This is a genomic window from Acinetobacter sp. DMC2 (assembly GCF_056314305.1).
The window spans coordinates 345907-403577 of the sequence record NZ_JBQUYP010000001.1 but is presented as its reverse complement, the minus strand read 5'-3'; the positions used below and the strand labels follow the sequence as shown (position 1 = coordinate 403577).

58 protein-coding genes (2 of these 58 only partly in view) are annotated in these 57671 nt (G+C 38.3%); 39 read left to right on the top strand and 19 right to left on the bottom strand.

Annotated elements, in window-relative coordinates; genetic code table 11:
- Nucleotides 1-104, bottom strand: partial view of a winged helix-turn-helix transcriptional regulator gene (locus tag ACT53H_RS01930; protein WP_476008481.1) — the 5' portion only. The gene continues 256 nt to the left of window position 1, outside the view; only the first 104 of its 360 coding nucleotides appear in the window; the start codon lies at nt 102-104; its stop codon lies beyond the left edge, outside the window.
- 127 nt (nt 105-231) lie between these two features.
- Between ACT53H_RS01930 and ACT53H_RS01925 the strand changes: the two genes are divergently transcribed.
- Nucleotides 232-1089, top strand: coding sequence for an SDR family oxidoreductase (locus tag ACT53H_RS01925; protein ID WP_476008480.1), 858 nt, complete (start codon nt 232-234; stop codon nt 1087-1089).
- 134 nt (nt 1090-1223) lie between these two features.
- Here the strand turns inward: ACT53H_RS01925 and ACT53H_RS01920 are convergent, their stop codons facing one another.
- Together ACT53H_RS01920 and ACT53H_RS01915 are read right to left on the bottom strand one after the other, a co-directional pair.
- The gene (locus ACT53H_RS01920; RefSeq protein ID WP_476008686.1) at nt 1224-1700 is read right to left on the bottom strand and encodes a hypothetical protein; all 477 of its coding nucleotides are present in this window, start codon (nt 1698-1700) and stop codon (nt 1224-1226) included.
- Nucleotides 1701-1818: 118 nt separating this feature from the next.
- Nucleotides 1819-2904 carry a hypothetical protein gene (locus ACT53H_RS01915; protein ID WP_476008479.1) on the bottom strand — a complete coding sequence of 362 codons (1086 nt, stop codon included), beginning with the start codon at nt 2902-2904 and terminating at the stop codon, nt 1819-1821.
- A gap of 238 nt (nt 2905-3142) precedes the next feature.
- Here ACT53H_RS01915 and ACT53H_RS01910 point away from each other — a divergent pair, with 238 nt between their 5' ends.
- Complete coding sequence (locus ACT53H_RS01910) at nt 3143-3778, top strand: TetR/AcrR family transcriptional regulator (protein ID WP_004791317.1); 636 nt, start codon at nt 3143-3145, stop codon at nt 3776-3778.
- A 73-nt stretch (nt 3779-3851) separates the two neighbouring features.
- Here ACT53H_RS01910 and ACT53H_RS01905 read toward each other — a convergent pair whose 3' ends face one another.
- A complete protein-coding gene (locus tag ACT53H_RS01905) occupies nt 3852-4478 on the bottom strand; it encodes a TetR/AcrR family transcriptional regulator (protein ID WP_476008478.1) in 627 nt (208 codons plus the stop codon).
- A gap of 232 nt (nt 4479-4710) precedes the next feature.
- On the opposite strand from ACT53H_RS01905, the gene ACT53H_RS01900 reads away from it, so the two are divergent.
- Nucleotides 4711-5604 carry an NAD(P)/FAD-dependent oxidoreductase gene (locus ACT53H_RS01900; RefSeq protein WP_443273410.1) on the top strand — a complete coding sequence of 298 codons (894 nt, stop codon included), beginning with the start codon at nt 4711-4713 and terminating at the stop codon, nt 5602-5604.
- A 14-nt stretch (nt 5605-5618) separates the two neighbouring features.
- On the opposite strand, the gene ACT53H_RS01895 is transcribed toward ACT53H_RS01900, so the two are convergent.
- Nucleotides 5619-6770: an alpha/beta fold hydrolase gene (locus ACT53H_RS01895; protein ID WP_476008477.1), complete on the bottom strand. Its 1152-nt coding sequence runs from the start codon at nt 6768-6770 to the stop codon at nt 5619-5621.
- 359 nt (nt 6771-7129) lie between these two features.
- Here ACT53H_RS01895 and gltS point away from each other — a divergent pair, with 359 nt between their 5' ends.
- On the top strand, nt 7130-8365 hold the full coding sequence (gene gltS / locus ACT53H_RS01890; RefSeq protein WP_004791327.1) for a sodium/glutamate symporter: 1236 nt from the start codon (nt 7130-7132) through the stop codon (nt 8363-8365).
- A 210-nt stretch (nt 8366-8575) separates the two neighbouring features.
- Nucleotides 8576-10405, top strand: a complete 1830-nt coding sequence (locus tag ACT53H_RS01885) for a monovalent cation:proton antiporter-2 (CPA2) family protein (protein ID WP_476008476.1) — start codon at nt 8576-8578, stop codon at nt 10403-10405.
- Nucleotides 10406-10491: 86 nt separating this feature from the next.
- Here ACT53H_RS01885 and ACT53H_RS01880 read toward each other — a convergent pair whose 3' ends face one another.
- Together ACT53H_RS01880 and ACT53H_RS01875 are read right to left on the bottom strand one after the other, a co-directional pair.
- The gene (locus ACT53H_RS01880) at nt 10492-11325 is read right to left on the bottom strand and encodes an SDR family NAD(P)-dependent oxidoreductase (protein WP_476008475.1); all 834 of its coding nucleotides are present in this window, start codon (nt 11323-11325) and stop codon (nt 10492-10494) included.
- 51 nt (nt 11326-11376) lie between these two features.
- A complete protein-coding gene (locus ACT53H_RS01875; RefSeq protein ID WP_476008474.1) occupies nt 11377-11757 on the bottom strand; it encodes a DoxX-like family protein in 381 nt (126 codons plus the stop codon).
- 351 nt (nt 11758-12108) lie between these two features.
- On the opposite strand from ACT53H_RS01875, the gene ACT53H_RS01870 reads away from it, so the two are divergent.
- From ACT53H_RS01870 to ACT53H_RS01845, 6 genes are all read left to right on the top strand, one after another.
- Nucleotides 12109-13200 carry a DUF6670 family protein gene (locus ACT53H_RS01870; protein ID WP_476008473.1) on the top strand — a complete coding sequence of 364 codons (1092 nt, stop codon included), beginning with the start codon at nt 12109-12111 and terminating at the stop codon, nt 13198-13200.
- 677 nt (nt 13201-13877) lie between these two features.
- Complete coding sequence (locus ACT53H_RS01865) at nt 13878-14438, top strand: TetR/AcrR family transcriptional regulator (RefSeq protein WP_476008472.1); 561 nt, start codon at nt 13878-13880, stop codon at nt 14436-14438.
- Between the two features lie 210 nt (nt 14439-14648).
- Nucleotides 14649-15257, top strand: a complete 609-nt coding sequence (locus tag ACT53H_RS01860) for a paraquat-inducible protein A (protein ID WP_004791338.1) — start codon at nt 14649-14651, stop codon at nt 15255-15257.
- Nucleotides 15254-16063, top strand: coding sequence for a paraquat-inducible protein A (locus ACT53H_RS01855; protein ID WP_151963180.1), 810 nt, complete (start codon nt 15254-15256; stop codon nt 16061-16063). Before ACT53H_RS01860 ends, ACT53H_RS01855 begins: the two co-directional genes overlap by 4 nt.
- 7 nt (nt 16064-16070) lie before the next feature.
- Nucleotides 16071-17738: a PqiB family protein gene (locus ACT53H_RS01850; RefSeq protein ID WP_476008471.1), complete on the top strand. Its 1668-nt coding sequence runs from the start codon at nt 16071-16073 to the stop codon at nt 17736-17738.
- Nucleotides 17728-18435, top strand: a complete 708-nt coding sequence (locus ACT53H_RS01845; RefSeq protein WP_004791343.1) for a PqiC family protein — start codon at nt 17728-17730, stop codon at nt 18433-18435. Before ACT53H_RS01850 ends, ACT53H_RS01845 begins: the two co-directional genes overlap by 11 nt.
- A 60-nt stretch (nt 18436-18495) precedes the next feature.
- Here the strand turns inward: ACT53H_RS01845 and uraH are convergent, their stop codons facing one another.
- Both uraH and ACT53H_RS01835 read right to left on the bottom strand, forming a co-directional pair.
- Nucleotides 18496-18897 carry a hydroxyisourate hydrolase gene (gene uraH / locus ACT53H_RS01840; RefSeq protein WP_353157427.1) on the bottom strand — a complete coding sequence of 134 codons (402 nt, stop codon included), beginning with the start codon at nt 18895-18897 and terminating at the stop codon, nt 18496-18498.
- Nucleotides 18898-18907: 10 nt separating this feature from the next.
- Entirely contained in the window at nt 18908-19375 is a 468-nt protein-coding gene (locus tag ACT53H_RS01835; protein WP_014207181.1) for a GlcG/HbpS family heme-binding protein, read from the bottom strand.
- 125 nt (nt 19376-19500) lie between these two features.
- Here ACT53H_RS01835 and ACT53H_RS01830 point away from each other — a divergent pair, with 125 nt between their 5' ends.
- The 10 genes from ACT53H_RS01830 to ACT53H_RS01785 all read left to right on the top strand — a co-directional run bounded on the left by ACT53H_RS01830 (nt 19501) and on the right by ACT53H_RS01785 (nt 29817).
- A complete protein-coding gene (locus ACT53H_RS01830; RefSeq protein WP_476008470.1) occupies nt 19501-20172 on the top strand; it encodes a heavy metal response regulator transcription factor in 672 nt (223 codons plus the stop codon).
- Nucleotides 20169-21572 (top strand): heavy metal sensor histidine kinase, encoded by a 1404-nt coding sequence (locus tag ACT53H_RS01825; RefSeq protein WP_476008469.1) that lies wholly within the window; start codon nt 20169-20171, stop codon nt 21570-21572. The genes ACT53H_RS01830 and ACT53H_RS01825 overlap by 4 nt, the downstream gene beginning before the upstream one ends.
- Nucleotides 21573-21668: 96 nt before the next feature.
- Entirely contained in the window at nt 21669-22232 is a 564-nt protein-coding gene (locus tag ACT53H_RS01820) for a lipocalin family protein (RefSeq protein WP_151963176.1), read from the top strand.
- Between the two features lie 119 nt (nt 22233-22351).
- Nucleotides 22352-23323, top strand: coding sequence for an acyl-CoA desaturase (locus ACT53H_RS01815; protein ID WP_151963175.1), 972 nt, complete (start codon nt 22352-22354; stop codon nt 23321-23323).
- Nucleotides 23320-24582: an NAD(P)/FAD-dependent oxidoreductase gene (locus ACT53H_RS01810; RefSeq protein WP_476008468.1), complete on the top strand. Its 1263-nt coding sequence runs from the start codon at nt 23320-23322 to the stop codon at nt 24580-24582. Before ACT53H_RS01815 ends, ACT53H_RS01810 begins: the two co-directional genes overlap by 4 nt.
- Nucleotides 24583-24604: 22 nt before the next feature.
- Nucleotides 24605-25396 carry a DUF1365 domain-containing protein gene (locus tag ACT53H_RS01805; protein WP_476008467.1) on the top strand — a complete coding sequence of 264 codons (792 nt, stop codon included), beginning with the start codon at nt 24605-24607 and terminating at the stop codon, nt 25394-25396.
- Nucleotides 25393-26592, top strand: a complete 1200-nt coding sequence (locus ACT53H_RS01800) for a class I SAM-dependent methyltransferase (protein ID WP_476008466.1) — start codon at nt 25393-25395, stop codon at nt 26590-26592. Before ACT53H_RS01805 ends, ACT53H_RS01800 begins: the two co-directional genes overlap by 4 nt.
- A gap of 29 nt (nt 26593-26621) precedes the next feature.
- Nucleotides 26622-27401: a DUF1295 domain-containing protein gene (locus ACT53H_RS01795; protein WP_312821656.1), complete on the top strand. Its 780-nt coding sequence runs from the start codon at nt 26622-26624 to the stop codon at nt 27399-27401.
- Between the two features lie 8 nt (nt 27402-27409).
- The gene (locus tag ACT53H_RS01790; RefSeq protein WP_476008465.1) at nt 27410-28459 is read left to right on the top strand and encodes an SAM-dependent methyltransferase; all 1050 of its coding nucleotides are present in this window, start codon (nt 27410-27412) and stop codon (nt 28457-28459) included.
- Between the two features lie 29 nt (nt 28460-28488).
- A complete protein-coding gene (locus tag ACT53H_RS01785) occupies nt 28489-29817 on the top strand; it encodes a sensor histidine kinase (protein WP_476008464.1) in 1329 nt (442 codons plus the stop codon).
- On the opposite strand, the gene ACT53H_RS01780 is transcribed toward ACT53H_RS01785, so the two are convergent.
- Genes ACT53H_RS01780 through ACT53H_RS01770 form a run of 3 tightly spaced genes read right to left on the bottom strand, consistent with a single transcriptional unit; the run spans nt 29814 to nt 31560 of the window.
- Nucleotides 29814-30509, bottom strand: coding sequence for a response regulator transcription factor (locus ACT53H_RS01780; RefSeq protein WP_004791373.1), 696 nt, complete (start codon nt 30507-30509; stop codon nt 29814-29816). The two genes, ACT53H_RS01785 and ACT53H_RS01780, sit on opposite strands and share 4 nt — an antisense overlap.
- A 17-nt stretch (nt 30510-30526) precedes the next feature.
- Nucleotides 30527-31021: a chalcone isomerase family protein gene (locus ACT53H_RS01775; RefSeq protein WP_004791375.1), complete on the bottom strand. Its 495-nt coding sequence runs from the start codon at nt 31019-31021 to the stop codon at nt 30527-30529.
- Nucleotides 30988-31560 (bottom strand): nuclear transport factor 2 family protein, encoded by a 573-nt coding sequence (locus ACT53H_RS01770; RefSeq protein ID WP_004791377.1) that lies wholly within the window; start codon nt 31558-31560, stop codon nt 30988-30990. Before ACT53H_RS01770 ends, ACT53H_RS01775 begins: the two co-directional genes overlap by 34 nt.
- A gap of 279 nt (nt 31561-31839) precedes the next feature.
- Between ACT53H_RS01770 and ACT53H_RS01765 the strand changes: the two genes are divergently transcribed.
- The 8 genes from ACT53H_RS01765 to ACT53H_RS01730 all read left to right on the top strand — a co-directional run bounded on the left by ACT53H_RS01765 (nt 31840) and on the right by ACT53H_RS01730 (nt 39121).
- Nucleotides 31840-32592, top strand: a complete 753-nt coding sequence (locus tag ACT53H_RS01765) for an aspartate/glutamate racemase family protein (RefSeq protein WP_440202334.1) — start codon at nt 31840-31842, stop codon at nt 32590-32592.
- A gap of 122 nt (nt 32593-32714) precedes the next feature.
- On the top strand, nt 32715-33701 hold the full coding sequence (locus ACT53H_RS01760) for a quinone oxidoreductase family protein (RefSeq protein WP_476008463.1): 987 nt from the start codon (nt 32715-32717) through the stop codon (nt 33699-33701).
- A gap of 11 nt (nt 33702-33712) precedes the next feature.
- Nucleotides 33713-34561 (top strand): TauD/TfdA dioxygenase family protein, encoded by an 849-nt coding sequence (locus ACT53H_RS01755; RefSeq protein WP_476008462.1) that lies wholly within the window; start codon nt 33713-33715, stop codon nt 34559-34561.
- 61 nt (nt 34562-34622) lie between these two features.
- Nucleotides 34623-35675, top strand: coding sequence for a beta-keto acid cleavage family enzyme (locus ACT53H_RS01750; protein ID WP_476008461.1), 1053 nt, complete (start codon nt 34623-34625; stop codon nt 35673-35675).
- 117 nt (nt 35676-35792) lie between these two features.
- Entirely contained in the window at nt 35793-37142 is a 1350-nt protein-coding gene (locus ACT53H_RS01745; RefSeq protein WP_476008460.1) for an MFS transporter, read from the top strand.
- A complete protein-coding gene (locus ACT53H_RS01740) occupies nt 37139-37795 on the top strand; it encodes a DsbA family oxidoreductase (RefSeq protein WP_174727698.1) in 657 nt (218 codons plus the stop codon). The genes ACT53H_RS01745 and ACT53H_RS01740 overlap by 4 nt, the downstream gene beginning before the upstream one ends.
- Nucleotides 37796-37809: 14 nt before the next feature.
- Complete coding sequence (locus tag ACT53H_RS01735; RefSeq protein WP_174727713.1) at nt 37810-38118, top strand: Rieske (2Fe-2S) protein; 309 nt, start codon at nt 37810-37812, stop codon at nt 38116-38118.
- Nucleotides 38111-39121 (top strand): YeiH family protein, encoded by a 1011-nt coding sequence (locus ACT53H_RS01730; RefSeq protein ID WP_476008459.1) that lies wholly within the window; start codon nt 38111-38113, stop codon nt 39119-39121. Before ACT53H_RS01735 ends, ACT53H_RS01730 begins: the two co-directional genes overlap by 8 nt.
- A gap of 93 nt (nt 39122-39214) precedes the next feature.
- On the opposite strand, the gene ACT53H_RS01725 is transcribed toward ACT53H_RS01730, so the two are convergent.
- Nucleotides 39215-40225 carry an AraC family transcriptional regulator gene (locus tag ACT53H_RS01725; protein ID WP_476008458.1) on the bottom strand — a complete coding sequence of 337 codons (1011 nt, stop codon included), beginning with the start codon at nt 40223-40225 and terminating at the stop codon, nt 39215-39217.
- A gap of 290 nt (nt 40226-40515) precedes the next feature.
- On the opposite strand from ACT53H_RS01725, the gene ACT53H_RS01720 reads away from it, so the two are divergent.
- The 8 genes from ACT53H_RS01720 (at nt 40516) to ACT53H_RS01685 (ending at nt 50097) form a co-directional block, all read left to right on the top strand.
- Nucleotides 40516-41121, top strand: a complete 606-nt coding sequence (locus tag ACT53H_RS01720; protein ID WP_312821647.1) for an RBBP9/YdeN family alpha/beta hydrolase — start codon at nt 40516-40518, stop codon at nt 41119-41121.
- Between the two features lie 100 nt (nt 41122-41221).
- Nucleotides 41222-43051, top strand: a complete 1830-nt coding sequence (locus ACT53H_RS01715) for a DUF1302 domain-containing protein (protein ID WP_476008685.1) — start codon at nt 41222-41224, stop codon at nt 43049-43051.
- Between the two features lie 67 nt (nt 43052-43118).
- Entirely contained in the window at nt 43119-43529 is a 411-nt protein-coding gene (locus tag ACT53H_RS01710; RefSeq protein ID WP_004791402.1) for a PH domain-containing protein, read from the top strand.
- A gap of 70 nt (nt 43530-43599) precedes the next feature.
- Complete coding sequence (locus ACT53H_RS01705; protein WP_476008457.1) at nt 43600-44973, top strand: PQQ-dependent sugar dehydrogenase; 1374 nt, start codon at nt 43600-43602, stop codon at nt 44971-44973.
- Between the two features lie 177 nt (nt 44974-45150).
- Complete coding sequence (gene salA, locus ACT53H_RS01700) at nt 45151-46428, top strand: salicylate 1-monooxygenase (RefSeq protein ID WP_476008456.1); 1278 nt, start codon at nt 45151-45153, stop codon at nt 46426-46428.
- Nucleotides 46429-46470: 42 nt separating this feature from the next.
- The gene (locus tag ACT53H_RS01695) at nt 46471-47826 is read left to right on the top strand and encodes an aromatic acid/H+ symport family MFS transporter (protein WP_476008455.1); all 1356 of its coding nucleotides are present in this window, start codon (nt 46471-46473) and stop codon (nt 47824-47826) included.
- Between the two features lie 89 nt (nt 47827-47915).
- Entirely contained in the window at nt 47916-48806 is an 891-nt protein-coding gene (locus ACT53H_RS01690) for a LysR family transcriptional regulator (RefSeq protein ID WP_004791409.1), read from the top strand.
- A 139-nt stretch (nt 48807-48945) separates the two neighbouring features.
- Complete coding sequence (locus ACT53H_RS01685; RefSeq protein ID WP_476008454.1) at nt 48946-50097, top strand: sterol desaturase family protein; 1152 nt, start codon at nt 48946-48948, stop codon at nt 50095-50097.
- A 45-nt stretch (nt 50098-50142) separates the two neighbouring features.
- Here the strand turns inward: ACT53H_RS01685 and ACT53H_RS01680 are convergent, their stop codons facing one another.
- Both ACT53H_RS01680 and ACT53H_RS01675 read right to left on the bottom strand, forming a co-directional pair.
- A complete protein-coding gene (locus ACT53H_RS01680; RefSeq protein ID WP_476008453.1) occupies nt 50143-50796 on the bottom strand; it encodes a glutathione S-transferase family protein in 654 nt (217 codons plus the stop codon).
- A gap of 225 nt (nt 50797-51021) precedes the next feature.
- Complete coding sequence (locus tag ACT53H_RS01675) at nt 51022-52224, bottom strand: MFS transporter (protein WP_440202342.1); 1203 nt, start codon at nt 52222-52224, stop codon at nt 51022-51024.
- Between the two features lie 133 nt (nt 52225-52357).
- Here ACT53H_RS01675 and ACT53H_RS01670 point away from each other — a divergent pair, with 133 nt between their 5' ends.
- Together ACT53H_RS01670 and ACT53H_RS01665 are read left to right on the top strand one after the other, a co-directional pair.
- A complete protein-coding gene (locus ACT53H_RS01670; RefSeq protein ID WP_151963152.1) occupies nt 52358-52930 on the top strand; it encodes a TetR/AcrR family transcriptional regulator in 573 nt (190 codons plus the stop codon).
- Between the two features lie 446 nt (nt 52931-53376).
- On the top strand, nt 53377-54675 hold the full coding sequence (locus tag ACT53H_RS01665; protein WP_312821639.1) for a C4-dicarboxylate transporter DctA: 1299 nt from the start codon (nt 53377-53379) through the stop codon (nt 54673-54675).
- A gap of 165 nt (nt 54676-54840) precedes the next feature.
- Here ACT53H_RS01665 and ACT53H_RS01660 read toward each other — a convergent pair whose 3' ends face one another.
- The 4 genes from ACT53H_RS01660 to ACT53H_RS01645 form a co-directional block, all read right to left on the bottom strand.
- Nucleotides 54841-55044: a hypothetical protein gene (locus ACT53H_RS01660; RefSeq protein ID WP_003652518.1), complete on the bottom strand. Its 204-nt coding sequence runs from the start codon at nt 55042-55044 to the stop codon at nt 54841-54843.
- 346 nt (nt 55045-55390) lie between these two features.
- Entirely contained in the window at nt 55391-56122 is a 732-nt protein-coding gene (gloB, locus tag ACT53H_RS01655) for a hydroxyacylglutathione hydrolase (protein ID WP_476008452.1), read from the bottom strand.
- Between the two features lie 161 nt (nt 56123-56283).
- A complete protein-coding gene (locus ACT53H_RS01650) occupies nt 56284-56979 on the bottom strand; it encodes a methionine ABC transporter permease (protein ID WP_004791423.1) in 696 nt (231 codons plus the stop codon).
- Nucleotides 56976-57671, bottom strand: partial view of a methionine ABC transporter ATP-binding protein gene (locus ACT53H_RS01645; RefSeq protein ID WP_151963149.1) — the 3' portion only. Its footprint extends 330 nt past the window's final position; the window shows 696 of its 1026 coding nt (coding positions 331-1026); its start codon lies off the right edge, out of view — the gene reads right to left on this strand; it ends in the stop codon at nt 56976-56978. Before ACT53H_RS01645 ends, ACT53H_RS01650 begins: the two co-directional genes overlap by 4 nt.

The following is a 57671-nucleotide window of genomic DNA, read 5'->3' as shown; positions in this document are numbered from 1 at the left end:
CGTTTATCTCGAAGTGCAACTAAAATCAACACACTCCAGCGGCTAGTGAGTGTTAACAAAATTTTTCGAGAGGGACAATCTGCTGAAAAAACGTATCCTTTCATGGCTCATCACCTTAATTACAAAACATTACATTTGTTTCAAAGCTTACTTTTAAGTAAGTACTTACTTTTAGTAAGTTAAAGTACTACGATCATTGAAAGATATCAACTACATCAGATGGAGATCATCATGCGTATTGCAGTTACTGGTGCATCAGGTCAACTCGGCCAACTCGTTATTTCCCAATTACTCGAAAGAACTGAGGCAAAAAATATTGTCGCATTAGTGCGTAATCCAGAAAAATTATCAGATTTAATTTCAAAAGGAATCGAAGTTCGTGCTTTTGATTATGCTCAAAACGCAGATGAACTTTCAGTTCAATTGGCAGGTGTCGATAAGCTTTTATTAATCTCATCGAGTGAAGTTGGTCAACGGACAGTACAACACCAAAATGTGATTAATGCAGCAAAACTTGCAAACGTAAAATTTATTGCTTACACAAGTTTATTAAAAGCAGATACATCACCGCTTCTATTAGCGCAAGAACATGTTGAAACTGAACAATATTTAAAAAAATCTGATGTTACATATGCATTATTACGGAATAACTGGTACAGCGAAAACTATGCAATGGGGCTGGCACAAGCAGTTGAACAGGGCAAAATTTTCGGAGCAACTCATCACGGCAAGATTGCTTCTGCTTCACGTTTAGATTATGCGACTGCTGCCGCTATGGTATTAACTCAAGAAGGGCATGAGAATAAAGTTTATGAACTTGCTGGTGATACAAGTTATAACCTTGATGATGTAGCAAAATGGACAAGTGAAATCAGTAAAAAAGAGGTAACTTACCAAGATTTATCGGAAGAGGAATATAAGGCGCTTTTGATACAAGTAGGTCTATCAGAAGGTTTTGCGAGTATATTAGCGAACTCAGATGAAGGCGTATCTAAAGATGCTTTATATAGTGATAGCAAAGACCTACACCAGTTAATTGGTCGCGCCACTACAAGTATGCAAGAAACTATTAAAGAATTTTTATCTTAAGTTGGCGCTATAGTTCTTATCTAAGAAAGGCTTAAATTTTATGATTTAGGCCTTTTGCATATTTTAATAAATGAAAGAAATCATTTTATTTTAATGGAGAGTCTAGAAAAGAATTTATTTACCCATAATCTTAGTTATCTAAGAATTAAGAACTTATTTGTAGTGAAATTTTGAATAAATAAAGATTTTTTAAGCGGGCAGATCAGCGCTTTTTTGTTCATGATTCCATAAATTAAATATACATATTCTTGCGACGAGCCAACTAGTGCAAAGAACTGGTTTTGATGATCAATACCAATCAGTATTTCATTACTTAAATTTAAAAAATCAAAGGGCGATGCATTTTTTTTCGCCTCAATAGGTACATTAAAATATTCAAAAGTTTTTTTGATATCAAGTAATGAGTAATAAAAATCTTTTGAGCTTTTAATAGTTTGTAAGGAAATGGCAATATGGTCTACCTCTATTTGTTGATTGTGTTTTGTAGCAATTGCTGAAGCAATAATAAAAGCGATATTTGACGTCGTATCTGACTTTATCGAGCCCACTTTAAGCTTGGAGACAGAGTTGTGAATATTGTCAGGTATATTTTTAACAGAAGCTGAGCACATATTTATTGACCTATAGACTGTGGTAGCTTGGGTTGTATTCAGCCCTGCTAATAATGATATAAAAATGATGAGTTTTTTTAATTTAAGCATCATATAAATGTTTTTATGCGATTTTTACTTAGCAAAACTTTAAGTTTCCGTAGCAGTTTTTAATGCCTACCTGTCCAGAGTCGATAGGATTAATAATCAATTCTCGGCCAACTAACCCTCCTAATGCTTCCCCAAGTCCTACATCAATCCGCTGTTGTGTTTCGATATCAGTGAGTAAAACTTTCGGTAAGGAAAGCCACCATCCAGGTTGAGCAGCTACAGTATTTTCGAAGCTACCAGAACTTATTTTTTGCCACTGGATAGCTTGCTTTTGTAAAGACAGTGATGTGTCACTAGTAGGAATTGTTCCTGCTGTATCTTGGGCGAGTAAAATTTCATGAAAACCAGAAAGAGGATAATCTTTTAATGTGGCATTACTTAGAGTTAAACCTAAAGGTAGATCTAAGATACCTAATAGTCTTAGTGGACCAGTTTTAGCGACTACATTATCTAGCGTTGCTGATGTAGCACGGTTAAGAATAAGCGGTTTGTTATAATCATTAATATGTGCTTCTGTAGAGATCAATCCATTTTCAATGACTACATTCTTCAGAACGGTATTCGTAAGCGTTAAATTCAAATCCCCAGATAAAGAGTTAATTCCTCCTGTGTCATCAGCTAATGTTGTTAAATCTGTATTTGATCCCAATCCAAGTTTGCCTAATATGCCTAATGCCCCAAGGCGAAAGCCAACAATTTCTCGAGTAGAAGCCTTGTCCGGCGATTTAATAGCAAACTCGATAAAAGGATTAGTAATAACGGCATCTGATTCTGCATAGCTACCATTTACGGGGAGGACCCCTGCTAAGCTAATATTTTCAATATCAATGTCGCAACCTACTCCTTTAACTCCACCGCAACCTAACTGTAAACGTTTAATATTTGCATTTAACTCTACTTGTGCTTCCATTCCGAGACGATAAAAACCTACATCTGTATTTGGATTACCATTTTGATTAGCTGCAATATTGGTTAGATTAAATAAGGCTTGACCAGTTACACTCGCTAAACTTTTATCATTTAAGGCATAGAGTTCGGCGTTTACAAGAGAACTGACCAACATTAATGGTATTGTAAATAAGAAAGCCTGTTTTATACTTCTGAGATTATTCATATCAGTTCCTTTGCTTAAAGATGATTAGACTCAAAAGAAAGCTAAAAATTTACTTTATGAGTCCAAGCTCTTTTGCCTTACAGCCTTATTGTTTAAGTGCGACTTTTAGGTAATTGTTTTGTTTAAGCATTTTTACTGAACAAAATAGGATTTATTCTCTTTGGAGGATAAAACTACAAGCAAAAGCATAATGTGTTCAGTGCCCACATTATGCTTATAGTATGTGCGCGGTGTCAACATGTCTTTAAAGCAATCAGAAAACTTAAGTCAAAAATCAAATTATCATCATGGAAATGTACGTGAAGAATTATTAAATGCAGGGCTGGTTCATTTAGAAAATAATGATGCAGAAAGTCTAAGTTTTAGGGAAATGGCAAGGCAAATTGGCGTAAGTGCTAACGCGGTATATCGACATTTCGAAAGCAAAGATAGCTTTCTGGCTGCATTAGCCGCAAAAGGATTCCAACTTTTACAAGAAGAACAAAATCAGGCTATACAAATGGCTGATTCTCAAATTCAAGCATTAAAAATATTTGGTTTAACATATATAGATTTTGCAAAAAATCATCGGAATCTCTTTGCTTTGATGTTTAATCCTGACTTACAAAAAAATGAAATACCCGAGTTAAAAGAGGCCGCAGACAGTACATATGCTCGGTTGCAAAGCTTAACGGCTTCAATTTTGGGTGTAAGCGAAAATGATACTCAAGTTGAAGTATTAGCGATGTTATGTTGTAGTCTAGTACATGGACTATCTCATCTTTTACTGGAAGGGCGTTTAGCTGAATCTGAAGAAAAGGCTAATAATTTAGTTTTATTAATTATGAATTATGCTACAGGTTTACTAGCTTCTTCGGCAGAGATAAAGTCTTAATTTATTCTATATCTGAAGTCTAAAAAAACAGCCTAGATTTTACTAGGCTTCATAAATCACGACCACGTAGTGATTACCTATGCGCGGCCATGAACATGGCGACGGCTGATTTGCAATAGGATTCGATTTCGTTATCGTCGTTTGCTTTGGTTTCATCGAAGCGTGCAATCATCAAGAGATTACATCCTTTAAAAAGCGCGGCAAACATTCGCGCAGATTGATGAGGATTAGGCACGTTCAGAAGCGCTTTTGTATGTAATTGACACAGCATGGCCTCGATTTGGGCAATGATATGGGTAGGGCCAGCTTCATAATGGAGTTTGCTTAATGATTTTTGATTTGTTTTGTCGGCTACAATCATAGCCTCGACACTGCGAACATCTGAGCTTAACAATGTACGCAGTAGAGATGATCCCACAGCCATAAGCTGTTCTTCGGCCGAACCTTGGATTCCTTCAAAAAGAGTTTGTGGTGCAAATTGTTGGCATCGGGCTAATATTGCTGAGCTGAAAAGGGCTTCCTTGTTCTCAAAGTGCCGATAGATACTGAGTTTCGATATCTTTGCTTTTTGGGCGACTTTGTCCAATGTTGCTGCTTGAAAACCCAATTCGACAAAAAGTTCATACGCAGCATCGACTATCGTTTGGGCTAATGCTTGATTTACTGGCCGACCGCGCTGACTTCTTTTTTCTTCGCTCACAACAATTACAGTCCTTGACAGTATCTTAAATAATGAATTAGGATACCACTAAGTATCCAAAATGTGCAAACCATAGGCTAGGTATTAACTCATTATATCCTGCAAGTGTGGTTCGTCCTGCAATAGCCAATGCAGTATCGTCCAGTGGACAACACAGTGATGGGTGATTTTTTCTGCAATTCCCAAGAGTTTTCATTAGCTAATTATTTGATTTACATTGGAGCCTATCACTATGGATGACGTCATTATTATAGGCGGTAGCTTTGCTGGTCTTGCCGCCGCTTTGCAACTTGGTCGTGCTCGTCGCAAGGTCACCGTTCTTGACACGGGTCTGCCGCGTAACCGCTTCGCTGGCCATTCACATGGTCTTCTTGGCCATGATCATAAGCCACCACTAGAAATCTTAGCTGAGGCACGTCAGCAGTTAGAGCGTTATCCAACTATTAAGTTAGTCAAGGCTCAGGCCGACAGCATTTCTGGCTCTATCGATAATTTCTCTGTCCATACTAGCGATGGCAAAAGCTTGGGCGCACGCCGTCTAATCTTAAGTTATGGTGTTGTTGACCAAATGCCTGATGTTTCTGGTTTTGCAGAAAATTGGGGTGCTTCCATCGTACCTTGCCCATATTGTGATGGCTTTGAAGTCGCTGAACAGCATTGGGGACTGATTTGGTCTGGTCCAAAGTCCCACAATTATGTACGTTTGTACCATGACTGGACGAGTGTATTATCAGTCTTTCCAGATGGTCATGATATCTCACCTGATATTCGTGCCGATCTCGCACGTCGCAATGTAAATATCATCGACGGTCGGATCGTTCAAATTGCCCGTAATGAAGGGCGCACTGTAACTGTATACCTTGATAACGATCATAAGGTTACGGTTGATATCTTGTTCGCTCATCCGAGTACCAAACCGTCCGCACGGTTACATGAATCACTAGGCCTTGCTACAGTCGATACACCTTTTGGTATTGCTCTTAAGGTTGACGAGCGTCGCGAAACCTCTATGCCTGGTATCTATGCTGCTGGTGATCTCGCTAACCCTGCCATGGCATCAGTCACCATGGCATCATCACAAGGTGCAATAGCAGGTATCTCAGCTCAACAATCTATGTTGGTATAAGGCGCAGATTCCTTTTAATCTGAACGTTTAGCTAACCAATTACTCATTTCTGGCCAAACCGCAGTAGGGGCTTGGCTTCCAGAAACCACACCCATATGACCACCTGGAACGACTTTAAAGGTTTTGTCTTGGCTGCTAATTAAATCCATGAGTGGCTTAACAGCATCGGCGGTCACAATAATATCTGTGCTGCCACCCACTGCGAGTACAGAACATTCAATATCTTTTAGATAGGCTGTAAGTTCACCGAATTTAATTACGCCATTGGATAGTTCATTATCAATCCAGAAACGAAGGATAATGTCACGCATGACACCGCCCGGATAGGCCAGCATATTATCGATAAATGAACTTGAGGTTGCATGGTCGACAATAAATTCTCGGTTATCAAGATTCTTGAAAAGTTCCCAATATGTTTTCAAATTTCCAATCGGGTCCGTTAATTTAAAACCTAGCGTATTTTGCCAGCCATGAATGTGAAATGCTTCACTTGGCACATGGTGACGAATGCGAAATGGTGTATGTTTACGAACCCATTCGGCAGGTTTAGTCAGACTGCCGTAGAGTTTCCCCATATAACCCGCTTTATGGGTATCGATAGGGGAAGCGAGAATAATTAGATTCTTAATATCTTTATCTTTAAATAATGCGGTATAGCAGAGTGAAAGTGCACCGCCTAAGCTCCAGCCATGTAAAGACAGCTGTTGCTGACCACTGTGCTCGCGAACCTGCTTTAGCATTTGAGGCATAAAGACTTTAATGTAGGTGCCGAAATTGTATTTTGCTTGGTGTCGGGTTGGCACACCCCAGTCAATTAAATAGACATCAAACCCTTGTGCCAAAAAGAAGCGTACAAAACTGCGAGTTGGAAACAGATCATAAATGAGCATGTTCACTGCTAATGGCGGAACAATTACTAAAGGAACGCGGTGTTTAGGTGTAGATGTGTCGGTCTCATTTCTATAATGGCGTAAGCTAATAATTTCATGCTTATAGATCACGTCAAAAGGTGTTTTTCCTGACAAGGCAATTTCAGGACCTCTAAAAAATAGATCCGATGCATTGATCAGCATGTGAGGCAGTTTTTGGCCCGCACGTGTCTGAAGAGATTTTTTAATAGACTGTAGCTGAGGAACGTTCTGACGAATTTTAAGCAATAAACTCATTGAATATAAAACCTATAAAAATGTTGCCCAGAGCGATAAGGAGCTGGTCTTTTCAGGGATATTAAAGGGAATGAGTTCTAAGTTCAGTGACCCAAAAGACAGTATTTTCTGCTTAAGGTATCAAAGGTTAATTATTTATATTTAAGAATGACTTTATTTAAGGTTTTGAAATTAATAGTAAAATTATTTTTATCTAAATTTTTATATAAAATATTTAAGAAATTAAGCTTTTTTTAAGAATAATAAAAGTTTATTGGTAGAGTAATTTTGTAAAGTTTGTTTGTGTTTTTTTTACATATGAAAAAATAAAATATAATTATTTTACAATCGATTAGGAATTTAATTAGAAAGTAGCATATATGGAATTTGTTTTTAATGGTTTTTATACACTAATTTCGGCGGTTATCGTCTTGTTGTTAGGCCGCTTTCTTGTTAATCGGATTAATTTTTTACAGCGCTATAATATTCCCGAACCTGTAGCAGGTGGTTTGGTGGCTGCGGTCATTTCGCTACTTGTCCATACATTATGGGGATATAGCGTTGTCTTCAGTAGTGAGTTGCAAACCAGCTTTATGCTTGTCTTCTTTGCTTCAATTGGTTTAAGCGCCAATTTTATGAAGCTTAAAGAAGGTGGTATGGCTTTGGTTATCTTCTTAGTTTGTGTAGCTTCTTTTATTGTAGTACAAGACGCGGTAGGCATGAGTCTTGCGACTTTGCTTGGTCTTGACCCATTAATTGGCTTAATTGCTGGTTCAATTACCTTAACAGGTGGTCATGGTACAGCAGGAGCTTGGGGAGAAATTTTAGAAACTCAGCATGGTATTCAAGGTGCTCTAGCTTTAGGAATGGCGAGTGCAACTTTTGGTTTAATTATTGGCGGTGTGATAGGTGGACCGTTAGCGAAACTGCTTATCAACCGTTACAGTCTGGCTCAACCAAAAACCAATAATGAAATTCATTACAGAGACACGCATGTTGAGCAAAATTCGGATGACCTTGCACCGTTTGAAAACCCTCATCAAGTTCGTTTAATTACTGCCGATAATGCAATTACTACACTAGGTATGTTTGCAGCATGTTTGGCGTTTGCTGAATTTATGACGGGTTTTAGTAAGGGGACTTGGTTTGAGTTACCAACTTTTGTTTGGGCACTCGGCGGCGGCGTAATCTTAAGAAATATTTTAGAAAGCGTGTTGAAAATTGATATTTTTGACCGTGCGATTGATGTGTTTGGTAATGCATCTTTGTCTCTTTATTTAGCAATGGCATTGCTTTCTTTAAAACTTTGGCAACTGGCTGACTTAGCTGGGCCGCTTGTGGTTATTTTAGGTGCTCAAACACTTACCATGGCTTTATATGCAGCGTTTGTAACTTTCCGCGTGATGGGCAAAAACTACGATGCAGCAGTACTAGCAGCAGGCCATTGTGGTTTTGGTATGGGAGCAACGCCAACAGCAGTTGCAAATATGCAGGCGATTACCAACATGTATGGTCCATCGCATAAGGCATTTTTAATTGTTCCGCTTTGTGGTGCATTCTTTGTCGATTTAATTAATGCAACGGTTATTCAGCTCATGTTGAAATTCGTTGTTTAATCAAAAAAAGCCCGTAAGGGCTTTTTTTATGAGTGCTTAATTATGAACCTTAAAAATAGAGATATATTTTGTTCATATGGATACTCTAAATTTTAATTTTCGGACGATTAAAGTCATTGTATTTTTAGGATGCTTTTTCTCAAAACTAATAATCGCCCTCAAATCTACTTTCACATAGAATAAATTGCTGATAAATAAAATGAGAAATGTATGAGCTCAGAAGCACATTCAATTAGCTTGGTTGCCCCCGTAGTTTTATTGGCAGCAGCTGTTATTGCAGTCCCTATTTTTAAACGTATTGGCTTGGGCTCAGTATTAGGTTATTTAATTGCGGGTCTGATTATTGGCCCATTCGGGTTTGCTTTTTTTCAAGATTCTGCCGCGATTTTGCACATTGCCGAGTTGGGAATTGTGATGTATCTATTTGTGATTGGTTTGGAAATGCAACCCTCACATTTATGGAGTCTTAGACGCGAAATTTTTGGCTTAGGCACACTACAGATCATCATTTGTGCGCTGGCTTTGACTGGCGTTGGGCTGTTATTTGGCTTCACGTGGCAAGTGGCTTTTATTGGTGCGGCAGGGTTTGTATTAACCTCGACTGCGATTGTGATGCAGTTATTGGGCGATCGCGGTGATTTGACCCAACCTCGTGGGCAAAAAATTGTAGCCATCTTACTTTTTGAAGATTTATTGATTGTTCCATTACTGGCTATTGTCGCTTTTATGGCACCGAATCATGTAGTTGAAAGCACATCGGTACGTTTGGAAAATATAGGAATTGGTTTAATCGCAATTGCAGGTCTTATTGCAGCAGGTTATTGGTTACTTAATCCATTATTTAGACTCTTGGCTGCCGCTAAAGCACGAGAAGTCATGACTGCCGCCGCACTATTGGTGGTGTTGGGTGCAGCGTTACTCATGCAAGTGAGCGGATTGTCTATGGCGATGGGTGCTTTCTTGGCGGGTGTGCTTTTATCTGAGTCGACCTTTAGACATCAAATTGAAGCGGATATTGAACCATTCCGAGGAATCTTGCTGGGCCTGTTTTTCCTTGGTGTTGGCATGTCACTGGATTTATCAGTGGTTGAGCAAAACTGGCAACTGATTGTGAGCGGTGTAATTGCCCTGATGTTTGCCAAAGCGCTCATGATTTATATTGTCGCCAGAGTAACGAAAAGTCCTCATACTGAAGCGTTGGATCGTGCCTTACTTATGGCTCAGGGTGGAGAGTTTGCCTTTGTACTTTTCTCTGCCGCGTTAAGTGCACAAGTTATTGATAGTACCGTTAAATCTAATCTGACTGCTATTGTGGTACTTTCGATGGTATTGACCCCAATTGTTGGTATTCTTTTTAAACGTTTTACTCAAACTAAAGTGGATGTTTCATTAGAAAACGTCAATATTGCCGAGGGTTTAAGCGGTAGTGTTTTAATGATTGGATTCGGACGCTTTGGTCAGGTCACCAGTCAATTGTTGTTAGCACGAGGTGTCGATGTCACCATTATTGATAATAATACCGACATGATTCAAAACGCCGAAAAATTTGGTTTTAAAATTTATTATGGCGATGGTTGTCGCCTAGATATTTTACATGCTTCTGGTGCTGCAACTGCACAGGCAATTGTGGTGTGTGTCGACAGTAAAGACACCACCAATAGAATTGTAGAGTTAGTTACCCATGAATTTCCTTTAGCAAAATTATTAGTCCGTTCGTATGACCGTGAGCACTCACTGCATTTAGTCAAACAAAAAGTGGACTTTATGATTCGCGAAACCTTTGAATCTGCGATTAAGTTTGGCGAAATTATTTTACAAGAACTTGGCGTAGATGAAGACGAAGTAATAAGAATTAGCGACGAAATTCGAGATCTGGATAATGAGCGTTTTGAAACTGAAATTGCAGCAGATGATGTATACGCTGGAGTTGGTTTGCAATATACACATGCTCATCATCCAAGACCAACAGCACCGTTAATTCGACCAAAAAGAGAAGGGCAGATTTTAAATAAAGAAGATAGCTCAGATAGCGATTCTTGATATGTATAAAGTTCAGTAGAAGCCTTTTAAGAAGAACTTCTACTGAACAATTTCATGGCGAGAAGAGTTTAAAGCGCTAAATTTGACTATAAGTGCTCTAATGCTGTGCCTTTAACTGGGTTTCTGCGCCAGTAATAGGGCTGCAAAAATCTAAGAAAAAGCTTCCATGGTGTAATCCACGCGATACGTCGGTTGGCTTTTTTATTTTGCATAATTTGCTTAGCTAAATATGCACAAACAATTTCTGGTGGATCAATCACAAAGAAAAATAACCGCTTCATCTTTTTCCAGTTTTGGATGTTGCCATTGGTCCAAGATGAAACCAACAAATCGGTTGCAACCATGCCCGGGCTTAGGGTACCAGTTAAAATTGCTGTCGATTTAGTCTCTTTATAAAGTGCTTTACTAAAATAACTTACCGCTCGTTTTGTGGTTGCATAGGGTGTCATGCCGGCACTCCATTCGCCGTTGCTTCCCCAACCTTCCATGTTAAAGATTTGACCATAACCTTGTTTGAGCATGCCTTTTAAAGCCACTTGCGAACCTAGCATCGTACCTAAAATATTGGTTGAAACGGCTGCGTTTAACTCTTCGGGTTGAAGATCAACAAAGTCTTTGGTCGGGTGACAGCTTCCTGCGTTATTTACCCAGACATTTACTTGCCCGAAATGGCTTACAGCAAAATCCCAAAGCTTTTCTACATCTGCTATTTGGGTGACATCACAGCACAAGCCACTCAATTTCTCTTTATTAAAGTGTGCTTCTAAATGAGCGAGAGCATGGTTTAAATGCTCTGGGTTTCGCCCAGCAATGACAACAGAACATCCAAGATCTAAAAAAGCATGGGCAAGGGCTAAACCAATACCTTTAGTACTGCCTGTAATGACCACACTGCAAACTTCAGTTTTGGGTAAACTCATTGAACTCTCTATATATAAATCTTTAAAAATAGTTAAATGATTGGATGCGAGTTAATTTTTTTGCTCATTTAATAAAAGTAGATAGACAATAGATAAACTTATCATCGAAATATTCATTACGATAGGGTTATAGGGCAAGATAAGCGTAGAAGGTATTAAAAAGCCAATCAAAAGAAGCAGGCCGAGTAAACCCAAAATACTTAAATAGTGAATATATTTATGTGCAGTAAAGAGAAAACATAAACCAAAAATCATTTCGGCAATACCACTCGCATGGCCTGCAAGTTTCGCATGTTCAAGTGAGAGTCCAACCCATTGCCACACAAAGATTTCATCAGAATTAAGAAATAGAAATTTGGGAACGAGGCCTTGATAAATCCATAAAAGAGCGAGAATAAGGTTTATAAATTTGAAGATATTAATATTTGTCATTAAAACTACTCTAAGCTTTTTAAAACTTGCCGCTCGTTCTGATAGGGGATGAATAAGTAACTGATTATATAGTATGTATTATTATAGATTTTGAATTCTCTTATTGTTTTAACTTAAAATTGATTTACATTAGTTTTCAAATATAGAAATTATTCCTTTATAAGAAATAAATTACATTACTATCAATATCTTGCTAAATATTTTTATGAGTACTTTGGCGTGAAATCTTTTTTTAATAGAGATTGGCTTTCGCTCAAATCAAAATGTCCCTTATTAACATTCATTTGAAAATTATCAAGTTCTAATATAGAACTCTGTTTTAAGCAAATTAAAATAAAGGATTTTAAAATAATGCTAATCTCAAGCCATAGATTACCAAAGGGTCTTAAGGACAAAGCCAATCGAAAAGTTGCAAAGATTTCTGGCTTATTGTTAGGCGCTGTTACACCTGAGCGGCAGTCAACATTGCCAAAAGACTTTGAACTCACTCCTCATACTCTTTATAAACGCTTTGGGAGCACACATTACGGGATCATGGTACCTGACTTACCTGAACCATTTCGATACTTATCTTGGGCTTCAGTTTTAGGTTATGTAGGATTTACGATTACAGATACCAACTATCAAATGTCTAAGGATGGAAAAGGTGATACCGCTTCGTTAGTGCATGGAACCGCATTATCGACAACGTCTGAAGCTTATAGAACATATTCAATTAAAAATGATATTAAATTTAGCCAAAATCCTTTTGGGATTAATTTTGACAATCAAACTATCCTGCATGAGCAAGGCGATGGATTTGTACTCATTACCAAAAGAGAAGACTTAGAGCTAGAACTTTATTTAAAGCCCACTAAAGCTATTTCATGGTTTGCCTATAGTGGCCTATATAAGCACTTTAGTGTGCTCATGCAGTATGAAGGTCATATTAAACAAAAGGGAAATAGTGAAATTGTTCAGGGGCTATGTACACTTGAGTCGTGGAAAGCCATAGCTACCTCAATGCTCAAGAACAAATGGTTGGTTGAGAATATACAACTTCCCGTAAAAGTCTTTAGCTATCAAGTGATCAATATTGATCATGAACAGCAGTTGTTGTTGGCTTTTATCTGCTATGAAGATCAACCGATTATGACTTCTGTTTACTACCGTCATATAGATGGAACGTCAATTCAATATAACGGCGATATCCTTTTTGAAGTAACTAGTCTTCAACCAGAACCACAAATTACTCCTGATAATTTTTCAATGAATGTTCCAAATACTTTTCGCTGGGTTGCTTATCACAATAACCAAAAAGTTTTAGATATTTCAGCACATGTAGATACCCCATATTGTTTTGGATTGGCTGCCGGTTTCGTTTCTTCATATGCATGGCAAGGTGAATTTCATGATCAGGCATTGGAGGGTAGAGGTTATCTTGAATATATAGACCGAAGATAAAATCACTATAAAGCTTAATCTTTATCTATAGCTTTAAGCGAATTGGGAAAATATCTGGTTTATAAACCCAATTTAACAATAGATTTTAATTATTTATGCTTACTTTTTAATGATCTATTTTAAAACAGATGTCATTTTGTGTGCTTGACTGTAATAGGGTTGAGCACTATCCTTTGCCTGCTGGCCTACATTGCCAGCCAGCTTTGACAGGCTGTTTTTCATCTAGGGCACCAAGAAAGTAATTTTTTGGTGACGAACTTGTTCGTCCTGCCTTCGTAGCGGTAGGACGGAGGTGGGACGCCTTGTGCGTGCCGGTTCCTAGATGACTGGTCTGTCAACCCACCTTCGTTCTGCCACCATAATTATTTGACAGTAATTCGGTAGAACTTCTATTTCATCTAGGAGTCCGCCATGCGTACTATTTCTTCTTATTTTTCGGCCTTTGCCAGATTCTCTCTACCCATACCGCTCAACTGGTCTTTAAAACGGTTTAAACATTTATAGGTTTAACCTTTAAATCATTACGACTAAAAAATCATTTCAACAATAAAGCTTGAGATAAGTTCAGGCACGGTTTCGTGTGCATGAGAATGTTCGTTTTTATCGCTCATTTTAAGAGTGACGGCATTTCTATCTCTTTTATATACAACAAAAAATTATCTTTGAGCAGAATATTTATGCCAAATTTAGAATATTCATTTAGAGCACTGCGAGTGCTCCACATAGCAAGAGTTTTATTTAATCAATATGGTTTTCATAAAGTCGGTGTTGACCGAATTATTGCGGAAGCTAAAGTTGCCAAAGCTACTTTTTATAATGACTTTCATTCGAAAGAAAGGCTCATCGAGATGTGTCTGACTTTTCAAAAAGACGCGTTAAAAGACAAGGTATTTTCAATTCTCTATTCGTACCAAGAACTCATGGTGCTTGATAAACTCAAGCAAATTTACTTTTTACATACCAATTTAGAAGGCTTTTACCGCTTGCCATTTAAAGCCATTTTTGAAATTGAGAAGCTTTATCCCAATGCCTATAAGGTGGTAATTGATTATCGTAACTGGTTAATTAATGAAATTTATAAGCTGCTTTTAACGCTAAAATCGACTGCCTCAGTCCAAGATGCCTATATGTTTTTATTTTTGATTGATGGGGCAATGGTTCAGCTTGCAGGGGAGAATCAGATAGATGATCGAGATAAGCTGTGGGATTACTTTTTACTGATGATTTCTTCGGTTTAGACTAAGTGAAAGCTCCTTTTTAGAAAGGGGCTTTTTTATATCCTTTTCTGTTATTTATATAATTTAATAAAGTAAACGGTAGAGTCGTTATTCAATTTTCTCTTGAAGAAATGAGATTAGTTTGGCACATTGCTTAGAAGTAGAATTTTATGCAAGCGTTGTAGCAAGCAGTTCTGACAAAGTAAAAATTATAAATTTCAGAGTATAACTATGCGGCTTAAAGAATTAGCAGGTTGTGAGGAGTGCGATACAGTCTATCGTAGAACCCCGCTTGCTTATGGAAAAAGAGCTTATTGCGTATGTTGCGGCGCTGAACTCTATCGGCACACCAAGCCTTTTTCGACATTGCTAGCTTTAATCTTAACTGCATTAATCGTATTTATTCTTGCCAATAGCTTTCCTATTGTAAAAATTGAATTGCAGGGAAATATTTCTGAAACCACCTTACTTGGGGCAGTTTGGGTGATGTTTCATTATGATCGGGCTTTTGTTGGCGTACTGATCTTAATTACTACTTTTATTGTTCCGCTTTCCTATCTTTTATTACTTTCCTATGTGCTGGGTACAGTGAGTATATTGAAGAGAAGACCCACATTTTTGGTGTTTGCCTTACGCACACTTTATTTTATGAGAGTGTGGGGAATGGTTGAGGTGTTCTTAATCGGGATTTTGGTCACACTTGTGAAGTTAATCGGAATGGTCTTAGTCATTCCAGAGATTGCTTTATGGGCATTTGCGATCTTGAGTGTATTGTTGGTTTATATTACTTCTATAAAGGTGAGTGATATTTGGAACGAAATTGATAGGTCACTGCCATGAAAACGATAAAAAGCGTGACCCAGACAAAAAGCTCGCAGCAAGCATCAATGATTCAACAATATCCAAGAGCCAAAGATCTCTCATTAATTGTGTGTCACTGCTGTGGTATCGTAAATTCTGTTAAAAATGAAAAAAAACGACTCAACCAAAACGCTCAAGTTTTACGTTGTATTCGCTGTAATAGCGTACTGCATTCACGTAAGCCAGCGAGTTTAAATCGAACTTTTGCCTTAGTGGTGGCTGCAACCATTCTGTATATTCCAGCCAATGTACTTCCAATGACGGTAACTGACTCACTTTTAGGTAGTCAGCAAGATACCATCATGAGTGGTGTCATTTACTTTTGGCAAAGTGGAGACTATCTGGTTTCAGTGGTTATTTTCATGGCCAGTATTTTTATTCCAATGTTAAAGCTGCTGATTTTGTATTTTTTATTGGTAGCGGTATATCTTCAACAATCGTCAGCTTGGAAATTTTTACCTGAGCAGTGCGTTAAATTATATCGAGTTGTCGAGTTTATCGGGCGCTGGTCAATGATTGATGTTTTTGTGGTAGCCCTCTTAACAGCGCTTATTCAGATTCAATCGCTTGCTACCATTTTAGCAGGGCCTGGTTCGATTGCTTTTGGTGCGGTTGTGGTGTTGACCATGTTTGCATCTTTAAGTTTTGACCCGCGACTGATTTGGGATAACTTCTACGCATCTCAAAATACAAACAAACCTTCTTCTTTTGCTTCAGAAAAACCAACGATTATTCAGGCAGAACACCCGCCGTTGAATAATGATTCCATTAATCCCAGTCAATAAAAGAACAATGAGTATGTCTGAAAATGAAATAACCACTGGTAACTCAGATCATCGTGATCCGGATGTTGAACTGGATAACATGAATGATTTACCAGAACCCCAAGAAAAGAAAAGTCGGTGGAGACCTCTTTTAATTTGGCTCATTCCATTGATTGCTCTTTTAATTGCGCTTTCATTAGCGATAAAAGCGCTCTTGTCTCACGGCCCTACAATTGACGTATCTTTTAGGACGGCTGAGGGGCTGGTTGCAGGTAAAACAACTGTTCGTTATAAGCAGGTGGATATTGGTGTAGTACGACAAATTGATCTTTCGGAAGATCGTTCCCACGTGATTGCCAGAATTGATTTGCGTAAAGACGCGAGTAACTTTGCAGCAAAAGATTCACGATTTTGGGTAGTGCGACCACGTATTGGGACGAGTGGGGTTTCAGGCATCGATACTTTATTGTCAGGTTCATATATTGAAGTGGATGGGGGTAAATCGGAGGAGAAAAAACTTGAATTTACTGGGTTAGAGATACCGCCAGTTATATCTTCAGATGTGCCCGGAAAAATATTTTTCTTAAATGCAGATGATTTGGGATCTTTAGATATCGGTTCTCCGATTTATTATCGTCGAATTAATGTGGGGCAAATTACAGCTTATAAATTATCTGATGATGGTAAAAATGTTGAACTGCAAACCTTTATTCGTGCACCGTATGACAAGTTTGTCACTACCGATGCACGTTTTTGGCAGGCGAGCGGAATCGATGTAACTTTAAATGCTTCCGGCTTTAATTTAGATACCCAGTCGCTTGCAAGTATTGTTGCGGGTGGTATTGCTTTTGGATACCCTGAAAACTCACATGCGACCACAGCAGCAAATCATAGCCGCTTTAACCTTTGGGATTCAAAATCTGATGCATTGAAAGATCCAGATGGACAACCTCGTGGTGTGATTATGTATTTTGATCATTCATTGCGTGGATTGGCAGTCGGTGCACCAATTGACTTCATGGGCATTGAAGTTGGTAATGTTAAAGCGATTAATGCTGAATTTACTAACGACTATAAGCAGATGCGTATGCGTGTTGATGCCGTCTTTTATCCTTCACGTGTTGAAAAAGGTTTGGCACTTAATCCGAATAGTGAAATCTTCAAAGACTTTGTTGAACATGGTTGGCGTGCTCAAATGAGAACAGGCAACTTACTGACGGGTCAAAACTATATTGCCCTAGATAAGTTCCCTAAAGCTAAACCAGCCAAATTACAAATTTTGAGTGATGATCGCGTAGTGATTCCAACTACACAGACCGAACTCAGTGGCTTACAAGCACAAGTTTCTCAGATTGCTGACAAGTTAACGAAATTCCCGTTAGTTGAGATTGGGCAAGATGTACGTAAAACGCTCAACAATATGAACACGGCCATTGCCTCTACCGACAAACTGGTTAAGCAGTTGGATGGAAAAGTTGCACCTGGTTTACAAGCAACCTTGGACGATGTCCGTAAAACGGTAAGATCATCTGAGTCTATTTTGTCGAGTGATGCGCCGTTACAACAAGACGTACGTAAAGCATTGCAGCAAATGACACGTGCGGCAGCTTCATTACAGTTAATGGCAGACTATATTGAACAACACCCTGAATCAATTATTCGTGGTAAAACACCAGAGACCGATGATGAAAAATAAAAACACTCTATCTTTTCAGCATCCTAAAGCAGCCAAATGGCTGCTTGGGAGTGGCCTGTTTTTAACAGCAGTTGCCATGACGGCCTGCTCGAGTTCACCGACACCAAACTATTATACGATGTCTCCTAAAATCACTGCGGCTACAAAATCAACTGTGCAGGTGATTGAAGTATTACCGGTCGGGATTCCAGACCGATTGGACCGTGCGCCTTTGGTGCTACAAGACAGTAGTGGTAAATCTACGGTATTAAATAATGAACGCTGGACATCGACTATGGGTACGCAATTACGCGATACCTTGTCGGCGGGTTTACAGCAAAAATTAGGGGCAATTGACAGTTATAGCAGTGGGCTGGCTGGAAACAATCAACCGTTATATCGAGTTTCTACGGACTTTTCTCATTTTGATATTGTAGATAAAAGCTATATTAATATTGCGGTATCTTGGGTGGTGAAGCGTCAAATACCACCCACTCAATTAGAGTCAAATAATGCAAAAGTCATCACTAATGTAGGATCCCAGCTCAATTGTCGAATTGCTTTTAAACAGCCGATTGATCAAAAAGCTAAAAAGATGGATGCAATTGTGAGTGCTTCAAGTGAGGCCATGACTCAAATTATTAATACGGTTTCTTCTTCAATTGTGGCGTTAGATTCAAATAAAAAATCGGTTATTAGCAATGGTGTTTGTTCGTAAAACAAATCGCTTTTAACCAACCCCTTTATTTGTGCACAACAGATAAAGGGGTTTTCTATTTTAGTTGCCTCGATAGGTTGAATAACCGTAAGGACTAAGTAGTAAGGGAATATGGTAGTGATTTACGCTTCCATCGACTTTAAAAATTACAGGTACTTCAGCAAAAAAAGTTTGTTGTTTGTTCTTTTTAAACCAGTCTTCAGTTTTAAAAGTAACTTTATAAACCCCTTGCTCTAGTTTTTTGTTTTCTGGATAGAGCGCAGTAATACGACCATTTGAATCGGTCACTTGCTGGTTGAGTTTTACCCACTGGTTGTTGGTGTTTTTTTCTAAAACCACTTCAACCTGTGAAGAGGGCAAACCCGTTTCTAGGTTTAACACATGCACACTTAGTGGATTAGTTTGTGCAAATGTAGCAGAAGCAAGAAATAACGAAGATAAAGCAATAAATGATTTAGGCATGTTGAACTCCTTATGAATGAAAAACGGTTTCAATGGCTTTGCTTGCGCATTGATTGTCATTTTGTGCGCCGCCAGCACCTGCAACCCCAATCGCTCCGATCACTTGGTTCTCAAACCTAACAGGTACACCGCCGCCTAACAAAAGTAAATTCGCTACGGTGGTTAAATTTTTTGCATCAGGGTTTTGGTTACTGTTTTGGCTTAAAACCAAGGTCGATGTTTTGGTAGATAACGCGGTATAGGCTTTTTTCTCGGCAGCCATTAAATTATGCGGACCCACCAGCTCATGCCGTTCGGCAGTTAAAGGATTACCGCCGCGATCTACAACAACGACCGCAATATTTTGATTTAGTTTTTTGCAGGCCTCTTTAGCACTGTCGGCTAGTAGATGCGCAGTTTTTAGATCTAACGAATAAACTTGATTCAAAGCAGGGGGCTGTGCAAAAGTACTATTACCGAATAGCACGGCTGCTAACATCAGCCAGTTCAATTTTTTCATAATGATTGCCTCTATGTCGCTTTGAAAATCTTAAACACATTGCTTAATTTCAAGCATGACAATCACATTACAAAGTTGTCATCTTTCTAATGAGTCTCTACAAAATGCGTATCCTTATTATTGAAGACGAGATCAAGATCGCCACTTATTTGGTCAAAGGATTAAAAGAGTCTGGATATCAAGCAGAGTGTGTTCACTTAGGGCTGCAAGGGTTGGAATTGCTAAAGAGAGATCAATATGAATTGCTTATTCTTGATGTCATGCTGCCAGACATAGACGGCTGGAGCGTATTACAAGTCCTACGCCAGTTTTCAAAAATTCCGGTGATTTTCTTAACGGCAAAAGATCAGGTGATGGATAGAGTGAAAGGGTTAGAGTTGGGTGCAGACGATTACTTGGCTAAACCATTTTCGTATATTGAACTGTTGGCACGTATTAAAAGTCTGTTAAGAAGACAGCAATATCTACAAGAAAATGAGCTGTCTATCAGCGATTTAAAAATGGATGTGGTCAGCCATAAAGTATGGCGTAGTGGCAACTTAATTGAGCTGAGTAAGACCGAATTTAATTTGTTGCGTTACCTGTTGCTCAACAAAGAGCAAATCGTGACGCGCAGACAAATTGGCTCCGAAGTTTGGAATATTAACTTTGACACAGATACTAACTTTATTGATGTCGCTGTACGCCGTTTACGGAGCAAAATTGATGAGGGATATGAGTTAAAACTCATTCATACCATACGTGGCTTGGGCTATAAAATTTCGGTTAGCTTATGAACTTTAAATTTCTGCGTTCTCTTGAAGTCCGTATTACATTACTGGTCACGCTTTGTTCTGCCTTAATTTTATGTTCAGTCGGCTTTATGACCTATTTGGGTATTAACCAGATTTTATTAAAGCAACAAGATAAAGCTTTAGCAGACAGAATTAACCGTTTGGAAATTTTGCTGCAAGATAGCGAAAATGTAGAGCAAATCATTGCGCGTCCTAAGCTGTATCAAAACATGCTTGGCAACCAAGATAATTTGTTTCTACTGATCCATAAAGACAAAGCTTTAATTAATATCAATCCGCTCCATATTCAGTTACCTGAACTTGCACAGCGCAACAGTCTTCAATTTCAAGATTTAGCCAACAACTCATATCCAACACGAATTGCTTGGGAAACCATAAAAATTAATAACGAGCCTTATCTGCTCATTGCAGGTAAACAGTGGTCGGAACGCATCAATATTCTTTTACCTTTTCAAGAAAGTCTCTTGATGTATGTGGTCGGGGGCGTGTTTGCGATCTTTGTGCTTTGTATTTTAGCTTGTCATTTAGGTTTACGGTCGCTCCAACAGCTTCGCAAGCAAACTCATTCTATTAACGTAAATCAGCTCCAGAAAAGATTAAACCTATCAAATTCTCCTTTAGAAGTTGATCTGCTTTCAAAAGATATAAACCACATGCTTGAGCGTATCGAAAAAGGCTATACACAGCTCAACCGTTTTTCTGAAGATATCGCTCATGAGTTCCGTACGCCTTTAAATAATCTGATTGGGCAAACCGAGATTGCTTTAACTGGCGAACGCTCGGTTGAGCAATATGAAGATTTGCTGGTGTCTCATTTAGATGATTACCATAGATTAAAACGAATGATTGATAGCATGCTTTTCTTGGCAAGAGCCGATCAGAAAATGGTTCTTGTAAACAAACAGGAAATAAACGTCCAAGACGTTATAGATGGCCTATGCCAGATTTTTGAATATCAAGCTGAAGAACAAGAGTGTCATTTTAGTTTTAACTTAGAGGCTAAAAATTTATTTGCAGATCCTGAGCTTTTTCAAAGAGCCGTTTATAACCTGATTTTAAATGCGTTGGTTCACGGTGGTGACAAGCGAACTATTTATATTGCAACTAAACATAAGATGATTGAGCATACGCAATGGGTCAGCCTGACTGTGGTAACGGGTGGGATTTCAATTGCTGAACATCAACTTGAGCATCTTTTTGAAAGATTCTACCAATGTCACTCAAGTCGAAGTGATGACAATCAAACAGGTGGATTAGGTTTGTCGATTGTTGCTTCAATTATGGATCTACATCATGGTCTCTATCGAGTTTATAACACGGTCGAGGGTGTGTGTTTTGAGCTTGATTTTCCAGTTGCAGATGCTGTAAAGAAATATAATTAAATCTTTATTAATATTCCTTAATTTGTAAAATTCACACTTTGTTCACAGCCCTCTAAAGTATGTTTAAACGTATCAAATAAACAAAAGAGGGCAATCATGAAATTATTATTTAAGTCACTTGTCATCAGCAGCAGCCTTGCAGCGGTGAGCTTAATGCTTCCTTTGAGTACTTATGCCGACACAAATACGAAACCTGTCGCTGTTGAATCTATCGATATTAATAAATATGCAGGTAAGTGGTATGAGATTGCGCATTTACCCATGTTTTTTCAGCGTAATTGCGTAGCCAATACAACTGCAAACTATTCTATTAACGCGGACAAAACCGTTGGTGTTTTAAATAGTTGTACGACTAAAAAAGGCGAAATGATTTCATCTGAAGGTGTTGCTTATTCGCAAAATGAAGGCAACAGTAAATTGAAAGTGAGCTTTTTACCCTCTGGTTTAAGATGGATTCCTTTTACAAAAGGCGATTACTGGGTTTTAAGAGTTGATCCAAATTATCAGGTCGCTTTAGTGGGTGGCCCAAGCCATAAATATTTGTGGATTCTTTCTCGTAGTCCTCAAATTGATGAGGCGACATATCAGTCTTATCTGCAAACCGCAAAAAGCTATGGCTACGACGTTTCTAAACTCGTTAAGACAACCCAGTCTAAATAGCGAAGTGCTGGTTGCGTAGATGCTTATATTTATCTCGTAACTGAGTGAACTTCACATAAAATTCATTGCGCATTTTCTACATTAGAACCAAAAGAAATGCTTTAGATCAGGAAGAATCAATGTCTAAATTTTTTCTGCGCTGGATCGATAGCTGGTCAGATTCAGAAAATGCGCAAGTGGGTACATCTAGCGAATATGTCATTGAAAAGAACATTCAATGGTTAAGAATAATTCCTTTTATTTTATTGCATATCGCTTGTTTGGCTGTGTTTTTGGTAGGGGCATCTTGGTTTGCGGTTATGTTCATGTTGGGATTTTACTTTATTCGCATGTTTGCAATTACTGCTTTTTTCCACCGCTATCTTTCTCATAAAACTTTTCAGACCTCGCGTATTGTTCAATTCATATTTGTACTCATTGGAACCATGAGTGCACAGCGCGGACCATTATGGTGGGCAGCACATCACCGTTATCACCATCACTTTACCGACACCGATCAGGACCCGCATTCAGCGAAAGCAGGTTTTTGGTATTCCCATGTAGGCTGGTTTTTAAATGAGCAAAATTTTGCCACTCGAAAAAAAGTGATTAAAGACTGGTTGAAATATCCTGAGCTGATTTGGCTCGACCGATTTAGTTTGCCTATTGTGATTTTGACGGCTTTAGCAATTTATGGTTTCGGTTCATGGCTTGCACAACATTTTCCTGAGTTGGGTACCAATGGCTTACAGCTTTTAGTGTGGGGCTTTGTGATTTCCACAGTTTTGTTAACGCACGCAACCTTGTGCATTAATTCACTCGCTCATCGATATGGCTCACGTGAGTTTAATACTCCAGATGATAGCCGTAATAATTTTCTACTTTCTTTAGTTACCTTGGGTGAGGGATGGCACAACAACCACCACTTTTACGCTGGCAGTGTGCGTCAAGGTTTTTATTGGTGGCAGATTGATATCACCTTTTATGTGCTCAAACTGATGTCTTTATTTGGTTTGGTGTGGGGGCTAAAGCCCGTACCAGGCAAGGTTTATCAATATAAAAAGATTAAAGACTTATCAATAGAGAAAATTGAAAACGGTGAAGTGTTATGAAAATTGCCATTATTGGTTCAGGCATATCTGGACTTTACGCTGCTTGGAGATTGTCTAAGCAACATCAAGTCACAGTGTATGAAAAAAATAACTATTTTGGTGGTCATACTGACACTCACGAGCTAGAGATAGAAGGCGCTAAAGTCGCGGTAGATAGTGGTTTTATTGTGTTTAATGACTACAACTATCCGTTATTTACCGACATGCTAAAAAAATTAGGTGTAGAAACTCAAAGCAGCGATATGAGTTTTTCAGTGAATAATCTGGTGAGTGGACTTCAATATAATCCTTCAAAAAAATGGTCGCTCTTTGCCCGTCCACAGAACTTTTTAAACCGTAAATTCCTGCAAATGCTCTCAGATTTGCTACGTTTTTATGATGATAACAAAGATATAGATGTTACAGATATCGATCCAAATTTATCGATTGAAGAGTATTTAGACCTCCATAAATATAGTCATGAGTTCCGTTATGAGCACCTTTATCCGATGTGTGGTGCATTATGGTCGGCTCCCGTTGAGCAGGTAGGCCAAATTCCATATCGATTTGTGGTGAGTTTTTTTCAACATCACCGCATGTTGCAGTTAAAAGAGCGCCCGCAGTGGCAAACAGTTAAACACGGCTCAGCAAGTTATATTCGTGCTATTCAAAAGGATTGTCCATCCATTGAGTGGAAATTTGCAGAAGTAAAAGCTGTAAGCCGTTCACAAGAAACTGTGTTTATCGAAACGACTGAAGGGCAAGCCGAATATGACTGGGTGATTTTCGCAAGCCATGCGGACGATAGCCTAAGTTTAATTAAAGATGCTTCATCGCTTGAACGAGAAATACTAAGTCAATTTAGCTATCAAGATAATCACATGGTGGTTCACCGTGACACTTCAATTATGCCTAAAAGCCGTTTGCAGTGGGCAAGTTGGCATGTACATGTAACGCCAACATCGCAAGTTCAAAGCAATGAGTCCGACATACATTATGGTTTTACCTACTGGATGAATAATTTGCAGAATTTACCCTGCAATACTCAAGTTTTTTCCACTTTAAATCCGAATATGAAAATTAAAGCCGAAGACATCTTGGTTGAACGCCAATATCGTCATCCTGTGTTTGATACTAAAGCGATTCAAACTCAATCTCGTTGGCAAGAAATTAACGGAAAAAACAGAACTTCATTTTGTGGAGCGTATTGGGGCTGGGGTTTCCATGAGGATGGTGCCCGCAGTGCAGCACGTGTTGTAGAGCAAATTTTACACTTTTAAAAATAGGTAAGGAGCTTTTCAAATGTTATTAAATAAACTTGCTATAGCTCCTACACTTATTCGTCACCGACGCTATAGCCCCAAACAGCATCAATTCACATCGACCTTAAATTACTTGTGGTTCGATCCAGATCAATTAAATGAGCTTGCAAAAGATTGCTCACTTTGGTCAACCAATCATTGGAATGTCTTAGAACTATCCAAAAATGATTTTTTAAATATGTATCACGGTTCTATAAAGGAAAAAGTAGAAAAAGCGATACTGCAAAATAACAACTTACATATTAGACTAGACTGGCAAATCAGAGTATTGGCTTTACCTCGTTGTTTGGGTTTTAGATTTAATTCGGTCGTATTTTATTTTGTTTTAAATAAAGCCGGAAAACCCGTATTTATTGTCAGTGAAATTACTAATACCCCATGGAATGAACGAAAAGTTTACATACACGACTGTATGAATCAACACAGCCATGTAGGTGGTTATGAAAGCTTTGATTTTAACTTTGAAAAATCATTTCATGTTTCGCCGTTCATGCCCATGCAGTTGACTTACCGCTGGCGGTTTAGTTTTTCAGATCAGCAAAATGTCATTCACATGCAGCTTTTTGAAGAGCAAAAACAACTCTTTGATGCCACTATGCGCTTTGAACTTGTGCCCATCACATTTCCTTCACAGCAATATCGATATGCTCTTGTGAACAGCTTAGCGCCTTTTAAAATGCTGTTTTCAATATATTTAGAGGCATTTAAGTTGTGGCGAAAAAAAGTTCCATTTTATCGTCATCCTAAAAAGATCAAGGTAGATAAGACATGATAAAAACATTTCTGTATGGTGAGGATGACTCACTACCAGTGCTACTCAAAAGTCTTCTCAAACTACGCCATGGACAGATCACTTTTCAGGGTGCATGGAATGGTACGGTTGGTGAAGTATCAGACTTGCATGCTGTAATTGAAGTTCACAATCCTTTGCTTATGGATCTCATTTTGAAAAATGGTGTTTTAGGGGCTGCGGAAGGCTATATCCGTGGTGACTGGAGCAGCGAGCAACTTGTAGAGTTGATTCAGATCTTGGCGCGTAATCGAGATGTACTAGACCAACTTAATCAAAATGTTATTGCGCAAGCGAGCCAGTTTTTTCTTAAAGCTTGGTATCAAAATCGAAAGAATTCTATAAGTGGCAGCCGTAAAAATATTGCTGAGCACTACGACTTAAGCAATGACTTTTTTAAATTATTTTTAGATCCATCTTTAATGTACTCGAGTGCAGTTTTTGAAAATGAAAATATGACACTCGAAGAAGCATCAGAGCTAAAAAAAGAGATCATCTGCAAAAAGTTAGATTTAAAACCACTAGATCATTTAGTTGAAATTGGAAGCGGTTGGGGAGGTTTTGCAATTTACGCAGCTGAGCATTATGGCTGTAGAGTGACCACCATTACCATTTCACAAGCTCAATATGATGAAGCCGTTATCCGTGTAAATGAAGCGGGTTTGGCACATCGAATTGATGTGCAACTCAAAGACTACCGCTTACTTGAAGGAAAGTTCGACAAGCTTGTTTCAATTGAAATGGTTGAGGCTGTTGGAGCGCAATATTTGCCGACATATTTTGATCAATGTAAAACACTGTTAAAACCGAAAGGTCTAGCCTTTATTCAGGCCATAACCATTGAAGATTTTCGATATAAAAAAGCATTAAATACAGTTGATTATATTAAGCGCTATATTTTCCCTGGTAGCTTTATTCCTAGCGTGAGTGTATTAACTCAAACCGCCTCTGAAAGTGGTTTAAGGCTAAAGCATTTAAATGATATCGGTTTAAGTTATGCACAAACCATTCATCACTGGCGAGCACGGTTTTTAACCGCACGAGAAGAAGTATTGGCTCTGGGTTTCGATGAAAACTTCATTCGCATGTGGGATTTCTATTTATGTTATTGCGAGGGTGGTTTTAAAGAAGGCGTGATAAGCAATGTTCACTTGTTGTTTGAAAGTAGCAGTTACTAACTCAAACAGCTCAAGTAAGGAGATTGCTGATGTTTTTGAATTTACTGATTCTAGACTTATTTATCATGTTGATAAGTTGGCTACTTGCTACCGCAAATGGCCGAGCTGGAATTGTAGATGCCGCATGGAGTTTCTGTCTGGCATTAAACATTATTGTGTCTTCTTTACTCATTTCCGTTGCTCCTGTTGAAGTACGTCTGTTTATTGGTATTTTTAGCGGCTTATGGTTTCTAAGATTATTTTGGCATCTGTTAAGACGTTATCAATCTGAACAAAAAGAAGATGGTCGTTATGCAAACATGCGTCAAGCCATGGGAAAGTTTCAGCATGTTGGCTTCTTTTTATTTTTTATCTTTCAAACACTTTTAGTGTGTTTGTTCTTTTTACCAATGTGGACACTCCTCAATGTAGAAGCAACTGAATGGAGTAGTGGATATAAAGTCACTTTAGTGATTGCAGCTGTAATTATGGCGATTGCTTTCATTGGAGAGCAGCTCGCTGATCAGCAGTTATATCGATTTAAATTAAATCCAGAACATCATGGCAAAACCATGGATCAGGGTTTATGGCGTTACTCACGTCACCCAAATTATTTTTTTGAATGGTTACATTGGTTTGCCTATCCAATCATTGGTTTAGCGGCAGGCCAATATTTATTGTGGATTTATCCGTTACTGATGTGGCTGTTTTTATATTACGTCACGGGTATTCCATTTAGTGAAAAACAAGCAATTAAAAGTCGCGGTCAAAATTATCTTGATTATCAACAAAAAACATCAATGTTTATTCCGCGAAAACCCAAAAAATAGGTGCGCATATGGATTTTATTGTTCATCAGTCTTTGAAAATTGTTGAAAGTGGTGTGATTCCAGATCATGCCATTCGAGCTGCAATTCGTGCTTTAAGCAAAAAACGCTTAATTCAAGAAGGCCGTTATGACCCTGAACAAGGGGCACAGCGCTATATGGATGTACTTAATATGTTAAAACGGAGTGAAATCGCCGTTGAAACAGATAAAGCAAACGAGCAGCACTATGAATTACCCACTGAGTTTTTTCAGGCGGTGCTTGGAAAAAGACTCAAATACAGTGCATGTTATTTCCCGACTAAAACAACAACTTTAGATCAGGCAGAGGAACTCGCACTTCAGCTTTATTGTGAAAGAGCACAACTTAAAAATGGTCAACACATTTTAGAGCTAGGCTGTGGCTGGGGTTCTTTAACTTTGTGGATGGCAGAAAACTATCCACGTTCACAGATTACGGCAGTTTCTAACTCTGCTACACAGAAGAAGCATATTCTTGGGCAAGCAAAGTTAAGAGGTTTAAACAATATTGAAGTACTTACCTGTGATGTAAATGTACTTGAACTTGAAAAAGGTCAGTTTGACCGAGTCGTATCGGTTGAAATGTTTGAACATGTTCGTAACTATCAACGTCTTTTTGAAAAAATTCAGGGTTGGTTGAGAGCAGATGGCTTACTCTGGTGCCATATTTTTTGTCATCGCTTTTTACATTATCCTTTTGAAGTGAAATCAGACTATGATTGGATGTCGAAGTATTTCTTTACTGGCGGTTTAATGCCGTCGACTTCAACTTTTTTGCATTTTCAAGAGCATTTAGAGTTGGCTCAACAGTGGCAGTGGTCGGGTGAGCACTATATGAGAACGGCAAATGCTTGGCTTGATAACATGGATAACCAAGAAGTCGAACTGAAACCACTGTTTAAAAAAATCTATGGAAAAGATGCCAACATTTGGTGGCAACGCTGGCGTATTTTCTTCATGGCTTGTGCCGAGCTGTTTGGTTTTGAGCAAGGACAAGAATGGGTCATTGGTCACTTTTTATTTAAAAAGAGAGCATTGTAATTTCTACAGCCTATCCCGGCGATAAAGATATGATAAGAACTCGAAACGATGGCAAAGCTAGTCATCCATTAGCCCAAATGTTCAATCGATATTATTGGTTGCAGATTGGTCTGATTGCATTATCGATCGTGGTCGGGTTGGCTTGTAGTGCTTGGGTAATTAAAGGCTCTTTACTTAAAACTGCTTTAGAGCAGGAAATGGAACATTACTGGTTACGCATCGAACGTAATCCAAATGCAGATTTACCAGATACCAAAAATTTATATGGATATCGGTGGAATACACAGGTAGCACCACAACCCTTTAAAGATATGCGGTTAGAAAGTGGGGTTCACCGAATATTTGTTGATGGTAAAGAACGTATGACGGTATATGGAGAACGTAAGGGACAACATGTACTTTTGGTATTTGGCGAAAGTAATGTCAATAAGCTGATCTGGTTATTTGGACTTGCTCCCCTTATGTTCAGTTTATCTGTTCTATATAGTTTTTTATGGTGGTCAAACCGAAGAGCTAGGCGCTATTTTTCACCTATTACACGTTTAGCAAATGCATTAGAAAATATTGATTGGGCACATCAAGACACACAAGCATCACCTTTTAAAGATATTAATACCAATGGCAATATGGAAGCAGAATATCTCAAACAAGCCTTGGAAAAATATCATCAGGTTTTAAGCGATTTTATTCGACGCGAAAGAGAATTTACAGGAGATGTGAGTCATGAACTGCGCACTCCGCTCACAATCTTAAAGGGTAATGTGCAACTTTGTCAGGCGAAGTATGGAGAAGATAAAGCCCTAGTTCGACTTCATAATACAATTGAAGATATGCAGTTATTAGTCGACACCTTACTAGCAATCGCACGTAATACAGTAAAAAGCTTACCTTCTGAAAAGAATTTTTTATCTAAGACTGTAAATGAATTAGTCGAAAGTTTAGATGCGGTCAGCGAGAGTAAGGGCATACATATTCATATTCAACCTGATCTTTCTGAACAGCCGCGTTGGATATATCCTTCTATGACACAAATGGTTTTAGGTAATATTTTACGTAATGCGCTGAACTATTCTCAAGGCTCACAAATCGACATCATTCAACAAAAAAACAGCCTAATTATTGCCGATAATGGAATTGGAATTTCTTTACCTAACGATGTGAAAGTACAAGAGCTCAGTGATTCACAACTCTCTTTAAAGGCTAAAGGCCATGGAATTGGTTTGCAATTGGTACAAAAGCTTTGTAAACAATTAGGATGGCGAGTCGAGTTGTTTGATCGACAATATTATTTAACCACTCATCCCGAACTCGATTTGGAACCGACCACGGGCTTAATTGTTGTGGTTTATTTGAGTTAACTTGTAGAACTGTCTAAAGCAATTTTTAAACCGACACCTGCTACTGTGTGTAATAATTTAGGGTCAAAAGGTTTATCAACCATTTTTCTTAAGTTGTAGATGTGACTGCGTAACGCATCACTTTCAGGTTCTTCATCGCCCCATAGCTCCATCATCAGTTCTTGTTTGGTCACCACTTTTGGAGACTGGCGCATCAAAATTTTTAATAGTTTAAATTGAATAGGGGGTAACTCGATATTATTTCCGGCACGAACCACGGTTTGAGTTGCACTATCAAGAATTAAGTCGTGAATCTGAATTTTATGATGAGTAACTTCACCAGCTGCTCTTTTTATTAATGCACGGATTCGCATCACTAATTCATTAAAATCAAAAGGTTTTACCAAATAATCATCTGTGCCAGCAGTAAAGCCTTTAAGTTTGTCATCTAAAGTATCTCTTGCTGTTAGCATAAGAACGGGAATATCCACACCTTGTTCGGTGCGTAGCCAGTTGCATAGATCATAACCTGAGCCATCGGGCAGATTTATGTCGAGCAGCAAAAGATGATAATGCTGCGATTTGAGAAAAGTCCGTGCAGCATCTAAATTGCGAGCATGATCGATCACATAACCATGCACTTCAAGAAATTCGCAGACCGTTGCTGCGAGTTCAAAATGGTCCTCAACCATGAGGATAAAGTGATTACCCATGAGATTTTATTAAGCCATTAATTTAATAGTTGTTGTTTTAATTTAGCATTAAATGGTTCGCTACCAAACCAGATTTTAAAATATTGATTTGCATTCGGATTGTTTAAAGAACCCAGTAGCTTCTGGTTTAATTTTAGTTCTAGTTTTTGATTTTCATGTTGGTAATAGAGACTATAAAGATCTCCACTTTTAATTGGCCTATATAGTTCATTAATATGATTAAGCGGAGATTTTGCATCAAAGCCGCTAACATTTTTCTTCAAAAAGTGGGCTGCTGCGCGTTTAAATGCCCACTCGGGAATATCGCGATTATAGCTAAAGTCCAGTTTGATGCTTTGGCTTTGCCAATTTTTTAAGCAGTCTTCAGCAAAGTAACTGACATTTCCTACATTCTTACTCGTCACCATTAAAGGTGCTGAACTGCATTTTTTTAGTTCAGCCGCATTCGCCTGAGATGCGATTAAGATTCCTAGAAATATCAAGACTCGACTTTTTTGAACGGTAATACCCATTTATATACTCCTCCAAATATTGGTAAAGAACGGTAAAGGCCATTCGCTGGATCCCAATAATCTTGCTGGAAAATAATTTTTTGTTGCTCATTAATCTTAATTTGACTAATTCCATAAGAAGCCATGGTTTTTGAGCGACCTAACATTTTAAAGTCATAGGTCATGTACCAATGAATGTAGGCTGTATCTTGGTGATGAGTTGCACTAATGAGTTTTACAGTGACATTACTCACTCGGGCATTCATGCCTTCAAAATGCTTAATGAGATCTTGCTTTTGAGAGAACTGCGAGAGTGTATCGTTGATATAAAGTTGATCAGCGTAAAGATGACTCGCGTTATTCACAAAAGAAGGGGTGCCAAGCGTATTAAATGCGGCAACAAAACGATTACCGATATCTAGTGCCTGTTGGTCATTTAATTCTATTCCCGTAATTTTTTGTTCAGCTTTGCCATAGTCACCTGAGTAACTAGGCACACTTTTACACGCTGTTAAACCTACCAAAGTAATCAGCCCAAGGGCTGTAGTTATAATTTTCATGTCGATATCCAAGCCAACTTTATAAGATTAAATTAAAGAGCTGGTCGTGAAGTTTGCGTGAATTCTTATATTTATGATTTGGGTTTGATGGAGAGAGTTTTCTGTTTTGGAAATTTCATCAATTAGGTCTATTCAACTTACAAATTTCTATCGACTTCACAGCGTTTAAGATTAATAAATAGGATAAGCAAGAAAAAATTTAAGAAAGCAATTTTATTCTAGCTACGCTTTACTCATAAGAGATATAGATAAGTTTTACATAAATAGAAGGATTCAATAATGAAAACAATCGGCTTATTAGGCGGAATGAGTTGGGAATCTACAGCGCTTTATTATCAACAAATCAATAAAATGGTTCACAGTAAATTAGGAAAATTGCACTCTGCTAAAGTCATTATTAATAGTGTCGATTTTGAAGAAATAGCAGCCTTGCAAGCGCAGGGTTTATGGCAAGAAGCTGGCGCATATTTAGCTGAGCAAGCACAAAATTTAGAAAAGGCAGGAGCAGATTGTATTTTGGTGTGTACTAACACCATGCATAAAGTTGCTGCACAGATTGAAGATTCAATTTCGATTCCTTTCTTACACATCGCTGATGCAACTGCAAAAGAAATTTTGAGTCAAAACATTGGTAAAGTTGCTCTGTTGGGGACAGCTTTTACAATGGAGCAAGATTTTTATAAAGCTCGATTGCAAGATTATGGAATTGATGTCGTTATTCCAAATGAAGCCGATAGAAAGATAGTTCATAGCATCATTTATGAAGAACTTTGTTTAGGTGTGATTAACCCAGATTCTCAGCAAAAGTACATCGCTATTGTAGAGAGACTCATAGCTGAAGGTGCCCAAGGTGTTATCTTGGGTTGTACTGAAATTTGTATGTTGATTGGTGAGCTTAAATTCTCGGTTCCTTTATTTGATACGACCGCCATTCATGCAAAAGAGGCGGTCAGTTTTAGCTTAAATGAAAATAAAAATTCTGTTAGCGACAATCTACATAAGTCTGCTGCAATTGCTGGGAATACTATTTAGCCCTTTGTCATTAAACGTTAAGCTTGTGTCGTCAAATGTAAAGTGGCCCATATCCTAACTGTTGTAATTTTGGTTATTGCTTTTATAGGCACTCAATAAAAAACCAAAATATGGAATAGGACATGACGTTGACGAAAGCTATACGTTTCTATGGAACAGGAACGCCAGAAGTAATGCGCTATGAAGATGTAGAAGTAGGAGATCCTAAAGCTGGAGAAGTACGCCTACGTCATATGGCAGTCGGCCTAAATTATGCCGATACATATTTTCGTAATGGAACCTATCAAATTCCAATGCCTAATGGTATGGGCGTCGAAGCTTCAGGTGTCGTTGAAGCTTTAGGCGAAGGAGTGACCCATCTTAAAGTGGGTGATCGAGTTACTTATACAGGTTTTTTAAATACCTTAGGTGCATATAGTACTCACCGTCTAATTCCAGCAAATGCTTTAATTAAATTACCCGAAGAAATTTCTTGTGAAACAGCGGCAGCCATGACCATGCGAGGGCTGACCGCTGCTTATCTGATGCGCCGTATTTATGACTTTAAAGCGGGCGATTCAATTTTACTACATGCAGCCGCAGGTGGTGTTGGGCTGATTGTTTCTCAATGGGCCAAATTACTTGGCTTGACTGTTATCGGTACCACATCTTCAGAAGAAAAAGCTGCCGTAGCGCGAGCTCATGGTTGTGATCATGTCATTAACTACAGTCATGAAAATGTTGCCGAACGTGTACGTGAGTTAACAGATGGCGTTGGTGTAAATGTCGTTTTCGATAGTGTTGGTCAAGCGACTTTTATGAGTTCATTAGATTCCCTAAAACGCCGTGGTTTGTTTGTCTGTGTAGGAACAGCGTCTGGTCCAATTCCTGCTTTTGATCCGGTATTACTCGCAGTGAAAGGATCATTGTTTGTCACACGTCCAGCTTTGGCAGATTACATTGCAGATCCTGCCGAGAAGAAAGAACTGGCAAATGAATTATTTGATCATGTTCGGCATGGACGAATCAAAATTGAAATTAATCAGCGCTATGAGTTAAAGGATGCCGTGCAAGCTCATCGTGATTTGGAAGCACGTAAAACAATAGGTTCATCAATCTTTGTAATTTGAAAGGATTTCTTATGCAAATTGAACAGTTAACTTGCAATATTGGTGCAGAGCTCAGTGGCGTCAAACTTGCTGATGCGATTTATGATGATGGATTATTTGCTGAAATTCGCACTCAACTACTTAAGCATCGTGTGTTGTTTTTACGAGATCAGCATTTAACCCGTCAGGATCATGTTGCATTTGCAGAAAAATTTGGACAGTTAGAAGATCATCCTGCGGTAGGTAGCCATCCTGATCATCCAGGTTTGGTGCAGATTTATAAACATCCTGAAAGTCCCGTCGATCGTTATGAAAATGCTTGGCATAGCGATGCAAGCTGGCGCAAGGTTCCACCGATGGGATGCGTGTTGCACTGTGTTGAATGCCCACCAGTGGGTGGCGATACTATGTGGACCAATATGGTCATGGCCTATACGTCTTTACCCGATGATATTAAGGATAAGATTGCTGACTTACGTGCTTATCACAGCATAGAAGCGAGTTTCGGTGCGGCTATGCCACTTGAAAAACGCTTGGACTTAAAAGCAAAGTTTCCTGATGCTGAGCACCCAGTGGTACGTACTCATCCTGAAACTGGAGAGAAAATTTTATACGTCAACGCGTTCACAACCCACTTTAGTAACTATCACACCAAAGAACGCGTCAGATTTGGACAAGATGCCAATCCGGGCGCAGCTGAACTACTGCGTTACTTAATTTCTCAAGCCTATATTCCAGAGTTTCAAGTGCGTTGGCGCTGGAAGCCTAACAGCATTGCCATTTGGGATAACCGCAGTACACAACATTATGCAGTCATGGATTACCCACCTTGCCACCGAAAAATGGAACGGGCCGGCATTATTGGTGACGCAACCTATTAAGTATATAGATTAAAAAATTTTATCTATTTGAAAATTCTAAAAAATATATGAGGAGATGCACATGCAATTCTTTGACGACTCATTGCACCCGGAAAATATGGAAAAAGTGGTAATCACGGTTGCGCCGTATGGCCCCGAATGGATGCCGGAAGACTTTCCCGAAGATATTCCAGTGACCATGGATGAGCAAATACAAAAAGCGGTTGAGTGCTATGAAGCGGGCGCTACGGTGCTGCATTTACATGTGCGCGAACTTGATGGCAAAGGCTCTAAGCGCTTGTCAAAATTTAATGAGCTTATTGCAGGGGTTCGTGAGGCTGTGCCTGACATGATTATTCAGGTAGGCGGTTCGATTTCATTTGCACCAGAGAGTGAAGGTGAAGCGGCTCTATGGCTAAGTGATGACACCCGACATATGTTAGCTGAGCTCACTCCAAAACCCGATCAGGTTACGGTGGCAATTAACACCACACAAATGAATATTATGGAATTGCTCTATCCTGAATATTTAGAAGGGACTTCATTGGCACATCCAACGACTCAAGCAGCATATGCAGAGATGACTGTGCCAGCAGGGCCTGCATGGGTTACCGAACATATTAAGCGGTTATGTAAAAACAATATTCAACCGCACTTTCAGTTAACGGGTATGCATGGCCTTGAGACGCTAGAACGTATGGTGCGTAAAGGGTTGTACATGGGGCCGTTAAACTTAACTTGGATTGGAATTGGCGGTGGTTTTGATGGTCCAAATCCATTTAATTTCTTTAATTTTATTCATCGCGTACCTGATGGATGTACTTTGACATCAGAATCTTTGCTCAAAAATGTATTGCCTTTTAATACGATGTCGATGGCAATGGGTTTACATGCCCGTGTGGGTAATGAAGACACGATCATTGATCATCACGGACGCCGTTTTTCATCTGTAGAGCAAATTAAACAAACAGTTCGAATTGCCCATGAATTAGGCCGTGAAATTGCCTCAGGAAAAGAAGCCCGTGAAATTTATCGTATTGGGGTGCAATACAACAGTATTGAAGAAACCCTAATCGCAAATGGTATGGCACCCAACCGTAAAACAGGGCAAAAGGGCGTGCCGCAGCGTAACTAATTTGACAAGGTCTAACGGAATGTAGACCTCAATTGTAGTGCAGTTTACTCGCTTTAATTTTAAAAGTGTGTTGCTGCACTAGCTACATAGAAATTATAAAAAATACAAGGAGGTCGTATGAATGCACATCAGTATTCAGATCAGATGAGCGATGTTGATACGTCAATCAGTATACCTCGTCGTTATGCATGGCTTGTTTTTGCTTTGACATTTGGTTTGCTCATTTCAGATTACATGTCTCGACAAGTCTTAAACGCAGTCTTTCCTTTACTTAAAAATGAGTGGTTACTCAGTGACAGTCAGCTAGGTTTGCTCAGTGGCATTGTTGCTTTAATGGTGGGTTTATTGACTCTGCCGTTGTCTTTAATGGCAGACCGTTTTGGGCGAGTGAAAAGCTTGGCCATTATGGCGGCTTTATGGAGTTTGGCGACTCTAGGATGTGCACTGGCTGAAAATTATGAGCAAATGTTTATTGCTCGTTTTATGGTTGGTGTGGGTGAGGCAGCTTATGGCAGCGTTGGAATCGCGGTGGTTGTTGCTGTTTTTCCCCGAGAAATGCGTGCAACACTCGCCAGCGCATTTATGGCGGGCGGCGTATTTGGTTCATTTTTGGGTGTGGCTTTAGGTGGTGTACTCGCACAGCACTTCGGTTGGCGTTGGGCATTTGGAGGCATTGCTTTATTTGGTCTCATTTTGGCTTTTCTATATCCAATTTTAGTGAAAGAAAACAGAATAAACGCAGAGCCTCAAAATAAAATTCGTAGTAAAACCCAGCACATTAAAAGCCCTTTAAAAACTTTATATTCAAGTCGTTCAGTCATTGCCACTTACATTGGTAGTGGTCTGCAATTATTTGTTGGTGGGACAGTGATTGTCTGGATGCCGAGTTATCTCAATCGTTATTACGGCATGAGTACCGACAAGGCAGGTGTGATGGCAGCAGTCATTTTACTATGTAGTGCAGTAGGCACAATTCTATGCGGCATGTTGTGTGATTATTTAGGCCGTAACTGTCCAGATCGTAAGGTCAGTTTAGCGATTACCTACTGCTTGCTCGGTTGTGTTCTTTTATTCATTGCTTTTGCTGTGCCTGCGGGACGTAACCAGTTACTTCTCATCTGCCTAGGAATGTTTATTGCCTTAGGAACCAATGGGCCATCTAGTGCCATGGTGGCCAATCTCACACATAACTCAGTTCATGGCTCTGCATTTGCAACACTCACCTTAGCTAACAATTTTCTTGGTTTAGCGCTTGGTCCTTTAGTCGTTGGCAAAGTATCTGATGTGATTGGTTTACATAGTGCATTTCAGCTCATGCCATTGGTCAGTATTGCAGCCGCAGCCGTATTTTTTTATGCCAAACGTCATTATCACAAAGATATCGCGCGTTTTGAGCAGCAAGGAATAACTGAGCTTAAAAATCATACAGGTAACCAAATACAAAAATGCGGGATGAATAACAAATGATGATTCGGCAATTACATATTGATGTATTTTTTGACTTTATTTGTCCTTGGTGTTTGATCGGAAAACGTCAGTTACTGATCGCTATAAATAGATTTTATCAGCTTCACCCCAAAGTCAAAGTTGTCGTGCACTGGCGAGGTGTTCAGCTCATACCGGACTTAGCAGTTGAAGGTGTACCGTTTCAAACGTTTTATTTGAAACGGTTAGGTAGCTTAACAGCAGTTCGTATGAGACAAGAACAGGTCAATAAAGCTGCACATAAAGTTGGGCTCAAGATCGATTTTGAACAGATTAAACGGATGCCAAATACGGCCAAAGCTCACCGCTTATTTGATAAAGCTTTAAAAATAGGAACTCCTGAGCAGTGCAATGCGTTGTTAGAACAACTCTTTGCTGCATATTTTTATGATGGGTTAGACATCGGAAATACCACTACTTTATACAAAATCGCGAAACGTTGTGGTTTCTCACCTGAGCTTATCAAAGATTTACTTATTCAAGATCATCAAGATTTTATCTCTGCAAGTACAGGAGGTAATGGCGTGCCTTATTTTATTTTTGATCGGGCTTCAGCCTTAGTGGGCGCGCAATCAGCAGATGTACTTTATCAAGCAATGCAAGAGGCAATGGTGGCACAAGGAGAGTTGATATGACCAACCGATTTGAAGTGCCTTTTGAGAAAATACCGAATTCAGGTGAGCGAGCTTTTTTAAAAATGGGAGATAAAAATCTCGCACTATTTAACGTTGCGACTCAATTTTATGCAATCGATGACAGTTGTCCTCATCAGGGGGCATCGTTATTTAGTGGACGTCTAGAAGGACGAGTGATTCAGTGTTGTGCCCATGGTCTACGTTTTGATTTAACAAATGGCTGTTTAGTTAATTCTGCTCATCTCAAAGTTGCAACCTATCCCGTAGAAGTGATCGAGGACAAAGTATTTATTGTGATGGGCTGTGGGGAAAATCATGAGTAGTTTAGTTTTGAAAAATTTTTCCCAGCGTACAAGAGAATTAGCACCAGGCTTTGTGGTCAGTTCGGTCGTTGCTGCGGCTGCCTGTTTTTTATCAGAGCACTATGGTGCACCAGTCATGCTATTTGCACTATTGCTCGGCATGAGCGTGAATTTTTTAGCAGCTGAAAGTAAATGTAAGGCAGGGATCGAATTTACCGCACGGAGTGTGCTGCGGATGGGTATTGCATTACTCGGCATGCGCATAACTTTGGGGCAAATTACCGCACTAGGTTGGCAACCTGTTGCGTTAGTCGTCACTCTGGTTATTGTCACAATCGCCGTTTCTGTTATTGCAGCTAAAATCTTAGGTTTCCAAAAACTATTTGGCATGCTCACTGGTGGATCAACGGCAATCTGTGGTGCTTCAGCTGCATTGGCACTATCGGCTGCTTTTCCAAATCATCCGCAAAAAGAAAAAGCGACTTTGTTTACCGTAATTGGCGTGTCGGCACTTTCAACATTTGCAATGATTGTCTATCCGATGATTGCGAAGTGGTTGGAGTTATCGCCACAAGCGGCTGGTGTGTTTCTTGGTGCTACGATTCACGATGTGGCACAAGTGGTCGGCGCTGGTTATAGCATGTCTACTCAAACAGGTGATACGGCGACTGTAGTTAAACTTATGCGTGTGGCGATGCTGCTTCCAGTCATTGTTTGTGCGGCTATGATTACCCGTATGCAAGGAGCAGATTCAACTGGAGAGCGGCCACCATTACTGCCTTGGTTTGCTGTTGGCTTTTTAATACTGGCTTGTATTAACAGTACAGGATGGGTACCAACGATGGTTCAAAATGGAATTAATGATTTATCACGCTGGTTTTTAGTCATTGCAATTAGTGCTTTAGGAATGAAAACTCAGTTAAAAGAATTAGCATCTGTTGGCATTAAACCGATTCTTTTAATGATCGGCGAAAGCATCTTTTTAGTGGTATTGGTTCTTGGGCTTATGCACTTGTGGTTTTAATTTTAAAAAATTAAATTTTTAAGGAAGCTATGAAGTCGTTCTCCAGCTTCCTTATATTTTAAATGACTTGATTGGGCTTCACATAAAGAGAAATTAATTGAGCAGGGCTTTATTGTGACTACGCCACATATTTGGTGACATACCAAATTGGCTAATGAACCAACGCGTAAAAGAACTCGGCATTGAGTAACCTAAAATATCAGACACTTGAGCAAGTGAATAATTTAGATTTTTTAAATAACGAAATACGAGGTCTTTGCGTACTTCATTCATTAAATCACTAAAACTCGTTTGAGCTTCTTCTAAACGACGCTGCAAGGTCCGAACATGAATACCGTGTGTTTGAGCGACTTGATCAATCGTAGCGCGACCCATTGGCAAAAGAAGATAAATACTTTTACGAATATCAAAAATCATGGTCGATTCATTACTATTCTGCAAAATATCTAAATAACGCTGTGCATGGTTGGCCATAGCCAGATTTGCTTGAGGGTTTGTTGTATCAAGTTCGGCCGCCGTACAAACAATACCATTAAAGTCACTACCAAACTCGAGCGCACAGCCAAAAATCCGCCGATGCAAAGTTAAATCACTGGGCGGGTTATGAGTAAAGTGGATACTTAACGGCCGCCATTTTTGCATCATGAGTGCTGCACAAAAACGATGGGTGATTCCTAAAGCAAGTTCTGTGGCTTGGCGACTATACCCGCAAGTTGTTGTCACTACTTCCTCTCGAATAACAACCGTATCGTCAATTTCTTCTATATATATTTCAAGTGAGTTATTGAGTAAATTTCTATAACGAACAATCGTTTGTAGCGCTTCTCTCAAAGTGTATTGGTAACTTAATAATAAGCTCAGTTCACCAAAATCCGCGATTTCACGTTGCTCTGCCATATATAAACCGAATACATCACAATTACTCATTTGGGCTGAGTCTTCAAGCAAGGTAATGGCTTTATCTACAGGAATACGTTGTTTAAGATCATTCAATTGAGTTTGGCTAAGCCCAACACGTGATAATAAATGGTAGGGATTTAGATCTAATTGCTGAGCAACTGCCAAATAATTTTTTAAAGAGGCGGTATGCGCAAGAGGCACCATTTTATTATCTCCTGTTCTTAATCAGCCATATTCCTTACAGCTCATATCTAGTTATAACTAAAATATCTACATTACAAAAGCTTTTATTTAAGAGCCTAATCGTGATGTCTACTTAATTTTAAAACTATTCTTTTGGCTCACTTGTAATTACAAAAACTATTTTAATTAATTTACGAAATTTTAAAAAGATGTGTCGTCAAATGAAAAGTCCGTGACGCCTTATGTACACCATTAACTGAAATGAGCCTTTATTGTAAATGGAGTTTTATAGAAATTCTTATGGCTCCTAGATGGCAAAATTCACAGGCGTTGAAATGGAAAAAATACAAACCAAAGCAACAATTTTAATTATTCCGGGGTTACGCGATCATGTTCCCGAGCATTGGCAAACGATCTTAGAAACAAAGCTAGCAAAAGTTCGCTCTGTACCGCCTGTGCAAACCAACAAACTCAATTGTGAAAATAGAGTTGCTGCTATTGAGGCACAACTCGAACAAATACAAGGGCCTGTCATTTTGGTTGCACACAGCGCAGGCGTGCTGATGACCCTACACTGGGCTGCAAAATATCAACGACCAATTCAGGGTGCTTTACTTGTGGCTCCCCCTGACTTAAACGAAAGCTGGCCAGAAAATTATCCAAGCCCAACTGAACTTCATCAAGAAGGATGGAGTCCTTTACCAGATCAAGAACTACCTTTTCCCAGCATTTTGGTTGCAAGCACCAATGACCATTTAGCTCGTCATGAAGCTGTAGGTGAAATGGCAGAAAAGTGGGGTAGTCGACTCGTAAATTTAGGTGATGTGGGACATTTAAATCCTGCATCTGGCTTTGGCTATTGGCCCTTGGCTGAACAATTCATTCAACAATTAGATCAGGTTGAACAACCAGCCTAGGGCAAAAAATACCTGCTTATGAAAACCATTTAAAGCCAATGGATGGCTTTGAGTAATAAGCAATAAATAAGAAAAATCATATTTATAGGGAGATAATATGATGGGTCATTACGTCTATTTAAATCAAAGAAATAATCACGTTTTATATATTCAAAAAATAGGTGTTTCATTAAGCCTAATTTTATTCATGTCTAAAGCAAATGCAGCCAGTTTTGATATTGATGAAGACTGGAAGTTCGAGACAAAAACGACATTAAGCCTAGGTGCAAATTGGAGTACGCAAGATCCATCCGTTTCATTACTTTATCGGCCTGACGCAAACAAAATAGGCAAACAAGGCGCTAGCATTGATGTGAATGGTGATGATGGGCGAATGAATTTTAGTAAATATGATGCCATTTCACAGATCATCAGAGGCATAACTGAAGTTAAGCTAAATGGAAAACATCAAGGTGCAGTTATGAGCACTAAATACTGGTATGACCATGCCTATGAGACAGGACATGGAGACTTTAAAACCTTTAATGACTCAGCATGGCCAAGGCTCGCAAAGTTCAAAGGTATCGATTTATGGAATGCCTATATATGGAAAGATTTTGAACTGGGTGGTGTAAAAAATATCAATTTAAAATTAGGCAAACAGACTTTAAATTGGGGGAAATCTCAGTTTTTTCAAAACGGTTTAAATTCGGTGAGTGCATTTGATTTTGCTGCAATTAACCGACCGGGTGGTGATACAAAAGAAAGAATCATTCCAACCGAAATGTTTTCATTCGACACAAGCATTAATAAAAATTTGAAAATAGAAGGTTTCTATCAATTTAAATTTAGACCTTCAGTTGTTGATGGTAACGGAACTTTCTTTGAGATTTCGGACTTTGTGCCCGAAAACGCAGGTCCAGTTCTGATTGCTGGAGGGGGAGATAAATTATCAGATACCGCAATTCGTTTACGTACCTATATTCCACGTGCAGAAAGTAGAAAAGCAAAGGACAATGGCCAATATGGCATTGCTTTAAAACAGACATTACCAAGTTTAAATAATGCTGAGTTAGGTATTTACTATGCGAACTACCATAGCCGTAATGCAAACTTTGATGGAACGGCTGTAACAGCAGCAGGACCCGAACATTTTAATACCGCAAGTTATTTTTCTATCTATCCTGAAAATATCAAAATGTTTGGATTAAGTCTGACTGGGAAAGTTGGAACAACAACCGTTTTTAGTGAATTAACCCACAAACCTAATCAACCTTTGCAACTAAACGGTACAGACATTGTCTATGCTCAAGTGCTATCGGAAGGAACACCATTTGCACTACCGGGAAAAACTGTTGAATTAGGTCAATATATTCAAGGATATGTACGCTTACCCGTAACACAATTTTCGGTTGGAGCAACTGACAGCATATTCAATATTTTGGGAGCAAATTCGATGACATGGTCTACAGAGTTTGCCTTAAATCATATTGCAGATATTGGTAATCATCGGTTTGGCCGGACAGGCGCATTTGGCCGTAGTGAGCTTTCAACAGGTGCTTATAATCCTGAAACAGGCGAGTTTAAATGTACGCCGTATGGTACAGCCCATCTTACAAATGCAGAAATAGACAATTTAAATGAACGCTTTTGCAATAAAAACGGATTTTTTAATGAATGGTCATTTGGCTACCGATTACGTGGTGCATTAAATTATCAAGATATTTTACCCTCTACAGTGATTACGCCAAGTCTTAGTTTTAGACATGATGTTTATGGATATAGCCAAAACTTTCAAGAAGGGCAAATGAGTGTAAGTGCAGCGTTATCTATGATTTATCAACAAAAATATACAACAGAGATTGCCTATAATAACTTTTTTGGTTCTAATGAATTTAGCACGATAGATGATCGAGATTTTGTATCATTAACATTTAAAGCTAATTTTTAGTTCAATTCTTTTATAAAAAATATAGAAAGTCTCGTTATAAATAACATTTAGATGTGGAGAATAACTTTTGAAATTTAGATCAAAAATTGATTGGTGGCTTTTATTAATATTTATTGTTATCACTGCCAATATTGTTATAAAAATTTATGAAGCAAACCACCTTTATTCTTTAGCTTCAAATTTTCCACATCTCGTCATTTATAGTTTAATTATTTTTCTTATTTGGCTTCCCATATTTAATACTTATTATTTGGTAGAGAACGACACTTTAATGATTAAGAGTTTGGTATTCCGATGGAAAATTAATATTAATGATATTACCCAAATAGAGCCTACTCATAATCCACTTTCATCTCCAGCGCTCTCATTAGATCGGCTTAAAATTTATTATATGAAAAATGGAGAAATTACTTCAGTGATGATTTCACCAAAAGATAAAGAACGTTTTTTGCAAGCCATAAACAAAAGACTCCATTAAAGTTGCTTGTTTAATTGCAAACATAAATTACGCTATTTCCATGACGACAAAAAATAAATGGAGATAACCCATGACGACACGTTTTTTGCTGCCAGTTTTAGGCACTACGGTTTTAATTACATTAGCTGGATGCGCTTCATCCTCGCAATATCCGATTACTGAGAGTTATGGTCCAGATCCAAAATTACCTGAACCTAAATCAAGTTTATTTCCCACCGTTAATATAGCGCCAGCAGAAGGCTGGCCGAGTGGGGTAATGCCAAAACCCGCAGAAGGTTTAAAGGTAAAAGCATTTGCCAAAGGACTTGAGCATCCACGTTGGCTTTATGTATTGCCGAATGGTGACGTATTGGTTGCGGAAACAGATGCTCCACCTAAACCTGAAGACAGCAAAGGCATTAAAGGTAAAATTATGTCTTTTGTGATGAAGCGGGCAGGCTCATCTCATCCAAGTGCAAACCGTATTAGCTTACTTCGTGATACCAATGGAGACGGAGTTGCCGATCAGAAAACGGTATTTCTTCAAAACTTAAATTCTCCATTTGGTATGGCATTGGTTGGTAATAACTTATATATCGCCAATACGGATTCGCTTGTGCGTTTTCCTTATCAAGAGGGTGAAACTCAAATTACAGCCAGTGGAACCAAAGTGTTGGATTTACCGGGTGGTCCTTTAAACCACCATTGGACCAAAAATGTCATTGCTAACGCGGCAGGTACAAAGCTCTACATTACCGTTGGTTCTAACAGTAACGTTGCTGAAAATGGTTTAGATCAAGAAAAAGGCCGAGCACAAATTATAGAGTTTGATATTGCAAGCGGTCAGTCACGCCCATTTGCAACAGGACTGCGTAATCCTAATGGTATGGCTTGGCAACCTCAAAGTGGAAAACTCTGGACGGTGGTTAACGAGCGCGATGAAATTGGGAGTGACCTAGTACCTGACTATATGACGTCAGTTCAAGATGGAGCTTTTTATGGCTGGCCATATAGCTATTATGGTCAACATGTAGATGTGCGAGTAAAACCACAAAATCCGCAAATGGTTGCTCGTGCAATTAAACCCGACTATGCACTAGGTAACCACACGGCTTCTTTAGGTCTTGCATTTTACACAGCTGAACTCATGCCGCAATTTAGAGGAGGCGCATTGATCGGCCAGCATGGTTCTTGGAACCGTAAGCCTCACAGTGGTTATAAAGTTGTTTTTGTACCATTTAGAAGTGGTCAACCCTCTGGTCCACCACAAGATATCTTGACCGGATTCCTGAGTGATAAAGGCAAAGCGTATGGTCGTCCTGTGGGGGTAGCAATTGATTTTTCAGGTGCCGTATTAGTTGCAGATGATGTAGGTAATACGATTTGGCGCGTTTCACCGGTTGCCGAGACAACTTATGAAGTTCCAATGAAACATGCTATTGGAACCCCGCCAGGCACACCATAAAGTCTATCAAAAATAATTTATTAGCACGGGCGGCCTTTAGGCTTTATAGAGGCTCGCCCAAATGGCTATTATTTAATTTTTAAATAATTGAACAAAAAAAATACTAATTGGACTTTATAAGCCAACTTCTCAAAAATGAATATGTGAAAACGATAATGATGTTTAAGGAACAAACACATGAATACACATATTCGAATTGCCGTGGTCGGTGGTGGTATTGCTGGTCTGGCTTTAGCAAGTAATTTAAGTAAACATGCCCATTTAGATGTCCAAATGTTTGAATCTGCACCTCAGTTTTCTGAAATTGGGGCAGGGATTTCTTTTGGTGCCAATGCAGTCAAAGCCATTGAACTGTTAGGTTTAGCCAACGAATATCATGCAATTGCAGATCAAGTATCGCACCCATTTCAAGATGTTTGGTTTCAATGGCGCAATGGTTATATCGATGAATATTTATCTGCATCGATCGCGACAGGTGTAGGGCAGTCATCTGTTCATCGTGCTGACTTTCTTGATGCCATTATTCCTCACATGCCTACGCAAAATGTGCATTTTTCTAAACGCCTAGAGGCGATTGAAGAACAAGATGATCAGGTGATTTTGCACTTTAATGATGGTAGTCAGCATGAGTGCGATTATTTGATAGGGGCTGACGGTATCCGCTCCGTGGCTCGCCAATATGTTTTAGCTTCTCATCATTTACCACCAGTTCATCCACGTTTTTCAGGAACTTGGGCATATCGTGGCATTATTTCTCACGCTTCATTTAAAGAAGCTTTGCAACAAGTAAATGGCGATACAGATTTAGCAGATATTCCGCAAATGTTATTGGGCAAAGACAAACATATTTTAACGTTCCCCATTCGTAAAGGTGAGCAAATTAATATCGTTGCTTTCTGCTCAAACCGCGAAGATACAGTACTACCAGCCGATACACCGTGGACCAAACCTGTCGATAAAGCTCAAATGCTTTCCGATTTTTCAGACTGGAGCGAAAGCTGCCAAACATTACTGGGTTTAATTGAACAACCTACCATTTGGGCCTTACATGAAATTGAAGAACTTTCGACTTATCAAAGTACCTCAGGTCATGTCATTGTCATGGGCGATGCTGCACATGCCATGTTACCTCACCAAGGTGCAGGAGCAGGCCAAGGTCTTGAAGATGCATTAATCCTTGCAGCATTATTGTCGACAAAAAACTTACAAGCAGATCAGTTAACCGATGTGTCTTCAATTTATGAAAAGCTCCGTTTAAAACGTGCTTGTCGTGTTCAGCAAACTTCTCGTGAATCTGGCGAAATTTATGAGTGTTATTCGACTCAGTACCCAACATTTGCCGAAATTGGTGAACATCTTGAACATCGTTTTGATTGGTTATGGCAACACGACCTAGAACAGGATGTTGTAGAAGCAAAGCAACAATTACATCAATTAAAAATGGCAACGATTTAAATAAATTTTTGTTTTACACGCAATTTGCTAAGGAAAGCAATTATGGAAAAACTAAATGCAAATCAATTGATTGATGATGCAAGATTAACGCCATTACATTGGCGGGTGATCTTGCTGAGTGCGCTCATTATTATTTTTGATGGCTATGACTTAGTCATTTATGGTGTGGCATTGCCTAAGCTCATGCAACATTGGCAGTTAGATAGTATGACTGCTGGATTGCTGGGCAGTGTTGCATTATTTGGCATGATGTTTGGTGCCATGATTTTCGGTAGCTTAGCCGATAAATTAGAGTCTTATGGCTTTAGCCGTAAGCGTTTAATTATGCTGTGTGTTTTCATTTTTAGCAGTTTTACGGTGTTATGTGGTTTTGCCAACAGTCCTAAAGAGTTTGCCATTTATCGTTTTATTGCCGGCCTAGGTTTGGGCGGTGTAATGCCAAATGTCATTGCCATAATGACCGAGTTTGCCCCAAAGAAATTACGATCAACTTTGGTATCACTTATGTTTAGTGGCTATGCGATTGGTGGCATGAGCTCAGCGCTTTTAGGCATGTGGCTGGTTCCTAAATTTGGTTGGCAAATTATGTTTATTTTGGCGGGCATTCCACTCATTTCATTACCTATTATTTGGAAATTTTTACCCGAATCAATCGATTATCTGGTTCGCCAGAAAAAATGGAATGAGGTACGTGACTTACTTCAACAATTAGCACCACAACAAAGCATAACTGATCATACAAGCATTGTATTACACCAAGAAAATCAACAAACTGCGACTCGACCTTTGGTTGCTCTATTTACCGAGAACCGTACTTTAGTCACTGTATTTTTCTGGCTGAGTGTATTTATGGCTTTACTCATGGTGTACGCACTCGGTAACTGGATACCAAAACTCATGGTCGAGGCTGGATATGATTTATCAACCAGTCTGGTCTTTTTATTGGCGCTAAACTTGGGTGGGATGCTGGGTGCAATCGGTGGAGGCTACTTTGCTGATCGTTTTCACCTGGGTAAAGTTATTTGTTCACTTTTCTTGGCGGGTGCAATTTCACTTTACTTTCTGAGCTATGCTTTACCTATGGTCATTTTATATCTCTGTATTGCCATTGCAGGAGCCGCGTCTATCGGTGGGCAAATTTTATTACTCGCTTATATGGCTCAGTTTTATCCTTCACCAATTCGCAGTACTGGCATTGGTATGGCTTTAGGTGTAGGCCGTATTGGGGCGATTTTAGGTCCGATTCTATGCGGCTGGCTTTTAAGTTTGCATCTTCCCATTGCATATAATTTTATCGCTCTAGCCATCCCTTGTGTGCTGGCAACCTTAAGTGTTATTGCTATAAGTATTTGCAACCGAACTAAACGCGTAATGCTAAATTCAAGTATATCTCCATAAAAATTAAGCATTTTTGTTCCTATAAAAGGAACTAAACTCTAAACAAAGAAGTTAAAGTCTTTGTTTAGAGTATTTAAAGGATCAGAACCATGGATTTAGGTTTGATTAAAGTTTTTGTTTGTATTTATGAGTCTCGGCATATTAGTAAAGCTGCTGATAAATTAAATTTGAGTCAGCCTTCTGTGACTTATAATTTGAACCGTTTACGCCGTCAGTTAAATGATGAGTTGTTTACCCGAAGCCGAGGTGGGGTCGAACCGACAAAAGTTGCGCATGAGCTTTATCCAATTTTTCATCAAGCGATTTTTAATATTGAATCAGCGATCGCTCAAGCACAGGAATTTCGTCCTGAAAATTCAAATAAAACTTTCCGAATCGGACTCTCTGACGCAGGGGAGATTTGTCTCTTGCCTAGTCTTATGGCTTTTTTGCAGAAAACAGCGCCCTATATTCAAATTGAGATTGAAGAGATTCAGTCGTCTAAGGTTGAACAGTGGCTTATTGATGGCTTTTTAGATCTGGCAGTATTTAATAGTACACAGACCATAATGCCTAAAATAGAAACACGCACTCTATTTGAAGAAAGATATGTATGCATTGCTAGAGCTGACCATCCAAGGCTACAGCAGCAACTGACATTAGAGCAATATTTGCAAGAAGATCATGTTGCCATCAAGTCATCAACAGGGCATATCCAAGTTGAGCAATATTTAAAAACAATGGATTTGAAGCGACGAATTCGTTTAGAGGTTCCACATTTTAGCGTTTTACAAGGTGTTTTGCAGAGTTCAGATATGTTAGTGACATTACCGTCGCGCGCAGCTCGGCATTATCTAGCTCATGGTAATGTCCAAATGTTTGAATTACCTTTTGCTATGGATTCTTTTAAAGTGAGCTTGAATTGGTTTAATCGCAGTGATGATATTATTGCCAGAAAATGGCTGATTCAATCTGTCGGTCAAATATTTGAAGTTTTATAAGAACTATTTACAGCTATTTAAAATTCTATTTTCAGATTAAGGGCTTTGATCTGAGAAGTGAGAAGTTAAAGTTCTTTCCAATTTATTATTAAATTTTGGTAGCATTCGCGTTATACACAATAAGAATTGTATATGAATTATGACAGATCAATTAAGAGCAAAATTTGAAAATTTAGAACTGAACGCTGGTTTGGGAAAAATCAGTGCTTTCATTTCAATGTCTTTAAGCTTGTTGTGTTTATTTGGGGCATTATGTTTTTTATTTCCCAGTGTATTAACCACCCCAGAACTCCGTCCTATTTATGCAAAACATTATCATCTTTTTTATTATGGGCTGATTACGGGCATTATTATTAGCTCTGGTTTCGGTGCATTTAGTGCAATTGTGCGTCAAAACAGATATGGCTTTTACGGACTATGTTTTTCACTTGTAGCAGCAGTTTTGGGCTGTGGTGTAATTGAGGCGCCCGTTTTACCAAGTGTACCATTTTATGCAGGTATCGATTATTTTGTACTAACCTTATTCATTTTAGCGTTCATTTTTATTCCACTTGAAGGTTTTTTTGCTAAAAATCCTGAACAAAAAATATTAAGAGTAGGGTGGGTGACCGATATGAAATATTTCATGGTCAGCCATATTGGCATTCAATTATTTAGCTTTTTAACCGTCATGCCAATTCAATATTGGATTACGCATCTACCTGATAATCCAATTGTGCCTTATGTACAAGCTCAACCAATTTGGCTGCAATTTATTGAACTATTAATTGTGGTCGACTTTACAGTGTATTGGTTGCACCGCGCTATGCATGAAGTTAATTTCTTATGGCGCTTTCACGCAATTCATCATTCAACTGAATATATGGATTGGTTAGCTTCTTCTCGTCTGCATGTCATTGAAGTGCTAATGACTCGCTTTATTGCGACATTACCTATTTTCCTGTTGGGCTTTCATACTTCAGCTGTTTTTGCTTATTTAGTTTTTATTTCGTTTCACGCTATTTTTATTCATTCCAATGTGCGTTTTCGTTTTCCATATTTGCGCTGGATTATCGCTACGCCAGAATTCCACCATTGGCATCACTCTTCAGAAAAACCTGCCATTGATAAAAATTACGCTGCGTTTATTCCATTTTATGATGTCATTTTTAAAACCGTCTATATGCCTAAACATTTGGCAAGTGTGTATGGAACAGTGGGCTATAAAATCCCAAATAGTTTTATAAAACAGTTTACTTGGCCTTTTAAAAAGTATGTAAAACGTTTTTTGAAACCTTGGCGTGATCAATAAAGCTTCATTTTTAGCTTATAAATGTAGAATGGATAAATAACATGTTTAAGCATTCTTCTTGGCATCTGCCGCTGCAAAATGAGCCATTTGGTCAGCATACGCTTTTTGAAAAGAAGGGCGTGTAGTGGCTCTTTGAACATATGCGAGACAATGGGGAAACTCTGTTAATCCATCAAATCTATTTACCAATCGTAATACGTCAGCCATAACAATGTCAGCAATAGAAAATGACTGCGTTAGCCATTCTCGCTCAGCAAGAATTGACTCCATATGTTGGAGTCGAGAGTGAAGAAAGGCATCAAATTGTTTGTGAGTAGGAGTATCTTTCTGAGCATTAGAAAATTTTAATAAAGCCCAAGGAAGGCTCGCCATTTCTACTGAATTAAGCGCTGCAAATAACCATTCTATAACTTCATTACGCTGTTTTGGATTGGTAGGTAAAAGTACATCGCTACGTTCACCCAAATAAAATAGGATAGCGCCACTTTCAAAAATTGAAATATCACCATCTGTTAACCAAGGAACTTGCCCAAAAGGTGGGTGAGAAAAATGATCATCTCCTCGTTCATAAAAAGATACGCTATTTATTTTATAGGGCATTTTTGCTTCTTCTAATGCCCATCTTATCCTTATATCTCTTACAAAACCTCGTGGTAATTCTGGAACCCAGTCAAAAGTTGTCAAAATGAAATTATTCATAATAAATTTCCTTATATTTTATGATGATAACTAAAAAATCCTTTTGAATATTTTATTTGTTTTGTATCGAAACTCATCTTACGAGTGAATTTTGATATTAAAAATAGTCTAACGAATTTCAACAGAAATCAATGTAGTAATCGGAAGCTAAATTATTTATTTAAGTATCATTTGTTTTAAATTATTTAAGTCAGCTTCATTTGAAACTGACTTTTTAACACATCCTTATTTACTTTTAATATTTTTAAAAATCATTAGAAGGGCAATCAGTGCAAGCCCAATAATTAAACTCATATAAATATTGGCACTGTTCATAAGTCCGATTTTACCCACAAAGTAGCCTGCCAAAATTGCTGGAACACTAAAAGCCAAATAGCTTTCAACAAAGAATGCAGCCATTAAACCTGCGCGTTCTTCGGGTAAAGCGAGAGGCATGACAGTACGAATTGCTCCCATGAAAGCTGTACCAAAACCCACTCCGGTAATAATAGAACCAATAAGTAGAACCACGGCACTTGTAAAATTGATCGCTAAAAATAAAACGGTTGTACCAATAATGATGGATAAGGTGCCCGTGAGCAAAATACGAAAATTGGTGGATTTTCTAAGCGTCAGAATCCCTGCCGCACCTGAAAGGGCGAGCGCCATAAACATACTGCCGTTTAGCCAAGCTGAAGATGTCTGAAAAATTTTTGCCAGTAAAGAGGGCATAAGTGATAAGAAAAAACCACTCACCATCCAAAGCGCAATATTAATAGGGCTAATACTTAATAGAGCACCTCTTGCTTGATGAGGAATAGCCATGTTGGGTTTTAATGAAGCCAAAGCTCCTGATCTTTTACGTACAGTCTCAGGGTTAAAGAAACTTAGAATAAGTTCAAATGCAAACAAAACACATAAGAGTTCAAAAACCAAATGTAAGGGTTGAGCTGAAAATTGCAGAATAAAACATGTAATAAAAACGCCTACTGCCATGCCGACCATGGGAGCAATACTATTAATTAGGGAACCATGATGCTTACTAAAATCTAAAATTGCAGCTCCAATTGCAGAAACGGCAAGACCTGTTGCGATACCTTGTAGGCCACGCGCAATAAATAACATAGAAACATCTGAGGCAAAAAGAAAAAAGCTCATTGAAGCGATTTGCAAAAAAATTGCTGAAATAATGACGGGCCGACGTCCGATATAATCAGATAAAGAACCAATAATGAGTAAAGAAGCAAGTAAGGTAAACGCGTAGGTCGCAAAAATTAAAGTTAAGATAACGGGCGAAAATTGCCATATCTGCTGATACAAACGATATAAAGGCGTAGGGGCACTAGACGCCGCCATAAAGGTCATCAGCGTGATTGTGTTTAAGGTCAATGCTACTGTTGAATCTAACTGAAAAATTGATCCAGACCGTTTTGAACTTGAATTGTTCATATAAGATGAATAACATAAAAGCGAATATTTAGCTTTTATACATGATTTTTACACTAAAGCAAATCATTAGCTTTAGTGTATTTTGTATATACAAATATTATTTTAATCGTTTTTATTGAAGTAGAGCTAATTAATGGCAAAAGTTGTTACTGGGTTACGCCCGGGTGGTCGTAGTGAAAGAATTCAAACAGCAGTTCATCAAGCAGTAAAAGAGCTTCAAAAAAACTTGGAGCAAAGCCAAATTACTATACCCATGATTGCTGATGAAGCAGGTGTAACACCTTCTACCATTTATCGTCGTTGGGGAGATATCAATCAGTTATTTTCAGATGTAGCTCTTAATGAACTGAAACCCGATATGGAACCAAAAGATTTAGGCTCATTTCAACTTGATATCACGGCATGGATTGAACAATATTTTGAAGAGTACTCTTCTGAAGTAGGGCAAACATTGCTACGAGATTTGCTATATGCAACTGAATCTTCAAACGCTCGAAAGTGTGAAACTTTAATCGTTCAACAACTTGATATTATTCAAGCCAGAGCTAAGGCGCGTAATGAATTAACTATAGAAAATCAAGAAATTATCGAAGCTGTGATTGCACCTATGTTATTCCGCATCTTATTCACGGATCGTACATTAAGCTTAGACTATGTCCATATTTTATTAAAGCGGTTATTTAAGGCCCACCCTAATTTTAATTAATTTATCACAGCTTATTAGAGTAATTTTTTAACAAGAATTAGGCATTTTCTCTTGTTAAAAAATTATATATCAATTTTTCTTATTATTTTTAAATTAAATTTTCATAATTTTTAATTTACATGTATTTAATAAAATCATTTATTTAATAAATGGTGGTCATGAATCATTTATACAGGTTATTAAAGCCGATTTTATTAACTTTAATAGGGTTTAATTTTAATATAAACAATAATTTAATATTATTTTTAATAAATTTTATAATTTTTTAAATATTAAAATAAAAAGTATTCTATACAAATTAATGCATGATTTTTGAATTTGACATTTTTTAAATTTATAACACAGGGTGTTTTTTATTCTTTACAATGGCTTTTCCTTGTTAAAGCAGCTTGTGGTGCTAGCTTTATATTTTATTTTTTTATCCCCATCGAAAAGGTATTTAGATAATGGATTTCAATACCCTTGACCAAGAAACGGTACAGAAAAAACAGAAATTTCACCAAATTTTGTATGTACAGGTCATTTTTGCAATTATTTTGGGCATTTTAATTGGTCATTTTTACCCAGAACTTGGCGAAAGTTTAAAACCGCTTGGTGATGCATTCATCAAGATCGTTAAAATGATTATTGCTCCCGTCATCTTTTTAACAGTTGTTACAGGCATTGCCAGTATGACAAACATGAGCCGTGTGGGCCGTGTAACTGGTAAAGCAATGCTTTATTTTCTGACCTTCTCAAGCTTGGCTCTTGTGGTTGGTATGATTGTGGCAAATATTATCCAACCGGGTAAAGGCCTTAATATCGATCCTGCTACCTTAGTCAACGACAAAGTAAATACTTACGTTGAGAAGGCACATGCAACAAATATTACCGATTTCTTCATGAATATTATCCCGCAAACCTTAGTCAGCCCTCTGGCTGGTGGCGAGATTTTGCAGGTGCTATTTGTAGCAGTGCTATTTGGTATTTCGTTGGCTGCTTTAGGTGACCGAGCACGCCCAATTACCGATTTTTTAAATAACTTAACAGCTCCAGTTTTCTATTTAGTTGGTATGTTAATGAAGCTTGCTCCAATTGGTGCTTTTGGTGCAATGGCTTTCACAATCGGTGCTTATGGAATCGAATCAATTGGTAATTTATTACTGTTAATTATGACGTTCTATATTACTGCGGTGTTATTTGTCGTAGTAGTCTTAGGAGCAGTAGCTCGTTATAACGGTTTTTCAATTATTCATTTAATTCGTTATATCAAAGATGAACTGTGGTTAGTTTTAGGAACAAGTTCTTCAGAAGCAGCTTTGCCATCTTTAATGGACAAAATGCAAAAAGCAGGTTGTGAAAAATCGGTGGTAGGTCTAGTCATTCCAACAGGTTATTCATTTAACCTCGATGGTACAAATATCTATATGACTATGGCTGCTCTATTTATTGCACAAGCTTGTAATGTAGATTTATCAATTAGTGAACAAATTGCATTGCTTCTTGTTGCAATGGTAAGTTCTAAAGGTGCAGCAGGGGTGACTGGTGCAGGCTTCATTACTCTGGCTGCAACTCTATCAGTTGTGCCAGCTGTTCCTGTCGCGGGTATGGCTTTAATTCTTGGTATCGACCGTTTTATGTCTGAATGCCGTGCGTTAACAAACTTAGTTGGTAATGCTTGCGCAACAATTGTGGTGGCACGTTGGGATAAAGCTTTAGATAAAGATCTTCTTGATAAAGCATTAAAGAACCCTAAAGCAAATTAACCTTACAAAAAAATCTGTAGCTAAGGGCAATTTGGGAGAGTAGCCCTGCTACAGATTTTTTATTTAATAACTAAAAAATATATTTTAATTAAGCCATTCTAAAGTTCTGCAACATTACTCGTCTTTAAAAAGACAGTACTGTAATTAAAATCAAATCGTGAAAAGTTATGCTTTTAAGTGATCCTCAAACTCTTCACCTAATTGCATCGCTAATGAATTACCTGCTAACTCACAGGTCACCAAACCATATTCTTTTTTAAAACTAAAAGTAAAACCTTTCCCGTCAGCGAGATTTTTAACTGAATACCCTAACTTTTCTAACCAAATACGAAACGCAATCAAATTTTTAGCTTTAACAACCTTTTTCACGTGAGAACTCCTTCTATCCGTGGCATTACATCTTATTTATTAATAGGGTTTTAATAAGATTTTTTAAAGGGGTAAAACTTTTTTTTATTTTGCAACTTGTAAAAAATTGAGTAAATATTTTATCTTTATAAAATTATAAGTGCGCTATATAGCTAAAAAATAATAACTTTTTATTTGAAATCAGCTTTTTTGAGTGTTTTTAAAAAATATAAATTCAACAATATTTTTAAAATAATGAGCAAATAAAAAACAGAGTAAATGTAAAAAATAATTACAGGCAACAGCTAATAAGCAAAAAGATACAGTTTTTAAAATAAAACCATATCTTCTTTTTTAAAGCTTAATTTTAGAAATTATCTTTGAGAGCACGTAGGTGTGCAAAGTCTTCAACACTTTCTGCACGAAGAAAAGGGTTGGTTGCTAATTCAAGTTTAATCGTACTTGGTAGTGTGATTAAACCTTGTTTACGTAGCTCACGGACTTCTTCAGCTCGTTCTGATAGGGCATGATTGTGCGGTTCTACCGTTAAAGCAAATTCGGCATTTGAAAGCGTGTATTCATGTGTGCAATAAACTTTTGTGTTGGTTGGTAATGCTGCTAGACGGCTCAGTGAGTGATACATTTGTTCAGCTGTACCTTCAAACAATCGACCACATCCCATTGCAAATAAAGTATCACCACAAAATACAGCTTCTAATTCCTCAATGAAATATACAATGTGCCCTAGGGTATGACCTGGAGTTGCAATAATCTCTACTTTTAAATCATTAAATTTTAGATGATCATCATGTTGTAAGGGGTGAGTAATTCCCGGAATCTTTGTGAGCTCATCACGGGGACCATAGACAGTAATATTTTGGGCAGCCGTTAAATCAGCAACACCACCTATATGGTCTTTATGCCAATGAGTAAGCCAAATTTGTTTTAAATTTAACTGATGCTTTTGACAAAATTGGGTGACTAATTCTGCTTCTGTTGGGTCAACTGCTACAGCTTCTTGGGTTTCAGTATCTTCTAAAATCCAGATATAGTTTTGGAGGGCATTCTGCACATCAATAAAATGAATTCTATAACGCATTGTTTTATCCTGAAACTAAATCCAAAGAGTAAATGAATAATAATGACTAAATCTGATCATACCAGAAAATGGTATTGAGCCATGTACTCAACTGTCTTTAAGAAAAGAGTTGTATAAAACAAAAAAAGCCCTCTAGAAGAGAGCTTTTTTATATGGATGACTTAACGGAGTTTAGCTAGCCAGTTTCCTAGCGTTTGTACAATCTGTACTAATAGCAATAGGATAATGACTGTTAAAATCACAACGCTGGTATCAAAACGTTGATAACCATAAGAAATTGCTAAATCACCAATACCACCTGCACCAACTGCGCCAGCCATAGCGGTTGCACCAATAAGACTAATTGTCGCTGTGGTAAGGTTTAAAATCAGTGAACTACGTGCTTCAGGCAAAATAAAGCGATAGATAATTTGCCAAGGTGTAGCACCCATTGCTTGAGCAGATTCAATAATTCCTTCATTGACTTCAAGTAATGAAGTTTCAATCAGACGTCCCATATAAGGACCAACATAAATGGTCAATGGAACAATAGCTGCCCATGTACCAATTGAAGTACCTACTAATAGCTTAGTAAGAGGAATCACTGCAATAAGTAAAATAATAAAAGGAAGGGAGCGTAAAGCATTTACAATTGGATTAAGTAAATGATAAATCACTTTATTCGGTAAAATGCCTTCTGGACGGGTAACTAATAAAATAATTCCCTGAATAAATCCCCAAATGCCGCCAAACAAAAGTGCGAAGAAAACCATGTTAAAGGTTTCTTGCAAAGCTGTAACGAATTGATCAATAGAAAGGGAGCTGTGCCAGAAAGGTTGAGTAAGTTCAGTTAACCATTGTACGATTAAATCTCTCATACTTGATCTCCTGATTGGACTACACCTACTTCATTTTGTTCCAAAAACTCAATAGCCTGCTTAATTAGCTGAGGATCACCTAAAAGCTGCACAAACATTTGACCAATGACTGTGCCATTAATTTCAGTCATGTTGGCAAATAAAATATTTAAGCTAATATCGAATTGTTTAATTAGTGACTGAATTACAGGTTCTTGAGCAGAACGTCCTAAAAACTGTAAGCAGTAAATACTATGATGATGCTGGTTTTCAAGCTGATTTAAAATGTTCACAGGCAACTGTTGGTGTAAAACAGTTTGAATGAAGTTTTTAGTCGTTGGATGTTGAGGTTTACTAAAGATATCAATCGTTGAACCTTGTTCAATGACTTTACCTGCTTCCATCACAGCTACATGATCACAAATAGTTTCGATGACATCCATTTCATGGGTCACCATAACAATCGTGATTTTTTGCTCTTGATTAATTTTCTTCAGCAGTTCTAAAACTGATTTGGTAGTTTGCGGATCTAGAGCAGAAGTTGCTTCATCACACAAAAGAATTTTTGGATGATTTGCCAAAGCACGGGCAATACCGACACGTTGCTTTTGTCCGCCAGAAAGTTCATCTGGATAAGCATCTTTTTTATGCTTAAGATCAATGAACTCCAATAACTCATTCAGGCGTTTTTCGCGTTCTACCTTGTTGTAATT

Excerpts from the sequence above, each read along its gene's own strand:
- ACT53H_RS01820 (WP_151963176.1), top strand. The coding sequence starts at position 21,669 with ATGAAATTATTATTTAAGTCACTTGTCATCAGCAGCAGCCTTGCAGCG.
- ACT53H_RS01775 (WP_004791375.1), bottom strand. The coding sequence starts at position 31,021 with ATGGGTATTACCGTTCAAAAAAGTCGAGTCTTGATATTTCTAGGAATC.
- ACT53H_RS01830 (WP_476008470.1), top strand. The coding sequence starts at position 19,501 with ATGCGTATCCTTATTATTGAAGACGAGATCAAGATCGCCACTTATTTG.
- ACT53H_RS01780 (WP_004791373.1), bottom strand. The coding sequence starts at position 30,509 with ATGGGTAATCACTTTATCCTCATGGTTGAGGACCATTTTGAACTCGCA.
- ACT53H_RS01855 (WP_151963180.1), top strand. The coding sequence starts at position 15,254 with ATGAAAACGATAAAAAGCGTGACCCAGACAAAAAGCTCGCAGCAAGCA.
- ACT53H_RS01785 (WP_476008464.1), top strand. The coding sequence starts at position 28,489 with ATGATAAGAACTCGAAACGATGGCAAAGCTAGTCATCCATTAGCCCAA.
- ACT53H_RS01650 (WP_004791423.1), bottom strand. The coding sequence starts at position 56,979 with ATGAGAGATTTAATCGTACAATGGTTAACTGAACTTACTCAACCTTTC.
- ACT53H_RS01865 (WP_476008472.1), top strand. The coding sequence starts at position 13,878 with ATGCCAAATTTAGAATATTCATTTAGAGCACTGCGAGTGCTCCACATA.
- ACT53H_RS01910 (WP_004791317.1), top strand. The coding sequence starts at position 3,143 with ATGTCTTTAAAGCAATCAGAAAACTTAAGTCAAAAATCAAATTATCAT.
- ACT53H_RS01695 (WP_476008455.1), top strand. The coding sequence starts at position 46,471 with ATGGAAAAACTAAATGCAAATCAATTGATTGATGATGCAAGATTAACG.
- ACT53H_RS01690 (WP_004791409.1), top strand. The coding sequence starts at position 47,916 with ATGGATTTAGGTTTGATTAAAGTTTTTGTTTGTATTTATGAGTCTCGG.
- ACT53H_RS01675 (WP_440202342.1), bottom strand. The coding sequence starts at position 52,224 with ATGAACAATTCAAGTTCAAAACGGTCTGGATCAATTTTTCAGTTAGAT.
- ACT53H_RS01740 (WP_174727698.1), top strand. The coding sequence starts at position 37,139 with ATGATGATTCGGCAATTACATATTGATGTATTTTTTGACTTTATTTGT.
- ACT53H_RS01795 (WP_312821656.1), top strand. The coding sequence starts at position 26,622 with ATGTTTTTGAATTTACTGATTCTAGACTTATTTATCATGTTGATAAGT.
- ACT53H_RS01885 (WP_476008476.1), top strand. The coding sequence starts at position 8,576 with ATGAGCTCAGAAGCACATTCAATTAGCTTGGTTGCCCCCGTAGTTTTA.
- ACT53H_RS01760 (WP_476008463.1), top strand. The coding sequence starts at position 32,715 with ATGACGTTGACGAAAGCTATACGTTTCTATGGAACAGGAACGCCAGAA.
- ACT53H_RS01860 (WP_004791338.1), top strand. The coding sequence starts at position 14,649 with ATGCGGCTTAAAGAATTAGCAGGTTGTGAGGAGTGCGATACAGTCTAT.
- ACT53H_RS01880 (WP_476008475.1), bottom strand. The coding sequence starts at position 11,325 with ATGAGTTTACCCAAAACTGAAGTTTGCAGTGTGGTCATTACAGGCAGT.
- ACT53H_RS01730 (WP_476008459.1), top strand. The coding sequence starts at position 38,111 with ATGAGTAGTTTAGTTTTGAAAAATTTTTCCCAGCGTACAAGAGAATTA.
- salA (WP_476008456.1), top strand. The coding sequence starts at position 45,151 with ATGAATACACATATTCGAATTGCCGTGGTCGGTGGTGGTATTGCTGGT.
- ACT53H_RS01920 (WP_476008686.1), bottom strand. The coding sequence starts at position 1,700 with ATGTGCTCAGCTTCTGTTAAAAATATACCTGACAATATTCACAACTCT.
- ACT53H_RS01680 (WP_476008453.1), bottom strand. The coding sequence starts at position 50,796 with ATGAATAATTTCATTTTGACAACTTTTGACTGGGTTCCAGAATTACCA.
- ACT53H_RS01900 (WP_443273410.1), top strand. The coding sequence starts at position 4,711 with ATGGATGACGTCATTATTATAGGCGGTAGCTTTGCTGGTCTTGCCGCC.
- ACT53H_RS01670 (WP_151963152.1), top strand. The coding sequence starts at position 52,358 with ATGGCAAAAGTTGTTACTGGGTTACGCCCGGGTGGTCGTAGTGAAAGA.
- ACT53H_RS01770 (WP_004791377.1), bottom strand. The coding sequence starts at position 31,560 with ATGAAAATTATAACTACAGCCCTTGGGCTGATTACTTTGGTAGGTTTA.
- ACT53H_RS01755 (WP_476008462.1), top strand. The coding sequence starts at position 33,713 with ATGCAAATTGAACAGTTAACTTGCAATATTGGTGCAGAGCTCAGTGGC.
- ACT53H_RS01750 (WP_476008461.1), top strand. The coding sequence starts at position 34,623 with ATGCAATTCTTTGACGACTCATTGCACCCGGAAAATATGGAAAAAGTG.
- gltS (WP_004791327.1), top strand. The coding sequence starts at position 7,130 with ATGGAATTTGTTTTTAATGGTTTTTATACACTAATTTCGGCGGTTATC.
- ACT53H_RS01875 (WP_476008474.1), bottom strand. The coding sequence starts at position 11,757 with ATGACAAATATTAATATCTTCAAATTTATAAACCTTATTCTCGCTCTT.
- ACT53H_RS01800 (WP_476008466.1), top strand. The coding sequence starts at position 25,393 with ATGATAAAAACATTTCTGTATGGTGAGGATGACTCACTACCAGTGCTA.
- ACT53H_RS01815 (WP_151963175.1), top strand. The coding sequence starts at position 22,352 with ATGTCTAAATTTTTTCTGCGCTGGATCGATAGCTGGTCAGATTCAGAA.
- ACT53H_RS01715 (WP_476008685.1), top strand. The coding sequence starts at position 41,222 with ATGGGTCATTACGTCTATTTAAATCAAAGAAATAATCACGTTTTATAT.
- ACT53H_RS01720 (WP_312821647.1), top strand. The coding sequence starts at position 40,516 with ATGGCAAAATTCACAGGCGTTGAAATGGAAAAAATACAAACCAAAGCA.
- ACT53H_RS01725 (WP_476008458.1), bottom strand. The coding sequence starts at position 40,225 with ATGGTGCCTCTTGCGCATACCGCCTCTTTAAAAAATTATTTGGCAGTT.
- ACT53H_RS01915 (WP_476008479.1), bottom strand. The coding sequence starts at position 2,904 with ATGAATAATCTCAGAAGTATAAAACAGGCTTTCTTATTTACAATACCA.
- ACT53H_RS01825 (WP_476008469.1), top strand. The coding sequence starts at position 20,169 with ATGAACTTTAAATTTCTGCGTTCTCTTGAAGTCCGTATTACATTACTG.
- ACT53H_RS01845 (WP_004791343.1), top strand. The coding sequence starts at position 17,728 with ATGAAAAATAAAAACACTCTATCTTTTCAGCATCCTAAAGCAGCCAAA.
- ACT53H_RS01745 (WP_476008460.1), top strand. The coding sequence starts at position 35,793 with ATGAATGCACATCAGTATTCAGATCAGATGAGCGATGTTGATACGTCA.
- ACT53H_RS01665 (WP_312821639.1), top strand. The coding sequence starts at position 53,377 with ATGGATTTCAATACCCTTGACCAAGAAACGGTACAGAAAAAACAGAAA.
- ACT53H_RS01810 (WP_476008468.1), top strand. The coding sequence starts at position 23,320 with ATGAAAATTGCCATTATTGGTTCAGGCATATCTGGACTTTACGCTGCT.
- gloB (WP_476008452.1), bottom strand. The coding sequence starts at position 56,122 with ATGCGTTATAGAATTCATTTTATTGATGTGCAGAATGCCCTCCAAAAC.
- ACT53H_RS01705 (WP_476008457.1), top strand. The coding sequence starts at position 43,600 with ATGACGACACGTTTTTTGCTGCCAGTTTTAGGCACTACGGTTTTAATT.
- ACT53H_RS01870 (WP_476008473.1), top strand. The coding sequence starts at position 12,109 with ATGCTAATCTCAAGCCATAGATTACCAAAGGGTCTTAAGGACAAAGCC.
- ACT53H_RS01925 (WP_476008480.1), top strand. The coding sequence starts at position 232 with ATGCGTATTGCAGTTACTGGTGCATCAGGTCAACTCGGCCAACTCGTT.
- ACT53H_RS01895 (WP_476008477.1), bottom strand. The coding sequence starts at position 6,770 with ATGAGTTTATTGCTTAAAATTCGTCAGAACGTTCCTCAGCTACAGTCT.
- ACT53H_RS01850 (WP_476008471.1), top strand. The coding sequence starts at position 16,071 with ATGAGTATGTCTGAAAATGAAATAACCACTGGTAACTCAGATCATCGT.
- ACT53H_RS01790 (WP_476008465.1), top strand. The coding sequence starts at position 27,410 with ATGGATTTTATTGTTCATCAGTCTTTGAAAATTGTTGAAAGTGGTGTG.
- ACT53H_RS01835 (WP_014207181.1), bottom strand. The coding sequence starts at position 19,375 with ATGTTAGCAGCCGTGCTATTCGGTAATAGTACTTTTGCACAGCCCCCT.
- uraH (WP_353157427.1), bottom strand. The coding sequence starts at position 18,897 with ATGCCTAAATCATTTATTGCTTTATCTTCGTTATTTCTTGCTTCTGCT.
- ACT53H_RS01765 (WP_440202334.1), top strand. The coding sequence starts at position 31,840 with ATGAAAACAATCGGCTTATTAGGCGGAATGAGTTGGGAATCTACAGCG.
- ACT53H_RS01805 (WP_476008467.1), top strand. The coding sequence starts at position 24,605 with ATGTTATTAAATAAACTTGCTATAGCTCCTACACTTATTCGTCACCGA.
- ACT53H_RS01685 (WP_476008454.1), top strand. The coding sequence starts at position 48,946 with ATGACAGATCAATTAAGAGCAAAATTTGAAAATTTAGAACTGAACGCT.